The organism is Loigolactobacillus binensis (assembly GCF_005405165.1).
GTDB lineage: Bacteria > Bacillota > Bacilli > Lactobacillales > Lactobacillaceae > Loigolactobacillus > Loigolactobacillus binensis.
In genome coordinates this window covers 115343-163695 of sequence record NZ_BJDN01000002.1, presented here as the reverse complement: position 1 = coordinate 163695, position 48353 = coordinate 115343, and the positions used below count along the sequence as shown (strand labels likewise).

Below are 48353 nucleotides of genomic sequence, written 5' to 3'. Positions count from 1 at the left end.
TAAACTGATCCATGGGGAAGACCTCCGTTGATTATGTTTGGCGATTTAATCATACGGGGAAGGTCTTCCCTTTTCAATTACTATTTACACAAGATATTGTACACTCCCTAAACATCTGTTGTTCGCGGCGATGGCCATTCTACTACGGCGCAAAACGCCTAGTTGAAACATGGCTCTAGCTCACTTAAAAATGTTTGTTTCTCAGCAAAAACCGCTGATAAACATCTGTTGTTCGCGGCGATGGCCATTCTACTACGGCGCAAAACGCCGAGTTGAAACATGGCTCTAGCTCACTTAAACGGTATGGCCTGGGTCAGCCCCGGTACAATATATTGAGTGCAAAACCAGCCCACACTGCCCACACAGCTGACTAAAAGCAAGGTCGTTGATAACCTGATCACCGGCCTTAAACAATAGCCTAAAATAACGGTGATCAGGCCCAACAATCCAGCCAGCGCGACCACATTGGCCCCAGTGAGTTGCGTCAGCGTCAATGAATAGATCAGCAGTAAACTAACCGTCAAGTGCAGCGGATAGGCAACTGGCAGTAAATGACTATCCTGATTTAAGCCAAGTAAAAGCAACCCACTACTGCTTAGCATGAATAAAGCCCAACTTGAATAGTCAAACGTAACTGACCAAGTAGCCACTAACGCTGTACTCATACTCATCATGATCAAGGGATCCACAAAATAGCTGAATAAGCGGTGTGCCTTTTCCTGCCGGTAACTACTGATAACGCTGATAAAGGCCGTGATTCCGATCAGCATCATAGCTGGTCGTGAAATAAGTAGCGCTAAGCCATTGGCCAATAAATCGCCGAGAACAAGTGCTAATAACGTCAGCCCCCATTTGGCTAAACTGGCAAAGGGCGCTCTAAAATACACACGTTTTAAATTATTTTTCTGTATACGCTGCCTAACATTGATCCGGCCCACCTCCCACAACTCGAACCTTGATATGACTTAAGAACAAGGCCTAGCATAGTCAATTAACTGACAGTCCAAAAGGTAACTTCGCTAAGGCGCCACTGAGATTCTTTCAGAAAATAAACGTAGCGCGTAAAAGTCCCATGAGCGGCCACTTTAAAATGAGAATCTTTCAGAAAAAGAATTTCAAAATAAAAAAACTTTCTCGCAAATGACGAGAAAGTTGATTTGATTTAGACCGCTATTTTAAAATTCTAACTTAAAAATAGTTCCCTGCGGCTGATTATCCGCCACAGTCAAAGTAGCTTGATTTAATTCGGCCAGCTGCCAAGCAATCGCCAACCCTAAGCCCGTTCCTTGGGTCGATCCCCGCACATCACTGGCTCGGTAGAAGCGTTCAAAAATATGGGGCTTGTCAGCAGCACTGATGCCCCGCCCTTGATCCGCAATATAAACGCTGACCTGGTGCTTTTCTTGCTGCAGGCTAACTGTGATTTCGCTGGTAGCCGGTGAATATTTGCTAGCATTGTTGATCAAATTAGTTAAAATCTGTTCAATGCTGGCCTGATGCGCCGTCACTTTGATTTGAGTCGGAACGGTCACCTTTATTTTTTGCGGTATGACCGGCGTCATTTTACTGATCAGAGTTTGCAGCGACTGACTGAGATCATAGGGTTGAAAATCTAATTGCGTGCGATCGGCCCGCGACAAAGTCAGTAACTCTTCGATCAAGGTCGCCATTTGGTGCGATTCATCGTTTATATAGTCGATCGAACGCGCGATGATCTCTGGATGGGCTTTGCCCCGGCGCTGAATCAATTGGGCGTGACTTTGGATCGTTGCGATCGGCGTCCGCAATTCATGCGCCGCGTTAGCCACAAATAGCTTTTCCTTTTCGGTTTGCTGAAACAGCCGATTCAATAGCCGATTGAAACTATTGGCTAGATTAGCGACCTCCGTTGGACTAGTTGGTACCGGTAACGGATCGGCGGCTTGATTACGGGTTGAGATCTGTTCCGCCGACGTAGTCAATTGCTTAAGGGCTCCAGTTAACCGCACGGCGATCAGCCGAATATAGAGCGGACTGATCAGCAACGTTAAAATAAGAATGATGACCACCACTAATAAAACGCGCTCTAAAACTGCAAATTGTGCATTTAATTTTGTCCAGAGTTGATAATCGATCCCTTTGGCGTGCCCCGTATTAAATAATAAAAAGCCAGTATGCGGCCGGTAATACAAATTTTTAACCAGCGGAATCTTTGTGAATTTAACGCGTAATAAGTTCTGGGTGCCCGGTGAATAATAATTGGTTTCCGCCGCGTCTTGGCGCATATTGTGCACATGAACATAGCTAGTACTGGTATTCAAAGTGCTATTGAACCGCCAAGCCTTCCAGTCATGGTCGCCGTCGATCACCGTGGTTTTTAAGTTCTTAATAATATTATCGGAATTGCTTTGGCTCGTTTCCAATAACTGGTGGCCCACTGCCAAGATCATGGTTGCGCTGAAAACCATCATCACAACGGTTATCATAAACAAAAAGCTGCGCAACATAATGGCGGCACTATCTTGCGAGCGCGAAAAAAATTTTTTCACGATACCACGCTCCTCTTTTCTGATCAATTGCGGCCCAATGACTTAAAAATCGGCGGATAACGTGTAGCCGACACCACGCACCGTTTGGATCAATTTCTTATGGTGCGGAAATTTATCAATTTTGTTGCGGAGATAACGAATATAAACGTCCACAATATTCGGATCCCCTTCAAAATCGGTGCCCCAAACTGCATTCAATAATTCATCGCGGGTAAAGACCTTATCCACCGCCTTAAATAGTTCCAATAATAATTTATATTCCCGTTGGGTTAGTTGAATACTGTTCTCGCCACGGGTGACCCGGCGTTTTTTCGTATCAAAAACTAGGTCGTCTAATTGATAAGTCGGCTCACTTTGATCAGCCGCAAAATGCCGGGGCCGCCGCAAAACAACTTCCATGCGGGCCAATAATTCTTCGGTGTCAAACGGCTTAGTCACATAATCATCGGCACCACCTAACAAGCCAGCCACTTTGTCCCCGGTATAATCGCGGGCGGTCAACATAATGATCGGCACATCGCTTGTTCGCCGAATCCGGCGCAAAACCCCTAGACCATCCAATTTCGGTAACATCCAATCCAAAATGATCAAATCAATTTTAGCGGCCTGAGCCGTAAACGTTTCAAGCGCCGCCACACCATCCGTGGCCGTCAACACGGTGTATTGTTCAAATTGAAATTCCATTTTTAATGAATCAACTAAACCTTGCTCATCCTCGACTAAAAGCACTGTCTTACCCATCAAACTGCCTCCGTTACGCTTTAATAGATTTCCTGCTAACCTCTAGTTTACAGCAAATTGGGCGCAAAAATAACACTAAACTTTGCGGTCACCGAATACTGGTAGCCGGTAGCGGTTATTTGATCAGCCAATTATTGCTAAACGCGGGAATGATAGTATTGTGTAACAGCGGCACCATTTCAAAATAAATTAGCCCGGCACCATAAAGGCCAAAGCCGCCACAGTAGAGCCAATGCAAATAATTTTCCTGTGGTAACGCCTCTAAAGTCACCAAATAAGTGATCACCATAAAGGGCACCACATCCCGTAAAGCCCGCGCAAAAGAGAATTCATAAGTATACAGCGGCATGGTCAACACACCGACCACTGCAAAAGTGAACGCGATCCAGATCACCTGCCGTTGTTTGGCCGTCAATAGGCGCCGTTCAGTTAAATACTGATAACTAAAATAAGTTAGGCTCAAATCAAATAGGCTGAACAACCAAAACGGTAAGTACCCTAACCGCACTTTTTGAACGAAGTACAGGGACACATGGCCCATTGGCAGTTGATTAAGGATCCGCAATAAAAATTGCGCGCCGGCCGGGAACAATACAATCAGCGCAAGCAAAAAAGTGCCCCCGAGCAAACTGATCTTGCCTAAATGACGCGCATCAAAATAATATAGCGGAACGACTAACAGGTACAAGGCCCCTAATACTTGAAAACTGGCGCCTAGCAAGACAAAAGCGATGAACAAAAGCAAATTACGGGTGCTTTTTCCTAACAAAAAATGGCTGGCATAAACCAACAGCGCCATCATCATAAAGTTACGTAGTTGGATCAGATCTAAGAAAAAGGGATAACAAAAATAAAGCGCCATAAAACCGGCAGTATGCACGGTTAAATAACTGACGCCAACATATAAAATCACCATAAAAATAGCAACTAGGAGCAACCGAAACTGTTCGTAATCAAGCCCACTTATTTGCCCAAAATAGCTTAACAGCCGGTACCCCGGTTCACCATAGGCAATATGCGCGTTATACAACCATTGATAAGTGAAAAAGTCAGCATTTTTATCATTGGCCCCCATTAAAATAATTAAACATAAGCCAAATAACCCTTCATATAGGCGCCTTTTAATTGGGCGTAAACTGGCCCTTAAATTCAGCAAATAAGTCACTATTGTTGCCGCTAATAAATACACGTGATCCCGCCCTTACTTTGATATTCCGTGTCGTTGCCATAGTTCCTGCAGAAAGAGCCACAAGAAGCCTAGCAAGATCCCGGCAAAAATAAATTTCAATATGTTTTCACCTCTTGAAGTCGTTGTGGCCTGCCGCTGCGCGTTAGTCGCTGAACCCAATAAACGGCCTTGCACATGGGCCTGTTGCCGAAATGTGCGTACGGCTAATCGGGCCGCAAGGTTAGTCAGTTTAACGGCGGAATTTGCGGTACGACTGGTGACACTCACCTGAACTAAATTGCCACGCGGGGTCACCGTTATTTTGGTAGCATCCGCGGCTGCATTAGTGGCCAGGCCCGCCTTTTGCACGGTCTGTTGTAGTGCCTGTGTCGTGGTCGGTGTATTAAAATTCCGGCAAAACGGGGCAACCAATGTCGTCCCACTCACGTAATTTAGATATTGACGTGCACCATATTTATCCCGTTGAACCGTCGCCAAACTGATCAAAACTTGACTTTGATAAGCCGGCGTGGTGGGCAGCAGTCCGCTGACCAATAACCCTAATATCCCGCCGATAAAGCCCATAATGATCAGCCCGCGAACTAACCGCAGAAACTGTGATAAAGTCCTACTTGCTTGTCGCAACGCGGTCACCTCAATGTCCTAAATAAACGGTCAGTGCCAACGTTGGCAGCTGCTGGGCTGCTTGTTGCACCTGAAAGGCCGACTTTTTACGGGTCACATCCTGTTGTAGCAATAGCAACCGCACAGCGGCTAAATGTAAAGCTAATTGCGCATTATCGGTTAGTTGAGCCCCGGTTGTTGTCAGAATGATCCGGTCAAAATCCGTTTTTAAATGCTGTAAACTAGCCGTCAGTTCCGGTAAGGTCAATAATACCGGCGCGGTGGTAGCAGGTTGGGGAAAGCGCCGGATCATTGTGCCTTGGTAGTCAATTTGGGTAGTGGTCGTTGCTAATTGCTGTAGCCAAAAAGCATCTGCGTTAAGCTCCACCAACAAAACCCGCTCGCCGCTGGTGGCGTATTGTGTGGCCAAGGCGGTTACCATCGCCTGTAATTCTGAACTCCCAGTCGGTAATTGTGCCACGATCGTCGGTGCTTGCGGTAATGCGATATCAATCGCATTACGCACGGCGGCGATCTGCGTGAGCGTCGGCAACGGATCCAAAATAATCGGTGCCGTCTCTAAAGTTGACCGAACAAAGTAGTGACTGCGGATACGTTGATCCAATAACTCAGCCAAAAGCGCAGCTAACAATGCCGCCACGATTGCTGCCGCAAACAATCCCACTATTTTGGATAAGGAGTAGGTTGGTTTAGCTTGGCGCGCCACCACTTGGGGCGCCGCAACAACTTGCCCACGCCCTAAACCCATGATCCGCTTAACTTGTTGACTGGCAACTTGCGCGTCAAGCTGCATAATTTGCTTAGCCTGCGCCGGATCATTCGTCGGCAGCGTAAGTGTCACCAACGAATTAGTCATGTTGGTTTGAACATTGATCCGCTTTTCTAAATAACTTAGCGAGCGGTTGATCCCTTGGCTGGCTAATTTTGCTTGAACTGGCTTGGCGACAAGATCACTGGACAACGCCGCCGCAAAACTAGCAACATATTGGGGATTAACGACCTGCGCCAAAACAACTTGCTGTTTAGCTGCCGGCAAGGTCAATAAGATCTGGCTGCTGACCGTGTACTTAGGTGGGGCCGTTGCGGCAGTATTTTTAATCTGAAAGCTGAAAAGACCGCCACCTAAAACAACGACCAACACGATCAATTCGATCCCCAGACGGCGTTTAAAGCAATCAACTAGCTCCAGCCAACTTATTTTCTTATTTTCAATCAATTTTCACCCTTCTTACCCATGGTCACTTAATTAATCTGGCTTAAAAATCATTTTGTCTAACCCTGGCGACCACGGCATTAAAAAGCACGTGCTCAAGGCCGGCTTTGCGATTTTGCTCACTGAAGCCGTAGCTTAATGCTGCCCTAGTGGTAAGCGGCAACTCCCCATATCCAGCCCACTTTGGCGCAAAATTTGCTGCTTAAGAAACGGCAACGGGCTGCCTTGAAATAAAAGGCGGGTGTAGATTGCGATTTGTTTTTGTTCCGTTGCGGTGACTTGCTTGGTTACTAGATCATTAAACCAGTGTTGGCAAGCCTGCGGGTGTAAGTTGCCTGCGATCGAGAATAGATGATCGTAATCAAGGGCGGTGTTCAGCGCAAGTTCCCCTGCGGCGTACAGTGCCAGGGAGCGGCCGAATTGTTTTTGTAGCGGTTGAATGAGCGGTGCGGTGCCAGTGGTTTTTAAACCACAGATCTGCGGTAAATTTTTAATGAGCAGCGTTAGATGGGCTAAATCTAAAGCAAAACCCGTTCGTTGGGGATCGTTATCAATAATGATCGGTTTCGTGGTCAACCCACATAGCTGCACGATATAATGTGCCGCTTCCGCTTGGGTAGGTAAAATATAAGGGGGAAACCCGAGCAATATTCCTTTAACCACGTGGCTTTCGTTGACCTGATGCATTAAAGTAACGGCCGCTTTTTGCCGAATACTGGCAACGCCGAAAAATAATTCAAAGGTCGGTGCGGCCCTTAATTCTTGGTCGTGGTCAAGGGCCTGCAACAAGGCCAATTTTTCGGCCAAGGTTAAACTATGTTGCTCACCGGTGGCGCCGCAAACCAAAACCGAATTGATCCCTAAATGTTGTAACCGGTGAATGTGGTCTAAGGTGACCGCAGCATTAAGCGTTTCATCTGGATAAAATGCTGTCGGTACCGCCACGTGAAAATTTGTCTTTAATGTCATGATTAATTACTCCTAGTGATAAACTTAACTGCCGGCTTGAAATAATTATGCTGTCAATCGCTGCCCTTTAAGTTTGTTTGATGTAATAACGTAAATAGGTATTTTGGGAACCGGCAATATGATACCGGGCGATCGGGTAACTCGACTGCGCATCGCCGTACCCCACCGCCTGTTCACTAATATTTTGAATGCTCAATTCCAGGGTACCCGGTTCCTGCGTTGGATAATGTATTTTACTTAGCAACTTTGCATCCCCCGTTATATTGCTTAAAACGTGCGCTTCGTTTTTAAGAATAATGTGTACCCGACCGCCTAGTTGACCAGATGGTTGTAGCACCAACACTGAATTGGCAGTGGCCGTCAAGATCTTGGTTTGTAACTGCCCGTGCGGCGGGATCACCTGCTGCAAATTGTCAAAGTATTTGCCGTTACCTTGTTCACTGACCAATTGCACCTTGGTTTTAGTGCGTAAAACTTGATCGGCTAACCCTAAGGCCAACAAACTAGCACTGATGACGATCAGTGAACGTAAACTAAAGGAACGCGCTATTTTTTGGCCCAGCGGCGCGGTCTGCGTTTGCCCGACCGTGGCCCATAATAAAAATATCGGCAGCAAAGGCAAGGCATAGCGCGTTTCGACTTCCCAAAAAACAATATGAAAGCAAGCCAGTCCGAGCATAAATAAAAGCAAAAAGGGGTTAGCGGCCAGGCGTTTTTTCCGAATAAATAACCGCGCGCAGCTCAATAAAGCCGTGCCATACATGGTTTGTGTCCACAGTGTCAGTGCTAACTTAATTTTGGCTTGATGTTGAAAATACCATTGCGGTTCCCTTTGCCATTGACTAGTCAAATGAAAGCTGCCAAACGTGCCGTCCGTCAAAAAGATCATGGCTTTGGCCCCTAAATGTTGGGTTAAGCCTTTAAAGCCCATACGCCGCAAGCGCTTTTGAATCAATTTACTTTCCGAAACCACCTTTTGTCTTTTGATCGGCAGCTGCATTTGCCGGTGGGCGTCACGGTAGTTATATTCCCCGTTGGTTTTCTGATTTAGACCCATGGCGATCCAGCTTGTAAAAGGTAACGCCTGATCAGGTTCACTTTTATACCCACTTAAACGGGCCGCCGTTGTCATCAAACTTAGCGCCACGCCTAAGGTAAGCAGTAGCCCGCAAACCCAGGCTAGTAGCGTCCGCTTGGTTAGTCGCCGCTGCATGGCCGCGCCAAGCAGCAGCAGTAAAAAGGCAATGACCGCAACGATCATATTGGGTTTGATCAAAACCCCAAAAACTAAACTGCTCACTAACAAGGCCGCAGGGATGATGCGCACCTGACTGCGTTGCCACCACAGCCACAAGGCAACGATCAGTAGCGGTAAAGGTAAAACCAGCGAATTTGAATAAATGTAAACCCCGTAAGCATATAACGGCACCGCAAATAACCAAAGTAACGCAAAGGGAATTTTTAACTGCGGCAACCGCCAAAAACTAAGAATTTTCAGCCCGGCAAATAAGGCAACGTCGATCCACAAAAATTGCAAAAGATTGATCAGGATCCACGGGTCGGTAAAATGCAGCCAATGAGCTAACTCAACCAAGCGGCTTTCAAATAACGCTAAATTAACATTGTTACTGTACACATAAAAATAATGCGCCCAAGTCGTCCCGTGAGCGGCTAAACTCACGGCTTGATTGCGAACAAAGAAAGAATCGGCCCGGCCATAATCAACAAAATTAGTCGCCACTAAAACCTGGATTAAGCCGATGAGGACCAAAAGATCCGCTAATAGATAGCGTTGAACAATGGCACGACAGGTCAGCAACCAATTGAGTCCTAATTTTAAAAGCAAAAACAATAATACGGCACCGACCAACGTCAGGCCGGCCGTTAATTGTGTGACCTTAGCCGTAACCCCAAGGGCAAAAAGTGTGCTGATCAGCGCCAAACCGCTGAAGCCGAACACGGCCGCCCCGCGTAGTAACTTTGTTATCTGCATTTGAACCCACCTAGAATATCTCCGGAAACAAGCCGTTTCCAGTCGCTTAAAAATAACTTGCGTTACGCTAACGTCGTACCGGCCAACCAGCCATTATCCAATAATTGGTTGCGGTAGCGCCCGATCGGCACCCATAAAGCGGCCTGTAAAATACGCTGCACGGCCGCCCAAAACAAAGGATCATGCCGCTCATTAAGCGATAAATTTAGTTTGACCAATTGCCCACATTCCGTTTTGGCAATCACAAAGGGATAGAACACCTTAACGATCTGTGCGGCAATAATATTTTTAAAATACTGCGTTTGGTCTAAGAGCATTACGCCCACTTCCTTATCAAATTTTGCTTGTTTTTGTTACCATGATCAGTGTGCCTTGGCCGACCTGGTTAATTGTGCGTAAGCCCCCCTGAACTAGCCGGCTTTCAGCTCAAGTGCCTTCAGTGTACTGGGTTTGCCCAACGTCAAAAAGGACAATTTGCGAAGATAATTCTGAAAAAATCTCATAATTACCCATCGCTTAGTTAGTAAAACGATGACGCTAAGGCCCAAACTGAGAAATTCTCAGTTTTAAATTTTTGCTTAAGCTGATCAGCTGGGGATGACATTTAGCACGTGGTCTAACAATAAATACTGGCTAGCAAAAAGGGCCACCTAACTTCTCCATGACAGTTAGGTCGCCCTTTAATTTTAAGTTGCGCGACCGGCATCTTGCCGCCGATTTTACTGGTAATTTGCAGTGCCTGTGTTGGCTAGTGTCTGGGCTGGCCGGGCCTGAATTGACAATTGTAAAGCTGTAAAAATATTCAAGAAAATCAACCAACCGCAAACGTTTATAGTTGCAGTTGATTGATTCTGATCTAGCTATCAATTAAATGTTGTGGCCATATCACCAAATTAAACAAGCCTACATAACCTGCCGCGTCGGCCGAATAATGATTTCGTTAACGGCCGTATCCGCTGGTTCAGCAATTGCAAACGCAACGGCCTTGGCCACCCGCTCTGGTTGAATAGCGAACTGATCATAAAATTGCTCAGTGCCTTTTTTAGTTGCTGCATCGGTAATTGAGTTAGTCAGTTCCGTTGCGATGGCGCCTGGTGAAAGCACGGTCACCCGAATACTACTACCAGCAGCGGCCTCTTCTTGCCGCAGCGATTCACTGATGGCCAAAACCGCGTGCTTAGTGCCACTATAAACGGCACTTCCTGGTCCGGCAATGTGGCCCGCAATTGACGAGGTATTAATATACTGACCGGATTTCTGCTTCCGCATAATCGCTAGCGAAGCGTTGATACCGTACAAAACACCTTTGATATTCACGTCGATCATGCGGTTCCAATCGGCAACTTTGCCTTTGATCAGCTCTGATTGGGGCATCAGGCCGGCATTGTTCATCCAAACATCAATGCGGCCATACGTCGCCAGCGCTTGTTGCGCCAAGCGGTTGACGGCTGCGGGATCGGTCACATCGGTCACCGCATAAGTGGCCTCACCACCAGCAGCTTGGATCGCCTGGCTGATGGCTTGTAGCCGTTCCGCGCGCCGGGCGCCTAAAACCAATTGATTGCCTTGTGCGGCTAATAATTTTGCGGTTGCTTCACCAATCCCACTGGAAGCACCAGTGATCACGATAACTTTCTTAGTCATAAAATAAACACTCCTTATTTGAATAATTTTACAGCGGCGCCCAACGATTGTTGCGGCGGTGACTTTAAAATGACGCCACACTTGGCCTATAACTTTTGCGCAAAAAACGAAATTAATTTAGTTGCTTCTTGGGTGACGTAAGGTTCTTTCCAATAAGTTTCAATGTGAGAGGCGCCTTCGATCAAGAACAGTTCTTTATCGTTAGTTCCCGTTACCTTTTGATAAACGGCATCGGTCATGTAGCGGGTATCTGCGGCTGTGCCGGCCATCATCAGTAAAGGTTGATCAATTAACGCAACACGGTCTTCGGCGTCAAAGGCCATTAAGTTGATCAAGCTGCTTTCAGTGTAGCGGCCAGTAGCATTCGGGTGAAAATGCGTGCTGCCATAATAAACCATGCCATCACGATAAAGTCCGGCCGGGATCTTGGCCAATTGGGCAGCCGTGAAAGTTACGGGTTTGGTGTATAACTCGCCAATATAGGCCACTTCATCGCCCATTTGCTCCTTAGTTCGGGCCTGCGCCGCACTGTGCAGACGCGCTTGAACCGAATCAAGTTGGGTATCTTGAAAGCCATTACGGCGCACACGGCCGCTGTTAAACATACTGATCGTTGCGATCGCCTTTAACCGCTTATCGGTTTTAGCGGCCGCAATGGTGTAGCCCCCGCCACCACAAATACCTAACGCGCCGATTCTTGTTCCAGCAACACCAGGAAAACTCTCTAAAAAATCGGCCATCGCCCGAATATCTTCGGTACGATAAGCCGGATTATCAGTGTTGCGCGGCAGACCATCACTGGCACCTTGATAAGCCGCGTCGGCCGCGATAGCAATATAGCCATTTTCGGCCAACTTTTGGGCAAATAATCCGGCCACTTGTTCCTTTACGCCCCCATTGGGATGGGCCACCGTAACGGCTGAATATAACTGCTCACTATTAGCGTCATAGTTAGCCGGTGTATACACATTAGCGGCGACTTTGACCCCATTTGCCTCATATTCCACGGTGCGCAAATTAACTTGCCCAACCAGGTTCTCAGTTAACGCGCCATTATAAACTAAACCAAATTGATTTTTCATTGCTAATACCTCATTTCAATGTACGTCATTCCTGCTACACTAGCGAATCTTTGAATCATCCTATTGGTTGGCCCGATCGTATCGCTTGGATCGGCGCCCTGAACAAAGACGCCAATTTCTTTACCGCCCAGGCTATCTGGAGCTGCCGCTTGGGATAATCTTTCTAACAATGTCTTCAAATAACCACTCAGCATGTGCCAATAAACTGGTGTGCCTAAAATAATGGTTGTAGCCTGTTCGATCTGCGCAAGCACAGTAGCAAATTGATCATCTTCAAATTTTTGGCCTAATTGATAAAGCTTATAGTTCACTAGATCAAGCTGCGAAAAAGCTTGCCCGGCAAGCAACTTATGCCCTAACTGGCTGGTGTTACCGTCCGCATGCTCACTGGCGTTGATAAACAAGATTTGACCATTGAAATTTTGCTTTACTTCTGTTTTAACAAGTTTCAAGCCGATTCCCCCTTTGAACAAATACTAGTCTATCCGCTAGAGCATACTCCAGCGCAAGTCCTTTTTGCTATTTTTTTGAACATTGCCTTGTTGCGCGCTAAAAATGTTGCTAACTGGCGTTTTAGCCGCTAAAAAAACAGCGGACATTTGATCATGTCCGCTGCCGTTCAAATCAATTATTCGCTGCCCCATTTAAAATTTTCTGCATAAAAGCTTCTCGTTCATCATGACAAACGGCCAATGATCCTTGCTTGTCGGCCTCTTCATAATAATGTAGTTTACCATCAATGGTTTGTAACGCGTTTTGTAAGGCGGCAATCTTGTGTTGAACCTTGTCTTTTTGTGCTTGAAACATTGCCTTTCTTTCAGGAACCGATGCCATTCCCGCAGCCACTAATTCAAGATAATGCTTGATATCTTTTAAGGACATATCGGTTTGCTTTAGCCGATAAACGGTGTTCAACGTCACAATATCCGCCTTGCTGAACTCACGAATGCCGTTTTCATTCCGCTGCACAAAGGACAACAACCCAATTTTTTCATAATACCGTAGCGTGTAAATACTAATGTCCATAATCTGGCTGACATCACGAATACTATACATAATAACGCACCTCGCTTTTTTAACCCGGCTGTAACTGCTACCTTAGCTTATACCGACCCCGCGCCAAAAGCTACCACTGATGGCCAATTCGTGATCTTAATTTGCCAATGCAAGCTATAACAGTAGGTGCTAAACTAACCGCTGGCACCTTCACGCCGATTATAACCTAAAACCGCCATTAACCCACGCCCATTTGGCTAAACTACGACTTCACCTGCTTTTTTCTTGATCATTAACAATATTATTTTACCAGCGTTAAAACCGTACTGGCACCAGAAAAATCGTAAACTGGTGGGCTCAACACAACCTAGTGTCCCAGCTCACGGCCGATCGCCTCCACTTCGGCACGGGTCACCGCCACCTTTTCGTCAGCCGCCCGCCACAAAATCGTTTCGATATCCCCGCAACTCATTTCAAACAGATCCCGCAAATACTGGTGCCGCGTCGGTCCCGCCGCCGGCCGCGCAGTTGGTTCCGGTGGCGCCTCCAACAAATACTGCGTAAACTTCGGCCCGAACAACGTCTGCGGCCGCACAAACTTCCAAAAATCACCGCCATACCAATCCTTACACTTCCAATCGATCACCCGCTTGATCTGTTTGACGGTCACCTTTTGGGCAAATAAATTCGCCAGTAACTGTTGCGTTGGCGGCTCATTGCTAAATTGCTTACCCGACTGCTGCTGCAGATAAGCCAAAATTTCGTCCGTAACCGCTACTAATTGAGTGCGCTGTTCCGGTGTGTATTGTTGTAACGTTGCAGGCGCCGTGGGCACGGTTGGTCCGGCCGGCTGCTGTGACGTTACCGGGCTGCTGGCACCATTAGTCACAGTCGGTGTCACCACGTAACGCTCCCAGTGGCTGATCTGATAGCGTCCATCGCGATGACACCGCAACAGATCAGCTTGGACCAACAAAGTCAACAATTGCCGCGCATAATCGCTGCGTGACACCTTGGCCAAACGTGCGTAATCAATATCAGTCAGTGCTTTGCCATCACTGGCCGTGACGTCGCCTGCGGCCTGAGCTTGCCCCGCAACACAGACTAAATTTAACCACAGAAGCTGTGCCGTACGCGCCTGCCGATTACTACTAGCCAATTGTTCAAGTTGGTAAAATTCAGGTAAAGTAAATAATTTCGTTGGGATTTTAATCATGGTTTCCAAAACAATCACCTCTAATTTATGTCTTCACTTATATATACGTTTGAGCAACCGTTTTTGTCCCGCTTTTTTTGCAAAAAAAATAAAGTTAAAGCCTAAATACCGATTTGGCGGCGTTAGTTTAACTTATTTTTTTCGTCTTTAGCCGCTGAAACTTTGTGATCAGATCACAGGTAATGACGTTAGATCACGTTGACCTGTGGTTAGATCAATTTAGCCTGATGTTAAATCAAGTGTGTCTGCTATTAAATCGGCTAGACCTGATATTAGATCACGTTGATATGCAGTTAGATCAATTTGGCCTGATGTTAAATCAGATCTGCTTGCTATTAAATCGGCTAGACCTGATATTAGCTCAAGTTGACCTGCGGTTAGATCAGTTTAGCCTGATGTTAATTCAAGTCGACTTTGATATTAGCTCAAGTTGAAGTGTGATTAGGTCACCAGTGCCTAAAGTTAGCTCACTGGAAAGCGTTGTAATAATATTTTTATTGCGCACATTGCGCGTAATCAATTGGATCTAAAAACAATAATAAAAAAACAGCATTAGAAGTTGTGAAACTTCTAATGCTGTAAAATTAACGATTCAGCAGAATTTAATAACGCGCCGGTTTAATCTCCCGCTCAAACCAATTACACTTTCAATACGACGGTTAAAGTTGTAGAAAAATTACCGCCTGATTCATTGCCAATTCGTTTAAATAACGCGGGATAAGCAAGGCCTTTTGACCGCAAATAATAGCCGTGACGCAATGGTTAAGGGTTTCAGTCCCATCTTTTTGCTGCCCCGGTGAGCTTAACCACAAAGCTGCCGCCACTTCCATCGTCAGCAGCGGTCGTCATCCAAGCCCGATAATCGTTGGGGCCAACGCGCCAAACGTGCTCGATCGTGGTGCCCGTCACGTGATCGGTTGACCCCAGCGCCAAGCTGCCTTTGTGTAGGCTATATTTACCGTGGTCGTCATCATAATAGGTCACCCACTGACCAGGAAAAAAGTTGAGTACGCTGACTTCGCCAGGTACTGGACCGTACCCACCGCCGGAAGTCGCGCGTAAGGTGGTCATGTAAACCGTCTTTTTCGCGATCAACTGATTTAAGTATTTGCGACTGCTGCGGGAAGTCACTCGGTCACCAGCAAGTTGTTTAAAATCGCCGTTTTGATAAACGTAAGTATAGGCCACGTCATCAGTGGTCCAAACGTTAAACTTCGTCCCGGCGGTTAAATGCTTGACCTGTAATTCGCTGGCTAAATTATCGCGGATCAGCTGATCGGTTTCGTCAGCGCGATAACCATACGCCAGCCAGCGCGGGGCGCTAAAGAAAAGATCGAATTCATGGCCAACCAATCCTAGATCAACGGCTTGTTGCAATGCTGCCGGTTCTGACCTTGCGTCAGGCGCCTGGAGTTGCGCATAATGCTGAATGAACGTCTGGCTTTGCGTGGCTGTTGGTGTGAAGGCAATATTGGTGACCTGAAAAGGACCTTTACCGTCAGTTTGCCGCAAATAGTAGCCAGTTGTCGCATCAGCATAACTGATCACATCGGCAAACGCCCTGTTGACCCAATTAGCCAACGCCTGCCGGGTCGAATTGACCCACGGTTTCTGTTTAGCTTCTGCAGCCGGATAAAAAGTTAACTGCACCACCGCTTTAGGCGCATAGTCGTGCAAAAAAGGATTATACGCCACCGCTGCCGGCGCAAACTTAACCATTGCTTGACCGGTGGCACCAAGTGGTAACTGCTGATAATCGTAAGTGATCGCCTGCGGTGCCAGCTGAAAATTAGTTTGACAATAGTCAGTGATCAACGCCGTGCGCACCTTTTCCGCCGCGGCGTGTTCGCTTTGCCCGTGCACCGTTACCGCCCCGAAAAGCCCCACCAATAAGAAACTGACCAATAAAAAAAGTCGGCGTAATTTAATCATCCCAATCCTCCTAAAACGCGATCGGTGCGCCGTATTTAAGCGGCTGCTTATTGTTATCAAATTCAACGGTGACCGAATGATCGGCTAATTTTTCCGTTTCTTCATCGCCCACTGCCGCCTGGAACGAATAGCGGAAATACGTCACCTGCTGCACATCATCTAAACTTTGTTTGAAGCAAAAATAAACGTATTGACTACGATTTTTATGTCGCGGCATACCGCCATCCATAATAAAACTGGCCACTGGCTCATAACTAGTTCCTAAATTAGTCACCAGCCGCCCCTGACTAGGATAATAAAAGTTGTCGTACTTGCCGGTTTTGATCGTAATTTTAAAAATAACCGCCCCGTCGACTTTCACCTGCTCATTACCCATATCGATTTGCGTCGGTTGAAATTTAGCCACCCAGGCCTGATCCAACGAAAGCTGGGAATCCATCCATTTAGAGCTCTCCCGACTGAGCACCAGCGGTCGCACGGCAAGCAGTCGGCCTTTCGTTGAATCGGTCAACGGGATCTGACCAGAAGTCGGCACAAAGCGGTTGCTGACCACCGAACTTTGCCGCGTTGTTTTCATAGCGTCACTAAAACTGCTATAAGGCGTGATCTGACCGGTAGCCGTTTTATGGCTTGCAGTGGCAGAGCCACGCTGCTTGGTTGCTGCTGAATGACTAGACTTAGCCGGTGCCGCCGTTTGTGCCTGTTCTAAAGCTAACCCGCCGGCCCATAATAGACCTACTAGCACTAGTCCTAGCCCTAACCAACGCCACCGCGGTCGCTTAGTGGCTTTAACCACCACGCCGTTACGCCATCTGAAAAGTGCAAAGCTTAACCCGCTAAGCACTAGGATGATGACCACGCGCAGGCCTTGACTCACGCTGGTTTGCACGAGCAACGAAATACTCCAGTTTAGAACCAGCGCATCAAACAGCCACTCATCGACCTTAGTCAATAACACATAAAATCCGCTAGCCAAGCCAGCAAATAGCAGGACGCTCCGCCCGATTTTCCCCTGAAAGACCACTAACGCGAGTACCAGCAAAAAATAAGCGATGACAAACGCGGTCACTCCGCCGAATAATAGCCCGAGCCACGTGGTCATGTAGCCACCAAAGCTGCCTGTAACATTGGCCAGCACCACCGCGCTTAGTGGTAGCACGATCAGCAGTAAGGCCACTAACAGGCTGGTACACAAGGTCGCCGCCACCGGCACCCAAAACAAACGCCGATACTGGGCCACGCCCCGCGCAGTCAGCCACGGTGGTGCTACCTTGGTCAACCAATATAGCGGTAAAAGCACGCCAACGTACAACAGTTGCACACTATCAAGTGCGCTGTAACTGGCGGTCAGCGGCGTGACGGTGGTGCCGAAGCTGAGCAGTAAAATCGTCAGCACCAGATCAAGTCCGAAAAAAATACCGGTCACACGGCGTTGCCATTTGGCGAACAACAGCTGCTTGAACACGGTTTTAAAATTAAAGTCAGTTTTCATGCCCATTGTTCCTTTACATTTGATTATCTGATTATAATATAAGCTGCAGTAAAAAGAAACAACCGGCATTAGTGGGTAGCAAAAAGGCCGCCTGGAAATTAATATGATTGACTTGGCCGCGATCATTGTTGGGTAAATTCGGCCACTTGTTGCCGCGCGTGCAATAACTTGACGTAGCCTTCAAGGGCGAAAACATGAGCAAAATCGCCATGCAAATCAGCGCTGCTTTGCAGCAGTTCGAGTTGGCAGCGGTCGATTCGTACGTAACACCGATCAAAGTACAGTAAATTGGGCGAACAGTGCCATCAATTTTGGGCAGCGAAGTTGAAGCCGCGAAGCCAGTTACCGAATAGTTGCTAAACGCCAAGCAGCCACACCGCTATCTGCGTGTGGTGACTTGGCGTTAATTGTTAGGTCTTGTTTATAATTTTGATTGCGAAGTGCTTGGCTCGTGCAGTGTTATCAGCTTAAGGGAATAGCTTTTTTACTGCTGTAAAAAGGCCTAGCTGTTAAGTTAAGTCTTGCGTGAGATGCTGCTCAAAGCGGCCATAAATTTCCGCATAATTTAGTTGTGGATCGTCAGTTTTGGCCACAAACAGCGCTAGATCAAACATTTCTTGTTCACTAAAAGTTAATTGATGCCGATTGAGCTTGGCAATCACCGTCGCCGCAATAACAGCAGTGCGCTTATTGCCATCTTGAAAAGGATGTAAATTGATGATTTTGATGAATACAATGCCAATCTTTTGGGCCAAGCCTCTGTAATTTTCTTGATCAAAAAATGCTTGTTGCGGTAGTCGAATCAAAGATTGCAAACCAGCCGGATTACGAACGAGTGGTTGCTGATCATGTTTGACCAAAATACTCGTGTTAATGGCGATCAGTTCCGTTTCGGTCAAATATCTCATTTTTGATCCGCAAGCCGCAATTTTTCTAAGGTGTTAGCATATTGTGTTGTTGCCTGTATTAAAGCAGCTTGAAAGTCATCATCTAAAGGAGCATCAGCCTGTTTTGTGACGGTGATCTGGACTCGATCGCCCTTTTTTAGTTTTAACTTCTTGATATCAGCAGCGGGAATTGTGACCGCTAATGAATTACCAGCGCGGACAACTTTGCGAATTGTGGTAATTTCGTCCATGTCGCTCATCCTTTCAGGTGTTTTCATTATTCGTTATAACGTAAGTACAGTATAACATCATACTGGTTAAACGCAACGTTCGTGCTGCATGAACTTATGCGTCAGTTGGCATAAGCATCAATATAGTCCATAAAAATAACCCACCCTATTTATTTTCAAGATAAGACCTCTAACTCATCTGGAAAATAATATTACCAGAATGGGATGGATAAAAAAACGATTTATTTACGGATTATGACGATAAGGTTTGATACTACCTGTACCTCCCAATATTACTCCCGGTATACATGCACATCTAAGATCGAATATTCCAAAACAAAGTCGTCTGTCAACTATCTGATTAGTCTACATATCTTCAAAGATTGCTGAATCTACTTTAGGATGATCAAAAAGGAAATAATTGTTGACTTGAAATAGAATATCTAACGTTTCTTTATGAATACCTGCCTTAATAAATTCACGATATATTATTGAATGTTCACGACCATGTAATAATAGCCCAAGATGATTATAGAATCCCCACAATGACACATGTGAATATTCGTATGAGCTTTCATCAAAAGCGATATAGGGAAATTGTTTGGGTATAAATAATCCCGTCATATCACAAAAATTATATGAACGAGTTGATCTTGTTAAACGTGGATATTGCATATAATTATTGTGTATCCCAAAAATTTTTGCATAAACTACTAGTAGTTTTCGTAATTCTGAGCATGTTAGCCCAAATATCTTTCTAGTTAGTTCCTTATCCTCAGTAAAATCACCAACATGGGCAACCCCATAATCAGTTTCTGCACTGACAGGAAAACGCACTATTGCGTCATTGATATGCTTATATTTGTGCTCCCCAAATTGTTTGTCGATATAATCATCAATCACAATACAGCCATTAATAATTCGATAGAATCCTTTAATGCTGTTTACAATAGTTTTATCTGTAGAGTGTTTTCCTTGCACTCTAAATGAACTATTTCGTATATTTGGTTCGCGTTGTTCATTCTTAAATAATATCCCAGTATAACAAAATACCTCATCGTTATCAGATATATATATTGCCGGAAAACGATCTGCAATAGTAACTTCCTGTTTTGAATAACTTAACACATCATATTGATTGAATAAACTCCCCATTTTACCAACCGCCTTCAACATTTTCTTGCTAATTAATTTTCCAAAATACTTTTAACATCATCCAAATAACTATTCGTTACTTCTGGTAAAAGATATTGCCCATCAATCGCATTTAACATCACCGCTTCTTTCTCCTTTAAACGGTCATAAACCTGACGATCTATAAACCCTTTATGGGCAGCGTCACCCTCAGTCATTAGATAATAATATCGTGTATATTGATTTGGTTCTAACCCTAATCGGTGAATGCGATCTCTTGACTGAAGCATGAACGTTAAATTGAAATTATATTCAAAATATATAGCATCATGCACAGTTTGATGTAATGAAATTGATTCTCCTAAAGTTGCTGGATTAGACACTAAAACTTGTGCGTGACCATCCCTAAAGTTATTAATCAAATCAACACGCTGATCTTTTGGTGTGCCACCGTATATCAAGCAAACATCAATACCTTTAGAACTTAAAACCCGACATATCTTCTGCATCGTGCCGACAAACATACCCCAAACAAGCACTTTTTTCCTTCAGAAACCAATTTCTCAATTAATTTAATGCCGCTAATAAATTTCGGTGTGCTACCATCGGCTACATTTAAATCTAAATAGATTTGTCACTTCCAATTTGTTTAATGAGCTTTCACAATAATTTCACTCCCAATTTTACCATGACAACAGTCCAATAATGTACTTTCAATTAAAAAAATAAATACTTGATAGCGATTCCTAAATAAACTCCGGTAAACTTAGCGTAACTTGTAGTGTCAAATTTCAAATTGAAATCGAGGTCCCCGCATGACTAACTTTACCGTCAACCTAAAACCAGGCAACACCTACACCAACAAAGAACTCACCGCCGCCTTCAACGTCAGTAACATGGGTGGCATGCGTTACTCGCGCAAAAATAACGCGCTGGGCCTAATCTCCGACCACACCAAAGGCTACGACGATCACCGTGAACACGATATTCTCTACTACACTGGCATGGGTAAATATGGCGATCAATCACTGGACTTCGGCCAAAACAAGCGCTTGCAAAGCGTTTCAATTGCCACGGCTGCTAATATTTATCTGTTTGAAGTGTTGAAGAAGACCGAATATATTTATCGTGGTCCAGTGACCCTTTGCCAAGAGCCTTTTCAAGAACAACAGCTTGATTTTGACGATAAACCGCGGAAGGTTTGGATTTTTCCGGTAAAAATTAATCAAGCATAAGTATGCAAAAACGGCGCACAGAAATTGAATTCTGCGCGCTGTTTCGTTGCTCATCACAAAAATTTAGTTTTATGTCACACTGTGGCACAATACCGCCACATTTCACGCTTGCCGCCTGATTACCCGCAACCGCATCAATACTGCACCCACCATTAAGAAACTCAAAATCACGTTAATAACGTGCAAACCTAGCCAATCGTCTAACCAGAAATCAGCCACTGTCGCCAGCATTATCAGACCAACCAACACATCGATCACGATTAACCAGCGTTGCGCCTGCACTGATTTGTTTTTAACCGAATGCACCGACCATAATATGATCAGTTGAAATAGAATTTCTAAACCATTTGCTAACATCTTGACCTCCATTATTATAAAAACTGATCCGTTGGGCGCTTAAGTGCCACCCTAACTTTGTAATTACTTCAATTATCCTGCAAATCAACAGAAAAGTCAGCATAATTTTGCTAGTAGTAAAAAGGCTTACATTAACAGTGAATGCGTGTGGTAATACAAAATCCAATACCGGCGGTCGGCCACCGCTGCACAATATTTTAACGCAAAAGCAAAATCTTCGGTTATAATTCTTTTAGGAGGTGACTGCTCGTGTATCCAGATAAATCTAAACTAAGTATTGCTGACAACCAGCACTTATTGATCGTCAACGAAGCTGATTTAATTTTCACTACTGGTAAGTTTGAAAACTTACAAACAACACCTTTACAAACTAAGCAGATTATCGACAACGAGGAATTGCATGGCGTTAAAGCAAATGATGTCGCTACTGTCTTAAAAATGAAGCACGCATTTGATTTCATGATCAATAACACACAAAAGTTATCTTTTAATGATATTAAACAGATTAATCTATTGATTCAAGGAGTGGAAACGCCTAGTGCCGGCCAATTACGCCAACGTGACGTTGTTGTTCCATTGACGAATGAGGTCTGGACCCCGCCTAAGCCTAACGAGGCCACTGAAAAACAATGGTTTCAACAATTGATCACGCAGCAGTCAATCAGTGCGACCGAAAAAGCTATTAACCTGATGTTGCACTTATCGCGCCAGCAATACTTTGAAAATGGCAACAAACGGACTGCGCTATTTGCCGCCAACAATCTTTTGCTCACGCACGGTGCCGGCATGTTAGCAATTCCCGAAAATAAAATGCATTGGTATCAGTCAAAATTACAGAAGTTCGACCGAACGAACAATGATCGTGACATTAAACCATGGTTGTATGATAACTGCATCTTCAGTTATGCACCGGCAAAAACGGTCTATCCCAAAGCTGAATCAAAACAAGCTGACGACCCAGAACAGCCTATTTAAATCATTCCACTTTTCTGCAGACTAGGTCGTGTCTTCAAGCGCATTAAACTTTCGGAAATACCCTTTATTTTGTTATGCTAAAAATAAAGGACTGATCACAATGACCAAGCGCCGTCACGAATTATCTGATGCACAATGGGATATGATCAAAACATTATTTCCCAAATACCGTACAGGTCGCCCCGCTTGCCATAGTAATCGCCAAATGTTCAACGCAATGCTTTGGATCAGTAAAACTGGGGCTCCTTGGCGTGATCTTCCCGAGTATTATGGCCCCTGGAAATCAGTTTATACGCGCATGTCGCGCTGGACGGATTCAGGGTTATTAGAACAGATCTTCCAAGCTCTTAACGATGAACCGGATTTAGAAAACTTACACATGGACGCTACTATTGTTTCTGCCCATCAGCATAGTGCTGGGGCCAAAAAAGGAGGCCAAATTGTGAAGCAAACCAAATTGGCGACAGTCGTGGTGGCAAGTCGACCAAGGTCCACACCTTAGTGGACGCGTTGGGTAATCCGATTGTTTTTCATATTACTGCTGGTAATGTCAATGAAGGGCCGATCGCGTTAACCTTGCTAGAACAGGTTTCGTTAACTGAGGTCAATGTCGTTGCCGACCGTGCGTATGGTGCTAAGACCAATCGCGACTATATTACCGAACAAGGTGGCACGTATACAATTCCGCCTAAAATCACCGTTAAAGAACAATGGGAGACGAATTGGTGGATCTACAAAGAACGGCATGTTATTGAATGCTTTTTTAATCGATTAAAACATTTTCGTCGATTAGCGACCAGATATGATAAAACAACGCGAATATTCCGTACATTCCTTTACATTGCTTCAATATTATTAATGACTAGATAGTTTGAAGACACATCCTAGTCCGATTTTGAAAATAATTTAAAAATGATGAAGCAACAGATTAATCAACCTGTTGCCTCATCATTTTCTTTTAAGCCAGCATTTAAGTCTTATTTCAACCATTTGTTCGTTCTCGCAATTTTAACGGCTTCAATCCGGTTGTGAACTCCAAGTTTACTAAAAACAGCTGATAAATAATTTCGTACAGTCCCATCGGAAAGAAATAAGTCAGCCGCAATTGCTTTGGTCGTCAATCCTTTATCAGCCGCTGCTAAAACAGCTAATTCCCGTTTGGTCAGCGGATTACTATCCACCGACAACATGTTGGTCACAAGTTCAGGTGCATAGATCGTCTGGCCGGCCATCACTTGGCGAATAGCAGTAATTAAATCATCACTAGGACTATCTTTGAGCAAATAAGCCGCTACCTGAGCATGAACCGCCCGCTCAAAATATGCTTTTTGCGCGAAGGTCGTCAAGATCACTGCTTTAGTTGCTTCATCAGCCGCCTGAATTTTATCGGCTACGTCAAGGCCAGTCATCTGCGGCATTTCAATATCTAAAATAGCCACATCCGGGTTCAGTTGCTGAATCTCAATCCAAGCTGTGGCGCCATCATTAGCGTGACCAACAACGTGTAGATCGTCCTCTAATTCCAATAATTGTGAAAGTGCCGAATTTAGCATTCTTTGATCCTCGGCTAAATAGATCGTAATCACTAGCAACTACTCCTTCGGTAATTTTAAAGTAACAAGTGTCCCTTTTTTATTTTTAACGATCGTGAACGTTCCCTTTGCCTCTAGCATTCGCGCCTGCATACCAGTAATACCGTTCGCGCCAGCACGTGTAAGTTGCTTGCTATGACCGTCATCTTGGATCAAAACCTGAAAATGATCATTATGCAGCAAAAATTGAATGGTAACTGAATGTGCATTGGCATGTCTAATAACATTGGTCAACGCTTCTGTCATAGCAGCGGCTAACCGACTCTGGATAGCTGTTGGCCATTTTAAAGCAGCTTCTTCGCCGTGGGTTGAAAGTAGCACGCCTGCTGTTGCTAAATTTTTACTTTGTTCCAGTAAAGTTTCGCTAAGTGATTTTTGATGGAGATTATTAACAATTTTACGAACCATCTGTAAATTTTGGCGACTTGTTTGCTCAATATCATCAAGTTCAGCCGCAACTTTATTTGGTGCTTTTTGCAATAACTTTTTAGCTAATTCGGTTTTGATCGTGATCATGGAAAAACTTTGGCCTAATGTATCATGGAGATCCCGCGTAATCCGTTCACGCTCATCACGCTGAATAATGGTCTGTAAACGCCGGTTGGTCTGATGCAATTGGCGTTGACGGAACATCGAACTAGCCAGTAAATAAGCGAAGATCGGTGAAATAAAGGGAAATGCTAGTTCCACAATAGCACCATTATGTAGGCTTAGAATCCCTGGATGATAGCCATTGAAGCGAATCACCCCACTTAGCAGAAATGCATAATAAGCAGTAACAAACCACCGGAAATATTTTTTAGGCCGTTCAGCTAGAATTGTAGCTATCTGCCAGCCGGGAAAGATAATTAAATAAAAGTTAAATGCGAACACCGAAAATAAACCGGTTATGAGTAACTCCATTGGCATTGTGATTGATCGCCAACGCGGCACTTCGATCACCAAAACATAAGTCACTAAGAATACCACCGACAGCCCTGACCAAAACCAATCAGTGACAGTATTGATTGGCAGATACAACGCAATTGTATATGGTAAATAAACTAACCAAATATAGCTGATCCACTTTCTAGTTGTCAGATTTAGATGTTCTTTATGCCGCAATGATCTTTGCACCCCACTTATGCTTTGCTTTAACTACAATTAACATTACGGCCAACAAGCCAATACTCCAAACGCTAATGCCAATAAATGAACTCAGTTTAATTTTACCACTAGTAAATAGATTTCCTAATAGTTCATTAGTAAAATAGGTCGGTAGCAGCTTTCCAATTTTTTGTAACCAAGTCGGCAATAGATTTAACGGCCACCAAAGCCCGCTGAGAATGGCCATCGGAAAAGTAACAATATTACTGACTAGGCTTAGGGTTTCATTATGCTGAATAGACGCCATCATCGCACCGATCATCAATAACGGTATTTGACCAAAGAGTGCAATACCAACCATGCCTAACCACTGCCATCCTGATAGGCTAACCTGATTGACCACGGTTGCGACACTACCGATCACAATAATTGCTAGCCCGCTCATCGCCATGCTCCATAATCCAATCGAGATATAATACGCATTTAGACCGTGCGGAGTGGCTTTCAATAGGTCAACAAACTCGTGATCGCGGTCATGTTTAAGAATTGCAGCAACGCTAAACACAGCACTGATCAAACCGCTATAAATGATCATACTTCCCATATAGGTTACAAAGAATAATTTCATTTGTGCAGGATTCCCCATAGTCATAATTCGTGTGAAAAGAATATAAAATCCTGTCGGCATTAACAATGAAAAAAATAAAAAAGAAAGATTACGTAAAACCAAACGTTTACCATCAAAACATAATTGTGTCCTAAAATGCATCATCATCTGCTATAACTCCTTATTCGTTAAATGAATAAAAATATCTTCTAAGGATTCCCGTGTAACTGTAATTTGCCGAAGCTGAGGTAAAAAAGTGGTTAACGCGGTTAGTGTTATATCCCCATCAACGCTTTTAATACAAATTTGATCATTTGCGTTCCTAATATCAGTAACCCCAGGTAATGTTTTAAACCTTGTCACCGGGATCTGCGTCTGAAATGTAATTGTGACCCGTTGATTTTGCTTTTGTAACTTGCTAAAGGTTCCTTGGAAAATAAAATGGCCGGCGTGCATCAATAATAGCCGATCTGCAACATCTTGAATTTCATTTAGATAATGACTGGTGATAATAATCGTTTTCCCCTGTTGCTTCAATAACTGAATTCGCCGCCAAAAAACTCGGCGGGCATTAACATCCATTCCAACAGTCGGTTCATCCAAAAACAATAAGTCTGGATCACCGATCAAAGCCACAGCAAAAGTGACGCGGCGCAATTGTCCCCCTGATAAATTAGTTAACCGTTTTGAAGCGATTTCGGTTAACTGAAGTTCATTGAGCAATTGATCAACTGTAAGTGGTGTCGAATAGCAGGTCGCAACTTCCGTTAATAATTCTAAAACATTAACACCCTGCATCACCATATCCGTTTGCCGCATGGAGCCAATCCGTGCCTTGACAAATTTACTACCAGGCCGTTGTTCAAATAACGTGATCTTGCCTGAAGCCGAATATACACCGAGCAGAATATTCAGCAGCGTTGTTTTGCCAGCACCATTCTCACCGATTAGGCCTATGATCTCACCTGCATAAATAGTAAAGTTTAGGTTGTTTAACACAAGTTTAGTGCCATAACTAAATTGTAAATGTTGTGCCTGAATAAGTGTTTTCATAATTATTGGACCTCTATTTCAATATTAAAATCATCTTGGGTACGCAAAATGTTCAAGCTAAATAGTAAATTGCATTCCAAAAAGCATGACGCCATAACTGTATTCTATCAAGTTACGTCAATGTACTATAGTTCCATCTGTCACTTTTTAAACATGACAAATGTCATATAATTCATCTAATTTAGTTGATTACACATTCTCATTCACAGACCAATCAAAACATGATTAAAATTGATTTTTTATTTTTCCCTTTACTTATAGGTTCGAATAAGCGGCCGCTTTTCTGCCAACTTTTTTCTTATCAAAATAAAAAAAGGCTGAGCAACGTTGTTATACCGCTGCTCAGCACCCTAAAAATAATTTCAAAATCAAACTCGGTTTTGCCGCTTCTGTCCCTATTCAACCTTGCACAAAAACACTAGCGTTTATTGTCGGTTACGCTTATGAACACTACTGTTTATTCCAGTTACGTTTATGAACACTACTGTTTATTTCTAGCTACGCTTATGAACGCTACTGTTCATTATCAATTTAGGTTAAAAAACACTATTGGTTATTTGAATAAGTTTAAGCGGATATTTTTGGCCATAGTTAATCGTCTAAACAACACTAGTGTGCATTTTTACTAACGCTTACTAAACCGCACATAGGCCCACCTCTAATTGGTTAACCGTGCTGTGCCCAGCAACTAGTTCATAAACAACAGATCGGAAAACAGCAATAAGCTTAGCTAGTCAATTTTTACATCCCATTTACTTATACAGCGCAGCATTTTATTTAACCCTACAAAAAAAACGCCCATTTCTGGACGGTTTCTGTAGCGTAAGCTTAACGACGGATTTCTTTGATCCGTGCTGCTTTACCGTGCAATGCACGTAAGTAGTACAATTTAGCCCGACGTACTTTACCAAAGCGAATAACTTCGATTTTGGCAACACGTGGTGTGTGGATCGGGAATGTCCGTTCAACGCCGACACCGTTACTGACTTTACGTACAGTGTAAGTTTCGCTGATGCCTTCGCCGCGCCGTTTGATAACAACGCCTTCGAACAACTGGATCCGTTCGCGAGTGCCTTCAACGACACGAGCGTGAACGCGAACGGTATCCCCAGGACGAAATGCTGGGATATCAGAACGTAATTGTTCTTTAGTGATTTCTTCGATTAATGGATTCATGAAAATTTCTCCTTTTCTACAGACATTCTTGCCGCAACCGCAGCAGCGGAATATCGTGATCAGTGACTCTTCATCACAAAGTTAAATTTTAGCATATAATTTTATGCCTGTAAAGCTTAAATCTTACCGCGGTGGGCGTTTGTCCTTCTGCTCTGGCCATAAAAAGTTAAGGGCCAGCCGCCGGACGCGCGGATTCCGGCGAACGATCAGGTGATGACTAGCCAAGGGGCCCCGCACCAAAACTTGCCGGTAAGACGAGAAGCGTTGGCCTAGCGCTGGTACTAAGGATTTGCTGGAAACGTTGGTCACCCGCGAATCCGTTCCGTTACCGACATTGCCCATAATGCTGAGCACATGAACACCAGGGGGAAAGTCCTTCCGCGCATGCACTAGATCGCGGTAGGCATCATGCCGAAATTCCGGCCGCCCATTGGCTAAAAGCCGATTTTGCAGGGTATCCCCTCGTCCCAGCGCGCCATCTGCCGGCACCGAGATCAAAACCGCCCGCTTTAAAAGCAGCGGGTGTTGGTGGCTATACGCGATCAGTAGATCCAGATTGCCGCGGGAATGGGCGATCGCGTTAAAACTGCGAATGTGGTAACGCTGCTTCAATTGGGTTAGCAAGCGATTGAGCCAGATCGCATTTTGCTGCCACGAAGCCCATTTATTGGCAAAAACGACTTTGATCAACGGATGATGATAATCTGGCTGCCAGTGACCAAAATACTGAATATGATCGGGCTCGATCACTGCCGTTAAAGCGTAGCGCCCATCATCACGCTGTTCAGCATGGGTAATAAAATTATTGTAAGTTTGTTTGCCGGCACCTAATCCTGCGATCAGCAACGTTGGCCGCCGATAATGCGCCGGCGTTGTCGCCTGAACACGGGTACTGGTATAAAATAAGCCTGCGGTAAATAATAGCAACAACGATAGTAAATAAGCGCCGCGACGCTTCATAGGCTCACCTCCGGCCAGCCAGTCAATTATTGGCAGCTAGCTTGCATAATCGCATTTTGCCACCATCAATTTAGGCGGCCTACTTTTCTTCTTGTTTGATTTGTGCTAGTAGTTTTTGTTGTTGCTCAGTTAAAGTAACTTTTTGCAACAGATCCGGGCGGCGTAAATAAGTGCGGCGCAAAGCTTCCTTTGCTTGCCATTGGGCGATCAGTTGGTGATTGCCGTTGGTCAACACTTCCGGAACCTGCATGCCGTTATAGTCAGCGGGCCGCGTATATTGCGGGTGTTCCAGCAAGCCATCCGAAAATGAGTCATGGTCCGCGGAGCTTTCATTGCCTAACACACCGGGGATCAGGCGCACCGTGGTGTCGATCACTACCATTGCCCCTAGTTCACCGCCAGTTAAGACGTAATCACCAAGTGAAATTTCGTCGGTGACTAAATGGCGGATCCGTTCGTCGTAGCCTTCATAATGGCCACAAATAAAAACTAAATGCTCGCTGGTCGCTAAGTCAGTGGCAACGCTTTGGTCAAACTTTTTACCGGCAGGATCAAGCAGGATCACCCGCTTCGGCCCCGGTTGCTTTTGTTCCAACGCCGCCATTGCCGCAAAAATCGGCTGTGGCTTCAGCAACATCCCTTCACCAGCACCATAGGGATAGTCATCAACGGTGTGGTGCTTAAGATCATCGGAGTAGGCCCGAAAATCAGTCACTTCAATATCCAACAAATGCCGCTGCTGCGCCTTACCGATGATCGACTGCTCGAACACCCCGGTAAACATACTTGGAAACAAACTCAGCACATCAATCCGCATCATCGATCAATCCTTCCGGTAAGTCAACTAACGCCTGTTGCGCCGTTAGATCAACGTTTAAAACCACCTGTTTGATGTACGGCAACAGCCAATCTTTTTGTCCCGGGCGGGCGATCACCCAGACATCATTAGCCCCCGGACTGAGGATCTCCTTAACTGTGCCTAAATCAGCGCCAGTCGCCTGTTCAACGATTTTAAGGCCAATGATATCCCGGTAGTAAAAGCCTTCGTCAGCGGCTAATTCTTGCTGATCAGCACCGGCAACATATAAGGTCTGGCCCTTTAACGGTTCAACGGCCGTTAAATCAGCTAATTCTTCAAACGATAGCAAATTAAAATTCTTATGCAGCCGGTGAGTTTTCACCGTTAAAGCTTGGGGCTTGCCCATTGGTTTAACGTACAGCTTTGCCCCCGGCCGAAACCGTTCGGTGGGAAAGTCAGTCGTCGCCATCACGCGCACCTCGCCGCGGATACCGTGGGTGTTGACGATGCGACCGACTGTATAATAGTTTTCGCTCATGCTAATTCCTTTCCAGCGTGCTAAAAGCTAGCACCTTGCAACTGATTTCGTCTAAAAATGCTGGCCCAAACGTTTACCGTCTAAGTGCAGCACACTAAACAAAAACACCCCATAAAACATCACTGTCTTATTGAGGCGTTTAACTGTTTTATTCAATAATGTTGAGACGCACCCGCTTGTTACCCGGGACTTTCACACTATAAACGATCGTTCGAATCGCCTGTGCCACTCGACCTTGTTTACCAATGATACGCCCAATATCTTCATGGTTGACGTGGAGATCATATTCATGAAACCGTTCCGTTTCGTGAGTTGTGACCTGAATGTCATCAGGATAGGTGACGAGTGGCTGAACAATCGTAATAATTAGTTCTTTCACATCGGTCATCGTTTAATCCTTATTTCTTAGCGAATTTTGCTTCGTGCAATTTTTGCATGATACCATGATTGGATAAAATGTTCCGTACTGTATCAGAAGGTTGCGCACCTTTTTGTAACCAATCAAGGATTGTGTCTTCTTCTAATTTAACTTCGGCGGGATTAACTAATGGGTTATATGTGCCGACGGTTTCGATGAAACGGCCATCACGAGGTGAACGTGAATCAGCCACAACGATACGGTAGAATGGGCGCTTCTTAGAACCCATCCGCTTTAAACGAATTTTAACTGCCATTACTGCACCTCCTTAACTTATTCAACGCTAATAAATATACCAGTTATTGGCAGTGTTGTAAAGGGTTTTTTCTTTACAGGTTTAAAATGCCTATCTAGCAGTGTTTAGCCCCCATAAAAGGCCTCTTAGCCGCTATTTTTCTCTTAAAATAATTTATTTTTTTAAACTGGCGGCTATTTTTTGACTAATTCGGCAGCCTTAGCGGTTAACCAGCAACAGGCATATTATTCGCACTGGACGGCACAACTTGCGATAATTAAAGTAGAACCAAGGAACTAGCCTTGAAAGGAGCTGACGCAATGGCCAGTAAAATGGATAAGCTAAAAGGTAAGCTCAAGGAGGCCGCTGGTAAAGTGGCGAATAACGATGAGCTGGAAACCAAAGGACAGCTCGAACAAGAACAAGCTAAAGCTAAGGAAAAAGCCAAGCATTTAGCCGAAGTCAAAACCCAAGAAAAACGGGCTAAGCTTCAGCGTGCTGCTAAGACTGACGACGACCAATAAAGGAGTTTGCCAAACGGCAGCTCCTTTATTTTGTGCTTATAAGCCTGCCTTACGTCGCTATTTACGGCGTTTACGCGCTTGCTTTAAGCGTTTTTGCTTTTGCTTCTTTTGTTTGCGCACCATGGAGCCCATCGCCATTTTACCTAAGCGGCCGGACATCCCCTGGCCAAACATTTGGTCCATACCCGCAAAGTTACCGTTGGACATTTTGCTCATCATTTTGCGGGATTCTTTAAATTGTTTGATCATCCGGTTGACTTCTTGGATCGGACGGCCAGCGCCGGCAGCGATCCGACGGCGGCGACTTGGATTCAATAGATCAGGGTTAGTTCGTTCAGCCGGGGTCATGGAATAAACAACCGCCTTCATGTGGCCCGTTTCTTTAGGTCCCATTTGCACTTTATCTAAGCCGGGCACGTTATTCATTCCCGGCATCATTTTCAAAATATCTTGGATCCCACCCATTTTCTGGACTTGATCTAATTGGTCGATAAAGTCGTTAAAATCAAAGGTGTTCTCTTGCATTTTTTCGGCAAGATCGGCCGCTTTTTTCTCATCGTAGTCGGTTTGCGCCTTTTCGATCAGGGTCAGCATGTCGCCCATGCCCAGGATGCGATCGGCCATGCGGTCGGGATGGAAAACATCTAAGTCGGTCAGCTTTTCACCTTGACCGGTGAACTTGATCGGTTTACCGGTGACGGCCCGAATCGACAAAGCCGCCCCACCACGCGTATCGCCATCTAATTTAGTCAAAACGACCCCGGTGATGTCCAACTGCTGATTAAAGCTTTCAGCCACGTTAACGGCATTTTGCCCGGTCATCGCGTCGACGGTCAGCAGAATTTCATTGGGCTGTGCTAAGGACTTGATGTCGGCCAATTCTTGCATCAGCTTTTCATCGATCTGCAGCCGGCCGGCAGTATCAATGATCACGTAGTCATTTTTATTCTCCGCTGCTTGAGCTAGCCCTTGGCGGACGATCTCGCGGGGATCAACGTCCGTCCCTAATTGGAAAACCGGCGCGCCCACTTGTTGGGCCACCACCTGCAACTGATCAATGGCAGCTGGCCGGTAAACATCGGCCGCAATAAATAATGGCCGCGCGTGGTCGTTGGTTTTTAAGCGGTTGGCCAACTTTCCAGCGGTGGTCGTTTTCCCAGCCCCTTGCAGGCCGACCATCATGATGATCGTCGGAATGTGCGGTGCTTTGTTCAGCGGTACCGCTTCAGCCCCCATAACCTTGGTCAATTCTTCATCGACGATCTTGACGATCTGCTGCGCTGGGGTCAAGCTTTCCAGCACTTCACTGCCGATGGCGCGTTCGCGAACGGTTTTGACGAAATCTTTGACGACACCAAAGTTAACGTCGGCTTCCAACAAAGCTAACCGGATCTCGCGCATTGCGTCGCGCAGATCAGCCTCCGATATTTTGCCTTTACGGCGTAATTTACTCATAGCGTTTTGTAAACGCTCAGTTAAACCCTCAAATGCCATTATTTCACCCTCTAATTTAAGTTAAGTCAGACTGCCTCATTATGCCTAGGCGCTTTGGCCGGCGCTACTCGTCCGCTTCATCTTGTTCCAGCTCACCGACCAACTGCATTAATTGTTGGTCCTGGCGATAATGCGCCTGCACATAAGCTTGCAGGCGATCAACGGCGTCATTGCGGATCTGAAAATCATGATAAAGCTGTAACTTTTGCTCATAGGCTTCTAGAATTTTTTCGGTCCGTTTAATATTATCATAGACGGCCTGGCGACTCACGTTAAATTCTGCCGCAATTTCGCCTAATGAGTAGTCATCTGCGTAATAAAGCTGCAGATAATGATATTGTTTTTTAGTTAATAACGGCGCGTAAAATTCAAATAATGAATTCACCCGATTATTTTTTTCAATTTCCATATTAAACTCCAGCATTTCATTTTCTGCATACTTGTTAAGCGTAACCTAAGCTGAATGCAAAATCAATTACAAGCCACAAAATTGATAATTTGTGGGAACGTTAACAATTTTAACTGTTTTTTTACGCGTAATCTGCTAAAATAAGATTGAATCGACCTATTGGTTATTCATAACTAATGGTGACTGCTTTTGAAAGGAGGCTACAACATGGTACCTGTTATTATTTATTGGGCCGCAGTTCTAGTATTATTCGTCTGGTTGATCTGGAACGTCGGTTTCTCCCTCAAATATTTAGCCAATGGCGAGCGCGGTAATTTATGGGCGTTTGGCTTTCTAAATATTTTTGCACTCATTGCTGGTTTATTGGTTGTTTGGGCTTATGGCGATAACGGTTTCATCCAGTGGGCGTTGGGTTCCGCTTCAAGTAAAGTTCCCCAAACAAGCTGGTTGGGCATTTTAAACTGGGTCAACGTTGTGTTGATCATTTGTCAGTTTATTTTTGGCCGGGTCTCAGCACCAAAAACAGCTAAATAAGATGATTTAAAAGGAGGTGACAACAATTACTGTTGTCCCTCCTTTTTTTGTGACTGGTGCGGCCTTAACTTTTTAGCTAACGGCGCACCCTTTTTTATTCCGTTTTTTCCGGTTGGATCAGATCCTTGAACAAGCCGTAAACAAACGCATTAGCGTCAAACGGCTGTAGATCATTGATCTGTTCACCTAAACCAACTAATTTAACCGGCACGTCCAGTTCACTGCGGATCGCCAAAACGATCCCGCCTTTAGCAGTACCGTCTAATTTCGTCAAGACGATCCCGGTGACGTTGGTGGTCTCCTTAAATTGCTTCGCTTGGATCAACGCATTTTGGCCGGTCGTTGAATCCAGTACCAGCAAAACTTCGTGGGGTGCTTCCGGAATTTCCCGGGCGATCACCCGTTTGATTTTTTCCAACTCGTTCATCAAGTTGACTTTGTTCTGCAACCGGCCAGCGGTATCAACTAATAAAACGTCATCGTGATCACGCTTGACCTTTTGCACCGCATCGTAAACCACTGCTGCCGGATCGCTTTGGGCCTTACCAGCGATCACCGGCACCTCCGCCCGTTGGCCCCAGACTTGGAGCTGTTCGATGGCGCCAGCACGGAAAGTATCGGCAGCCGCCAAAACCACCTTTTTGCCTTCTTCTTTGTACTGATGAGCCAGTTTGCCGACGGTGGTGGTTTTACCGACACCGTTAACACCAACAAACAAGATCACCGTTGGTCCCTCTGCCGCAAAATTAATGGCGTTGTTTTCATCAGTGCCTTCCGCTTCGTAAATGTTAACTAGCTTTTCAACGATCGTCGCCGCCACTTCTTGCTGACTTTTAGCGTTCCGTAATTTAACTTCATCCCGCAATTCGTCGCTTAACTTGACCGCCATTTCATAGCCGACATCGGCCCCGATCAAAGTTTCCTCTAAGTCATCGAAAAAATCCTCATCCACCGTACGAAAATTGGCGAATAAAGCGTTTAAACGATCGCCAAAGGTTTTGCGGCTTTTTTCTAAACCTTTATCATATTTTTCTTCCGCCGCCGTTTCTTCCGGCTTGGCACCACCGGTAAACGCCTGCTTAATTTTATCAAATAATCCCATCTGATCCCTCCTCATCTAAAGCGTAGCACAAATAACAAGCTGTTTTTTGTACCCTGCTGCCATTAAAGTTACTGGTACCCCTGCAGTTAACGACCTTTTTTTACGTCTATACCAACCTTTAGACCGTTAGTTGAAAATAGGCCTGTAAGAAGCGGGCGACCCCATCGTCATCATTGCTGGCGGTGGTGACCTGATCAGCAGCGGCTTTGATCGCTGCCACCCCGTTGACCATCGCCACACCAGTACCCGCTGCCTGCAACATTGACAGATCGTTTAATTGATCACCAAAAGCCATTAAATGCTGCCGCTGCCAGCCAAAGCGCTGCAACAAGACGTCCAGCGCGGTGGCCTTGGTGACCGTTTGCGGACTAAATTCCAGTAAATTAGTCCGCGACGAAGCCACATTAAAAGCCGCCTGCAACGTGACTGGCAATTGCTGCTGCCCAGCCACAAGTAACTGATGATCCGCGGCGACCACGGCCTTACTATATTTTAAATTAGCATCTAAACTAGCAAAAGTTTGGGGCACAAATTTTAATTTAGGATTCATTTGTTGATATAACGAAGATGGTAACTCGGTCAACGGATAAACTTGTTCAAAATCCAAAATATCCAGTGGCCACGCCACCGTTTGCGCAAAATCAACTAACGGTGCTAGCGCGGCCTTATTCAGACTTTGCTGGGCCAAAATTTGCTTAGTGGCCACTTGCTGGACTAACGCACCATTAAAGGTGACCACGTAATTGTTAGCGCCCGTCAACGCCAGTTGCGTCAAATAAGGCCAAATGGCGTTGATCGGCCGACCAGTACATAAAATAAGCTGCACTTGTTGCGCCGCCAACTGCCGTAAAGTGGCCACCGTTCGCGGCGTTAATTCTTTAGCGTCATTTAATAAAGTGCCATCTAAATCAAACGCGATCATGTGAATACTCATTGGCTACCTGCCTCCTAATTATGCTGTGGCCGGGTCAGTCGCTAAGGCCACAGAAACCATATGGGAAACGCCGGATTCTTGCATCGCGACGCCGAATAAAACATCCATCGCCATCATCGTGCCTTTACGGTGCGTAATGACCACAAATTGGGTCTGCTGATCGTAGCGCTGTAAGAAACGACCAAAACGGTCAACATTGGCCTCATCCAACGCGGCTTCCACTTCATCTAAAATACATAACGGCACTGGCCGCACGTGAATAATGGCAAATAATAACGTGATCGCCGTCAACGCCCGCTCACCGCCAGATAACAAGCTTAATTGCTGCAACTTTTTACCCGGTGGCTGCGCAGTGATCTCAATGCCAGTGGTCAATAAATTCGCTGGGTCCGTCAAGCTTAATTCTGCCTGCCCGCCGCCAAACATCTGCGGAAAAATCGCCGCAAAAGCTTGGGCTGTCGCCGTAAAAGTTGCCTTAAACCGTTGACTGACTTCTTGATCCATTTCGGCCATTGTTGCCGCTAATTGCTCCCGCGCACCTAATAGATCATGGCGCTGCGCCTGTAAAAATTCGTAACGTTGGCTGACCCGCTCGTATTCGGCGATGGCCCCCAAGTTAACTTCACCTAAGTCAGCTAAACCAAGTTTCAATAATTTTCGTTGTTGCTGTAACGCAGCCAGATCGCTGGTCAAGGCAGTTGCCTTAGCGGCTTCAAAGCTTAAGTTATACTCACTTTCCAATTGCGTCAAGGCCTGATTCAAACTGGTGTTTAAATTAGCCAAACTATTTTCTAAACGCTGTTGGGTCGCTAATTGCTGTTGATAACCGGTTTGCGCATGGGCCAGCTGGGCTTCTTGCTGTTGCAAGGTCGCCGCCAATTGATCACGCTTAGTTTTGACGGCCGCGCTTTGTTGCGCCAACTTAGTTAACTGCTGCGCTGCTCGTTGCAGATCAGCGGCATTGCTGGCGTGATCCTTGGTCTGGGTACTTAACCGCTGCTGCAGTTGCGCAACTTGTTGTTGATCCCGCACAATAGCCGCCTGCAAAACGCTTTGCTGCTCAATATGTGCCTGGTTCGTCCGCTGCCGCTGCTTTTGTTGTTCCTGAACCACTGCCAGCTCAGTTTGGGCCTGCTGGCGTTGACTGGCAGTTGTCGCCTGGTTTTCCTGCCAGCTGGCTAAGGCCGTCTGCTGCGCCTTAAGCTGCGTTTGGAGCGTGGCCAAGGCTGCATCCACAGCCGTAGCTTGATCGTGGTTAGCCTTAACCTTTTGCTGATAGTCGGTGGCGGCCGCATTCTGTTGCTGATTGGTCAAATCAAAGGTTTGCTGTTGCCGCGTCAACTGGGTTTGTTGCCGGGTCAGATCCTTCAAAGTTGCCTGGCTTTCCAACTGTTGTTGCGCCAATTGGGCCGCCGTTGTTTTGGCCGTTGTCAATTGGGTGTCCGTGGTGGTGATCTGCTGTTTTAGGGTCTGCAAAGCCGTTTCCTTAGCGGCCAATTGCTGCTTCATTTGCGCAAGCTGGGTCACTAATTCACGTTGTTTTTGTTCTTGGGCTAGTAACCCATTCTGGCGTGTTTTGCCACCGCCCGTCATGGCCCCACCAGGATTCAAAATATCGCCATCAAGTGTGACGATCCGCACCCGGTGTTGCAATAACGCCGCCAATTTGATCGCCGCATTTAAATCACTGGCAACCACGATCCGCCCTAGTAAATGCCGCATCACGTTTGCGTGTTCCGGCGCAAATTCAACAAGCTCAGCGGCCACGCCAATAAAGCCGGGCTGCTGCGCTAATTGTTGCTGTTGTAAGCTGCTTAAATGCTGGGGCTGCATCACTGCCAAAGGTAGAAACGTCGCGCGGCCCAGCCGTTGCTGCTTCAAATAAGTAATGCTGCGTTTACCAGCCGCTTCATCGGTGACAACCACTGCCTGTAACTGATTGCCTAAAATAGCCTCCAGCGCTTGATTATATTTAGCCGGAACGGTCAACAGTTCCGCCACCGCCCCAATAACGCCGCTTAGCTGGGCCTTATGCTTTAAAACCCCGCGTACCCCAGCGTAGAAGCCACTATAATCATCCTTCATTTCGGCCAAACTAGCCTGCTGCGCTTGGGCCTTTTGCATGATGGCTAAGGCCTGATACCACTGTTGTTGCTGCTGCTCGTAGTGCTGTTGCTTGGCGGCCAATTGATCCGCCAATTGCTGTTGCTGGCGCTGCTGCTGGGTCACCTTGTGCTGCAATTGTGTGGCTTGGGCCTTAGCCGCCGTCAATTGCTGGGCCAAAGCCTGCTGTTGCGCAGCTAAGGCAGTTTGTTGGTCCTGTTGCTTTTGATCGCGCACTTGACTTTGTTGCTGCTCCCGTGCTAAATAAACAGCTTCATTGTGTAAAGTTGTCTGCTGCTGCAGCTGATCAATATAGTCCTGCCGCAAGCTTTCCACCTTTTGTTTCAAAGTCGCTTCATCGACTTGTTGGGCCTGCGTATAATTCTTCACTAATTGCTGCTTCTGCTGTAAAACTTGCTCAGCCTGAGCCAGCGCGGTTTTTTCAGTAGTCAAAGTCTGCTGTAAGGCAGTCAGTTGCTGCTGTTGCTTTTTTAAAGCCGCCGTCAGGTCAGTCAGCTTATCTTGGGCAACCTGCCGCCGTTCACCGGCTAATTCCGCCTGCCCCGCTAATTCCGCCTGTTGTTTTGTGATCCGCAATTGATCTTGTTGTAAGGTATCCAAACGTTGGGTGATTTTTTGCTGCGCCGCTTTTTGTGCCGTCACCTTAGTCTGAAACGCGGTTTGATTGTGCTGGGCTAAACGTACATTTTCTTGGGCCGCTTTTAGTTCTTGCTGTTGCTGTGTTTTACTGGCCGCTTGCTTTTCGATCTGCCGCACCAAAAGTGTTTTCGTGACTTGATCTAATTGCTTTTTTTGCTGTAAATAATCTTTGGCCAAGCTGCTTTGTTCTTTTAAAGGCTCCACTTGTTGGGCCAGTTCGGCAATAATGTCGGCGACGCGGTGCAAATTATCGGCGGTGGTCGTCAATTGACTATCCGCTTCTTTTTTGCGCTGCTTGTATTTAACAACGCCGGCCGCTTCTTCAATAATTCCGCGGCGATCTTCCGGCTTACTGTTGAAAATAGCCGCAATTTTCCCTTGTGAAATAATGGAAAAGGATTCTCGCCCAAGGCCAGAATCCATAAATAAATTAACGATATCCTTTAGACGACAACTTTTTTGATTTAAATAAAAGGCCGAAGTCCCATCACGATATAAGGTCCGGGTCACACTCACTTGATCATACTCTGTCTTCAACTGATGATCGGAATTATCGAAAGTTAAGGTCACTTCCGCCCGATTCAGCGGTTTACGTTCGCTGGAACCGGCAAAAATAATATCCGGCATTTTACCGCCGCGCAGGCTTTTAGCCGACTGCTCGCCTAGTGCCCAGCGGATCGCCTCCGTGATATTACTTTTCCCACTGCCATTTGGTCCGACGATCCCGGTAAGCCCGTGATCAAATTGAATCACCGTTTTATCCGCAAAGGATTTAAAGCCATTGATTTCTAATGTTTTAAGTTGCACACTGCTAGGCTCCTTTTCGTGATCAAGCTTGTAATTTGCGCAAAGCCACTTCGGCTGCCACTTGTTCCGCAGCCTTTTTGGTGTGACCTGTGCCTTGGCCTAAAACTTGGTCACGGGCAACGACTTCCACCGTAAACTGCGCGTCATTGGCAGGCCCCGCTTCGGCGACCAAGCGATAATTGATCTCCACTTCACCATCTTTTTGCAAAAACTCTTGCAAGTTGGTTTTGTGATCTAACACATAAGAAAAAGCGCCTTGTTCAACCTTAGGAAAAACAACTTGGGCCACAAACCGCCCAACGGCAGCCTTTCCTTGATCTAAATACAGTGAACCAACAAAGCTTTCAAAAATATCACATAAAAGTGAATTACGATCACGGGCACCATTTTTCTCTTCACCTTTGCCCAATTTGATGTAACGGTCAAAGTGACATTCCCGCGCAAAAGCACTAAAACTATCCTCACAGACGATTGCTGCCCGTAACCGGGTCAATTTACCTTCAGGATAATTGGGGTACTTTTTGTACAAATATTCCGAAACCGTTAATTCCATCACGGCGTCACCGAGAAATTCGATGCGCTGGTAATCTTGTAACTTTAAATTGGGATGTTCATTTACGTACGAGGACTGGGTGAACGCTTCGGTCAATAGATCAACATTCCGGTACTCAATGCCAAAACGATCACGTAACTCGTTTAAAAATTCTTGCTCCACAACGGGGCTCCTTTCGCTTACATCACTTGACTAACAGGGCTTCTAATAATGACTTTTTTAGCCTAAGCAGCGCTAAATTCAGTCCGCAATAAGCCGACAACATTTATTCCACCAGCGTATTATACAGGTTTTCCCTTAAAAAGACTAGCGTATGGCCTAAAAGCTATTAGCGCCCACTCCGTCGTAGTTGGCTAACCGCTTTTTCCACCACGGCTAAGCTAAAAAACGGACCGTAACTATTCCACGAAATAGCCACGGCCCTCAGTTTATTATTGATGATTTTTGATATAAGTCACGGCATCGCCTACGGTTGCTAATTTTTCCGCATCTTCATCGGAAATTTCAGCATTGAAGGTATCTTCTAGCTCCAAAATAAATTCAACAATATCGATCGAATCAGCATTTAAATCTTTTTTGAAGTCCAATGTTTGACTGACCTTATCAGCCGAAATTTCAAACCGTTCTTCGATCAATTGTGCGATTTTATCATAGATCTCTTGCTCAGACATCTAATCCCCCCTTGCTTGGCTACTGCTGGTAACCAATAATTTTGCGCTGGACAAATCAAATTCGTCGCTGCTTTATTGTACTGACAACGCTTCAAATGTCGGTCACCGGCAAGAAAAATTAGCCCTAAACGATGGCAGTGAAAAAGCGAACGCTTCCCTGCCCAACATGACCAAGTTAGGTTTAAAAAGCAACTAAAAGCCGCTTGTCTAACCTAAGGATCACATTCGTCAGCACTAAATTTTTTTACTAGTAGTCGATTTCAAGGTTCAAATAGTAGTGTAATGGTTTTCGCCACCATTGTCTAGCCCAATTTAATCGTTTTGTTCTGGCCGCTTGGCTAATTGGTTGCGACTGAAATAATCGACCACGTCCGGCACCACATTTTTGGCCACCATAGCGTGGATCTGGCTGATCGTGTAATACACCGCATCCGCACTGGCAGTTCCATGGGTTTTGACCACTGGCGCCTTCAAACCGAGTAAAACCGCCCCACCATAACGGGAATATTCAAAGTTATCCCGTAAAGTGCCGAGGCTACCCTTTAACAACGCACCGCCGAGTTTAGCCTTAACGCCACCGTTCATGATCGATTGTTTCAGCAAATGTAAGATCGACATTGCGGTCCCTTCAATCGACTTCAACGCCGCATTACCAGTAAAGCCATCGGTGACGATCACGTCCGCACACCCATTCAATAATTCACGAGCCTCAATATTGCCAATAAAATTCAAATCTTTTTGCGCCGCGATCAGCTTGTAGGCCGCCTTATGCGTCAGATCCCCTTTATCAGGCTCCGTGCCGTTGTTCAACAAGGCGATCCGGGGACGGTCGATCCCGCGCATATTTTTAGCGTAGTAATTACCCAATACCGCAAATTGATACAAATTTTCCGGCTTGCTATCGGCGTTGGCCCCAATATCTAAGATATTAAATTGGCCACCGGTTCGAAAATCAGGCATGGTTGGCATCAATCCTGGGCGGTCGATTCCCTTGATCCGACCGATGATAAATAAGCCGGCTGCCAATAAAGCCCCGGTGCTGCCTGCGGAAAAGATTGCGTCCGCTTCGCCAGCTTTGACGGCCTGAGCCGCCACTACCATCGACGCATCTTTTTTGCGCCGTACGGCCCGCACCGGCTCCTCGTCGGCCAAAATTTCTTCACTGGTCGCGATCACGGTCAACCGTTGCTGGTTCTTAATCTCGGCTTGGACTTTGGCTTCATCGCCATAAAGTAAAAATTCAATATCTGGAAATTCGTCGCGGGCACGTTCCACCCCGGCAACGATCGTTGATGGGCCATTATCGCCGCCCATTGCGTCTACTGCAATCTTCATAACTGGCTCCCTTCCCTGCGCTAATCTAAGTTTTGGTAATTCTGTTCCTGTTGCGCTAAATAAGTCGCCAGGGCCTGATTTTCTGGCCGCTGCCAAGCGTCACTAGCCACTAACTGAGTGGCTTCAAGCTGGGCCGCCTCTAAAGCACGGGCGTCAGCCACAGGGTCCGCCACCTTAAATTCCGGCATTCCCGACTGCTTTTCACCTAATACGTCACCAGGACCCCGTAATTCAAGATCCTTTTGCGAAACTTGAAAACCATCATTGGTGGCCACCATAGTTTCCATCCGTTCGATGCCGTTTTGATTCTTCGGATCCGCCACTAAAATACAAAATGACGCCGCGTGCCCGCGCCCAATACGCCCGCGCAACTGATGTAGTTGCGACAAGCCAAACCGATCTGCATCAAAGATCAACATTGCGGACGCATTCGGCACATCGACCCCAACTTCGATCACAGTCGTCGCCACCAAAACCTGAAATTGATTGGCTTTAAACGCCTGCATCACTTGGTCTTTTTCTTCATTTTTCAACTGGCCATGTAATAACCCGACTTGATAAGTCGGCGCAAAGGCGGCTTGCATTTTGGTGAAAACAGCCTGGGCATTTTTTAAATCCATACTTTCAGATTCTTCGATCAAAGGCGTCACCACATAAGCTTGCCGCCCTTGAGCGAGTTCCTTTTGGATAAAGCTCAGCGCGTTAGCCACTTGATTGCCCCGGATCCAACTGGTTTTAATGGGGATCCGGCCAGCAGGAAGTTCATCAATGGTGGAAACATCCATTTCACCAAAGGCTGTGATCGCCAAGGTTCGCGGAATCGGGGTGGCCGTCATCGCCAAAATATCTGGCCGGTATCCTTTTTCACGTAAAATGCGCCGCTGATTCACACCAAAGCGGTGCTGTTCATCGGTGATGGCCAACCCTAAATTAGCAAAGTCCACGCCAGTTTGAATCAAAGCGTGGGTCCCAATGATCAGATCAATTTTACCTGCGGCCAGATCGCTGAGGATCGCCTGGCGTGCTTTTCCTTTGATCGACCCCGTTAACAACGCCACCTGAACGTCAAAAGCAGCAAACAAGCGCTGTAAGTTTTTGTAGTGCTGCTCCGCTAAAATTTCCGTTGGCGCCATCAACGCTGCTTGGTACCCAGCCGTTACCGCCGCGTACATCACCAGCGCGGCCACAATGGTTTTACCACTCCCAACGTCACCTTGTAGCAGCCGGTTCATATGCCGCGGACTTTTCAGATCGCGACAGATTTCGTTGACCACCCGTTTTTGTGCTTTAGTCAGTTCAAACGGTAGGGTCTGAATAAAGGCCCGTAGCTTCTGATTGTCATAATGAACGGCCACCCCTTGTTCCGGCGCCTGTTCCCGCTTTTTTAGCAGTTGGATCGCCATTTGGAATAAGAAAAACTCTTCAAAAATAGCCGTGCGCCGCGCCGCATCCGCCTCGGCCTGACTTTTAGGAAAATGCATCCCGTGGATCACTTGCTGTTCAGTGACTAAGCGGTATTTAGCGATCAACGCCGCCGGTAAAATATTCTCGATCACGTCGGCATAACTTTCATAAGCGGCCCGGATCAACTTGACCAAGGTGGTTTGCCGAATACTTTTTGAAACACTGTAGATCGAGGCAAATTCGGGACTGGCATCATTTTTGATGGCCAAGACTTTCATGCCGGTCATACTTTTGCGCCGGGCATCCCATTTACCGTAAACCGCTACTTCAGCGCCGGTGGCGAACTTGTCCTTTAACCAGGGCTGATTGAAGAAGGTGACGATCACCGCGGCCCGTTCGATCAATAAGCGAACGTTTAAGCGATTTTTGCCGCGACCAAAACGACTAACCACTGGTGGCGCAACGACGATCCCCTTTAAAGTCACTTTTTCCTGATCGTTGACCTCAGCCAAAGCTTTTACTTTCAGATCTTCGTAACGAAACGGGAAATAATGCAATAAATCACTGATCGTGACGATTTTCAGGTCCCGTAAGGCCTGAACCTTTTTCGGACCGACACCGGGTAAAACAGCCACCGGATCCGTCAAACTTTTAGTCGTCATCACTGCACCACCTTCATCAACTAAACTAACCACTACGGCAAACGAGCTGAGGTTAGTCCCTCAGCTCGCACACGATCTACCTACTCAACTGAAACTAAATATGGATAAACGGGTTGACCACCATCGTGCACTTCAATTTCCAATTGGTCGTCTGGATCAGCACCGGCGGCAATGGCCTCCGCTTCTTTGCGGGTACCGCCTTCACCAACTAAAATCGTGACGATCTCGCTATCTTCATCGAGCATTGCCTTGATCATATCAATAGTGGCTTGCTTCCGTTTTGCCGCCGTTACTTTGATCTTGCCATCAATGATTCCCATGTAATCATTTTTCTTGATCGGCAACCCATCAATGGTGGTATCGCGAATGGCCTGAGTCACTTGCCCACTGATCACATCGGCCAAACCAGCCGTCATTTGTTCCTGGTTTTCTGCCAAAGAATTATCCGGATTAAAGGAAAGTAATGAGGTCATCCCTTGGGAGATCGTCTTACTAGGTACGATCGCCACCGGAATTGCGGCCACCTTAGCCGCTTCTTGGGCCGCCAAAATAATATTACCGTTGTTAGGCAAGATCAAGGCTTGCTTAGCGTTAGCCGAATTGATCGCATCCAAAATATCCTGGGTGCTAGGGTTCATCGTTTGCCCGCCGCTTAGAATCGTTGTGGCGCCTAAACTCTTCAACAATGTGCCGACACCTTTACCAGAAGCAATCGCAATAATACCAAAATCAATTGGCTCCTGATCCGCCGCTTCATTGGCTTGGTCTTGTTCTAAAATCGTTTCGTGCTGCAAACGCATATTGTCGATTTTGATCTTGAGCATCGAACCATATTGATGGCCGTAAGCCAGCACCGTACCGGGATGTTCGGTGTGGACGTGGACTTTGACCACTTCATCATCGTTGACCACCAATAAAGAATTGCCGAGGCCATCTAAATGATTGCGGAAAGCTTCATAATCAAACGTTGCGGTTGCGCCATCTTGGCCTAAGCCCACCATCATTTCGGTACAATAGCCGAATTCAATGTCCTCAGTGGCGATTTGACTTTGCACACTCTGATGATGCATGGCGTTAACCATTTCGTCCATTTCGCCTTCATCTGGTTGATAAGTATCCTCATCAGAAACTTCGCCGGAAAGACCTTCCAAGAATCCTTCATAAATGAAAACTAAGCCTTGACCACCAGAATCAACGACGCCGACTTCTTTTAAAACCGGCAATAGATCTGGGGTTTTTGCCAACGCCGCTTTCGCTGCGGCCACAACCGCCTGTAAAATCACAACGGCATCGGTGGTGGTTTTACTTGCTTTATTGGCTGCCCGCGCCGCCTCGCGTGCAACGGTTAAGATCGTACCTTCAACCGGTTTCATAACCGCTTTGTAGGCCGTTTCCACGCCACTCATCAAAGCTTGCGTCAGATCCAGCGCACTTAGCGTCTCCTTACCGGCAACACTGCTGGCAAACCCCCGGAACAATTGTGAGGTGATCACCCCAGAGTTACCCCGCGCACCCATCAATAAACCCTTAGCCAGTGATTGCGCCAACTCACCAATACTGGTGGCGTTGGATTCGTTAACGGCTTTAGCGCCACTACCGAATGAAAGGCCCATATTAGTACCGGTATCGCCATCGGGAACCGGAAAAACATTCAATGAATTAACAAATTCGGCGTTTTTAGTCAGCCGATGCGCGCCAATGCGCACCATATCTTGAAATTGTGCTGCCGTTATTTCTGTTACTTCCAAAATTATCCTCCTCTGCCGCTTTGTCTGCTTTAAACGCAAAACAAAACCAGCGGGACACATTCGTATCCGCATTATACGACTTTATCTTCATTAGAGTTGACCTAAAACTTACTCAGGTCGTTTAAAAAGTCTTAGTCTGCTAAGACCCGCACGCCTTGAACTAATACGTTCACTGAATTAGCAGTGACGCCAAGCATGGTTTCCAAATTATACTTCACTTTGGCTTGCACGTTGCGGCAAACTTCCGAAATTTTGGTGCCGTAGCCAACAATGATATAAACATCAATGGCCACCCCATTTTCTTCTTGGCGCACAACAACGCCACGCGCATAATTTTCTTTGCGTAAGATATCATTTAAGTTATCACGAATTTGATTTTTGCTTGCCATTCCAATGATGCCATAAACATCAGTTGCGGCGCCGCCGACTACTGTTGCGATCACGCCATTGGCAATATCAATTGTACCGTATTGGGTTTTAATGTGCACAGCCATTAAAAGAACCTCCTCATTTTCACTTTGTGTACCGCTGAGGCACACAATAAAAAACTTCTACACGCCATTCTATCATAGCCGGAAACCATTGAAAAGTTATCCTGTACTTGCAAGCGCTAATTTGGTTCACAAATTTGCGGATTGCTTGCGCTAAGGAGCCGCTGCTTTTACACTTAAAGTAAACGGAGGTGCCGCTATGACCACGATCACCGTAATCGTTGGCAGCAAAAAATATAACTCAACTGCAGCTTACACCGCAACTGAACAGATCACTTATTATCCGTTTAGCACTGCCGCCTTCATTCCCACACCTTTGGCCCCTGATGCTAAGCCTTACCGCCGTTTAATGGCCTATTTATTAGGTAGACCACAGATCGAAGCCAAGTTACGCCATTTAGAACGTAATTTTACACCAAATCAATTATTACGCCATTTTAAAAAGCACCAGGTCTACTTTGCTTTAGCCGGTGTTGGCGACGAATTACAGACCTTCATTGCCCAGCAGGCACCACACCAGGTCAATTTACTTTTATTAGGTAAAAAGGCTTGGCGCTGTGCGGCCATATTGACACAGATGCCACATGTGACCACCCTTTTATTTCCCGATCCCGGCAAAAAAGATAGCTTTTGGCGCTCACTTGATTACCAAAATAAGAGCAAATTGGCCACCACAACAAATATGCAAAAACTAATTCAACCGAAAATTCGTTTGTAGGATTTAGTACTCACCATCCTGGAATTACTGGTTGAGCGGCGGTGGCTTTTTACCCTGTCAAGCAAATTTACTTGAAAGAAAAGTATTGCAATCACAGGCCTATTATGATAAATTAAATCAGGTAAGTGTTAACGAGCAGCATGTAAAAATGCTTAAGGGAGGACTAGACATGGCTAAAGATTTCATTACCGGCAAAGGGACAACCTTCGGTAACAAGCGGTCACACGCGTTAAACCATAGCCGTCGTAGCTGGAAAGCTAACTTGCAAAAAGTGCGCATCCTAGTTGATGGCAAGCCAAAACGTGTATGGGTTTCTGCACGGACATTAAAATCCGGTAAGGTTACTCGCGTTTAATTACATTAGACGATAAAAAAAGCGGTGAACACATAATTACTTATGTGTTCACCGCTTTTTGCTTTTTGCAAACTTAAGTATTTTCAATCATGGCTTTGGATCACCGCGACCACACCAGTGCGAAAACTGAAGGTAGCGCTTTTTTGGGTAAATTGATTACTGGCAAACATGATCGCTTGCGCATAATCTTGATTGGTCAGCTTATATTTAGTGTCGTATAAAGTTAACCCCTTAACCGCCGTCAGCGGTGCAAAAGCCACATAGTGTTGCCCGGCTTCTTGCGTGATCGTGTGCGTGCCCGGCAAAAATAAGCGCAAACTATTCTGCCGATCAAGTAGCCGAACCCGCTGACAATAAGGCAAAAAGCGTGGCTGTAACAGCATAAATAAATTATCCAATAAGTGGTCCAAACGGCCACCGGTGGCCCCGTAGATCGTCACCCGCGTGGCCTGTAACTCGTTAAACGCCAGCACCAGCGCTAACTCAGTATCAGTTTCATCCTTATCAGCGACTGCATAGCGCATGTCGCTGACTCGGTGCTGTAGCTGGCGCAATTCCGCCGGCGCCAGCGAATCAAAATCGCCAATTGCGATCTGCGGCGTGATCCCCAACTTCAATAAACGCAAGGCCCCGCGATCCGCCGCGATCCACGGTATCTTTTTTTGTTGCGCCAAATTGGCGGGCCACATATCCGGTGGCCCACCAACCAGCAAATTAAATTCAGTCATGGGTCGCAACAACGTTCCGTAGTTTTTGGACCTGCTGCGCGGGAGCAGCAGCGCCATAAACATAAGAACCGGTGACAAACACATCCGCACCCGCAGCAGCACAAGTCTTGATCGTTTGCTCATTGATGCCGCCGTCAACTTCGATATCAAAATGATAATCGTTAGTCTGCCGTAATTGATCCAAACGTTTGACCTTACTCAACATCGCCGGAATAAATTT

General features: G+C 45.8%; 50 protein-coding genes and 2 pseudogenes (1 of these 52 cut by a window edge). 8 read left to right on the top strand and 44 right to left on the bottom strand.

Translation table 11 applies throughout. The features are described 5' to 3' along the window. Positions 1-290: 290 nt before the first annotated feature. The 14 genes from FFM78_RS01830 to FFM78_RS01765 form a co-directional block, all read right to left on the bottom strand. On the bottom strand, positions 291-887 hold the full coding sequence (locus tag FFM78_RS01830; protein WP_137636728.1) for a hypothetical protein: 597 nt from the start codon (positions 885-887) through the stop codon (positions 291-293). A gap of 288 nt (positions 888-1175) precedes the next feature. Beyond that, on the bottom strand, positions 1176-2528 hold the full coding sequence (locus tag FFM78_RS01825; RefSeq protein WP_444543080.1) for a HAMP domain-containing sensor histidine kinase: 1353 nt from the start codon (positions 2526-2528) through the stop codon (positions 1176-1178). Positions 2529-2570: 42 nt separating this feature from the next. Then, on the bottom strand, positions 2571-3269 hold the full coding sequence (locus FFM78_RS01820; RefSeq protein WP_137636727.1) for a response regulator transcription factor: 699 nt from the start codon (positions 3267-3269) through the stop codon (positions 2571-2573). A 115-nt stretch (positions 3270-3384) separates the two neighbouring features. Then, complete coding sequence (locus FFM78_RS01815; RefSeq protein WP_137636726.1) at positions 3385-4458, bottom strand: EpsG family protein; 1074 nt, start codon at positions 4456-4458, stop codon at positions 3385-3387. A gap of 12 nt (positions 4459-4470) precedes the next feature. Beyond that, positions 4471-5082: a YveK family protein gene (locus FFM78_RS01810; protein WP_137636725.1), complete on the bottom strand. Its 612-nt coding sequence runs from the start codon at positions 5080-5082 to the stop codon at positions 4471-4473. Between the two features lie 10 nt (positions 5083-5092). Then, a complete protein-coding gene (locus FFM78_RS01805; protein ID WP_137636724.1) occupies positions 5093-6298 on the bottom strand; it encodes a YveK family protein in 1206 nt (401 codons plus the stop codon). Between the two features lie 132 nt (positions 6299-6430). Next, positions 6431-7264 carry a dihydrodipicolinate synthase family protein gene (locus FFM78_RS01800; RefSeq protein WP_137636723.1) on the bottom strand — a complete coding sequence of 278 codons (834 nt, stop codon included), beginning with the start codon at positions 7262-7264 and terminating at the stop codon, positions 6431-6433. A 67-nt stretch (positions 7265-7331) separates the two neighbouring features. After that, positions 7332-9257 (bottom strand): glycosyltransferase-like membrane protein, encoded by a 1926-nt coding sequence (locus FFM78_RS01795; RefSeq protein WP_137636722.1) that lies wholly within the window; start codon positions 9255-9257, stop codon positions 7332-7334. A gap of 62 nt (positions 9258-9319) precedes the next feature. Further along, on the bottom strand, positions 9320-9574 hold the full coding sequence (locus FFM78_RS01790; protein WP_137636721.1) for a hypothetical protein: 255 nt from the start codon (positions 9572-9574) through the stop codon (positions 9320-9322). 586 nt (positions 9575-10160) lie between these two features. Next, a complete protein-coding gene (locus FFM78_RS01785; RefSeq protein ID WP_137636720.1) occupies positions 10161-10901 on the bottom strand; it encodes an SDR family oxidoreductase in 741 nt (246 codons plus the stop codon). A gap of 86 nt (positions 10902-10987) precedes the next feature. Next, positions 10988-11983, bottom strand: coding sequence for an alpha/beta hydrolase (locus tag FFM78_RS01780; RefSeq protein ID WP_137636719.1), 996 nt, complete (start codon positions 11981-11983; stop codon positions 10988-10990). 2 nt (positions 11984-11985) lie between these two features. Next, positions 11986-12435, bottom strand: coding sequence for an NAD(P)H-dependent oxidoreductase (locus tag FFM78_RS01775; RefSeq protein WP_171001808.1), 450 nt, complete (start codon positions 12433-12435; stop codon positions 11986-11988). Between the two features lie 172 nt (positions 12436-12607). Continuing rightward, entirely contained in the window at positions 12608-13039 is a 432-nt protein-coding gene (locus tag FFM78_RS01770; RefSeq protein WP_137636717.1) for a MerR family transcriptional regulator, read from the bottom strand. A gap of 307 nt (positions 13040-13346) precedes the next feature. Further along, complete coding sequence (locus FFM78_RS01765) at positions 13347-14195, bottom strand: conserved phage C-terminal domain-containing protein (RefSeq protein WP_223876979.1); 849 nt, start codon at positions 14193-14195, stop codon at positions 13347-13349. A 182-nt stretch (positions 14196-14377) separates the two neighbouring features. Between FFM78_RS01765 and FFM78_RS01760 the strand changes: the two genes are divergently transcribed. Beyond that, a complete protein-coding gene (locus tag FFM78_RS01760) occupies positions 14378-14629 on the top strand; it encodes a hypothetical protein (protein ID WP_137636715.1) in 252 nt (83 codons plus the stop codon). 337 nt (positions 14630-14966) lie between these two features. Here the strand turns inward: FFM78_RS01760 and FFM78_RS01755 are convergent, their stop codons facing one another. The 6 genes and pseudogenes from FFM78_RS01755 to FFM78_RS01730 all read right to left on the bottom strand — a co-directional run. After that, a complete protein-coding gene (locus FFM78_RS01755; protein ID WP_137636714.1) occupies positions 14967-16127 on the bottom strand; it encodes a hypothetical protein in 1161 nt (386 codons plus the stop codon). A 10-nt stretch (positions 16128-16137) separates the two neighbouring features. Further along, positions 16138-17619: a hypothetical protein gene (locus tag FFM78_RS01750; RefSeq protein WP_137636713.1), complete on the bottom strand. Its 1482-nt coding sequence runs from the start codon at positions 17617-17619 to the stop codon at positions 16138-16140. Between the two features lie 509 nt (positions 17620-18128). After that, positions 18129-18527 carry a type II toxin-antitoxin system death-on-curing family toxin gene (locus FFM78_RS01745; protein ID WP_137636712.1) on the bottom strand — a complete coding sequence of 133 codons (399 nt, stop codon included), beginning with the start codon at positions 18525-18527 and terminating at the stop codon, positions 18129-18131. Then, entirely contained in the window at positions 18524-18757 is a 234-nt protein-coding gene (locus FFM78_RS01740) for an AbrB/MazE/SpoVT family DNA-binding domain-containing protein (protein ID WP_171001807.1), read from the bottom strand. The genes FFM78_RS01745 and FFM78_RS01740 overlap by 4 nt, the downstream gene beginning before the upstream one ends. Before the next feature lie 345 nt (positions 18758-19102). Further along, complete coding sequence (locus FFM78_RS01735; protein ID WP_137636710.1) at positions 19103-19891, bottom strand: hypothetical protein; 789 nt, start codon at positions 19889-19891, stop codon at positions 19103-19105. A 32-nt stretch (positions 19892-19923) separates the two neighbouring features. Then, positions 19924-20471: pseudogene (locus FFM78_RS01730) on the bottom strand (helicase-related protein); the annotation flags it as partial. A gap of 214 nt (positions 20472-20685) precedes the next feature. On the opposite strand from FFM78_RS01730, the gene FFM78_RS01725 reads away from it, so the two are divergent. Continuing rightward, the gene (locus FFM78_RS01725; RefSeq protein ID WP_137636709.1) at positions 20686-21105 is read left to right on the top strand and encodes an SRA domain-containing endonuclease; all 420 of its coding nucleotides are present in this window, start codon (positions 20686-20688) and stop codon (positions 21103-21105) included. Positions 21106-21207: 102 nt separating this feature from the next. On the opposite strand, the gene FFM78_RS01720 is transcribed toward FFM78_RS01725, so the two are convergent. Beyond that, complete coding sequence (locus tag FFM78_RS01720; RefSeq protein ID WP_137636708.1) at positions 21208-21462, bottom strand: hypothetical protein; 255 nt, start codon at positions 21460-21462, stop codon at positions 21208-21210. Between the two features lie 249 nt (positions 21463-21711). Here FFM78_RS01720 and FFM78_RS01715 point away from each other — a divergent pair, with 249 nt between their 5' ends. Together FFM78_RS01715 and FFM78_RS01710 are read left to right on the top strand one after the other, a co-directional pair. Next, the gene (locus FFM78_RS01715) at positions 21712-22437 is read left to right on the top strand and encodes a Fic family protein (RefSeq protein ID WP_137636707.1); all 726 of its coding nucleotides are present in this window, start codon (positions 21712-21714) and stop codon (positions 22435-22437) included. A gap of 100 nt (positions 22438-22537) precedes the next feature. Continuing rightward, a pseudogene (locus FFM78_RS01710) lies at positions 22538-23307 on the top strand (IS5 family transposase). A 107-nt stretch (positions 23308-23414) separates the two neighbouring features. On the opposite strand, the gene FFM78_RS01705 reads toward FFM78_RS01710, so the two are convergent. The 10 genes from FFM78_RS01705 to rpsP form a co-directional block, all read right to left on the bottom strand. Next, entirely contained in the window at positions 23415-24023 is a 609-nt protein-coding gene (locus FFM78_RS01705; RefSeq protein WP_137636706.1) for a response regulator transcription factor, read from the bottom strand. Between the two features lie 6 nt (positions 24024-24029). Then, entirely contained in the window at positions 24030-25133 is a 1104-nt protein-coding gene (locus tag FFM78_RS01700; protein WP_137636705.1) for a sensor histidine kinase, read from the bottom strand. Beyond that, positions 25123-25887 (bottom strand): ABC transporter permease, encoded by a 765-nt coding sequence (locus FFM78_RS01695; RefSeq protein ID WP_137636736.1) that lies wholly within the window; start codon positions 25885-25887, stop codon positions 25123-25125. Before FFM78_RS01695 ends, FFM78_RS01700 begins: the two co-directional genes overlap by 11 nt. A 6-nt stretch (positions 25888-25893) precedes the next feature. After that, complete coding sequence (locus tag FFM78_RS01690) at positions 25894-26775, bottom strand: ABC transporter ATP-binding protein (RefSeq protein WP_137636704.1); 882 nt, start codon at positions 26773-26775, stop codon at positions 25894-25896. A gap of 828 nt (positions 26776-27603) precedes the next feature. Further along, positions 27604-27951: a 50S ribosomal protein L19 gene (rplS, locus tag FFM78_RS01685; RefSeq protein WP_137636703.1), complete on the bottom strand. Its 348-nt coding sequence runs from the start codon at positions 27949-27951 to the stop codon at positions 27604-27606. 123 nt (positions 27952-28074) lie between these two features. Beyond that, the gene (locus FFM78_RS01680; protein ID WP_137636702.1) at positions 28075-28911 is read right to left on the bottom strand and encodes an alpha/beta hydrolase; all 837 of its coding nucleotides are present in this window, start codon (positions 28909-28911) and stop codon (positions 28075-28077) included. A 79-nt stretch (positions 28912-28990) separates the two neighbouring features. Then, complete coding sequence (gene trmD, locus FFM78_RS01675) at positions 28991-29728, bottom strand: tRNA (guanosine(37)-N1)-methyltransferase TrmD (protein WP_137636735.1); 738 nt, start codon at positions 29726-29728, stop codon at positions 28991-28993. Further along, complete coding sequence (gene rimM, locus FFM78_RS01670) at positions 29718-30248, bottom strand: ribosome maturation factor RimM (protein ID WP_137636701.1); 531 nt, start codon at positions 30246-30248, stop codon at positions 29718-29720. Before rimM ends, trmD begins: the two co-directional genes overlap by 11 nt. A gap of 148 nt (positions 30249-30396) precedes the next feature. Next, positions 30397-30636 carry a KH domain-containing protein gene (locus FFM78_RS01665; protein ID WP_171001806.1) on the bottom strand — a complete coding sequence of 80 codons (240 nt, stop codon included), beginning with the start codon at positions 30634-30636 and terminating at the stop codon, positions 30397-30399. A 10-nt stretch (positions 30637-30646) separates the two neighbouring features. Beyond that, a complete protein-coding gene (gene rpsP / locus FFM78_RS01660; RefSeq protein WP_137636700.1) occupies positions 30647-30922 on the bottom strand; it encodes a 30S ribosomal protein S16 in 276 nt (91 codons plus the stop codon). Positions 30923-31221: 299 nt separating this feature from the next. Between rpsP and FFM78_RS01655 the strand changes: the two genes are divergently transcribed. Next, positions 31222-31425, top strand: a complete 204-nt coding sequence (locus FFM78_RS01655; protein ID WP_137636699.1) for a CsbD family protein — start codon at positions 31222-31224, stop codon at positions 31423-31425. 57 nt (positions 31426-31482) lie between these two features. Here FFM78_RS01655 and ffh read toward each other — a convergent pair whose 3' ends face one another. Together ffh and FFM78_RS01645 are read right to left on the bottom strand one after the other, a co-directional pair. Further along, on the bottom strand, positions 31483-32919 hold the full coding sequence (gene ffh / locus FFM78_RS01650; protein ID WP_137636698.1) for a signal recognition particle protein: 1437 nt from the start codon (positions 32917-32919) through the stop codon (positions 31483-31485). Positions 32920-32983: 64 nt separating this feature from the next. Continuing rightward, positions 32984-33328 carry a putative DNA-binding protein gene (locus FFM78_RS01645; protein ID WP_137636697.1) on the bottom strand — a complete coding sequence of 115 codons (345 nt, stop codon included), beginning with the start codon at positions 33326-33328 and terminating at the stop codon, positions 32984-32986. A gap of 207 nt (positions 33329-33535) precedes the next feature. Between FFM78_RS01645 and FFM78_RS01640 the strand changes: the two genes are divergently transcribed. After that, complete coding sequence (locus FFM78_RS01640; RefSeq protein ID WP_137636696.1) at positions 33536-33862, top strand: hypothetical protein; 327 nt, start codon at positions 33536-33538, stop codon at positions 33860-33862. A 94-nt stretch (positions 33863-33956) separates the two neighbouring features. Here FFM78_RS01640 and ftsY read toward each other — a convergent pair whose 3' ends face one another. From ftsY to FFM78_RS01595, 9 genes are all read right to left on the bottom strand, one after another. Further along, the gene (ftsY, locus tag FFM78_RS01635) at positions 33957-34964 is read right to left on the bottom strand and encodes a signal recognition particle-docking protein FtsY (protein WP_137636695.1); all 1008 of its coding nucleotides are present in this window, start codon (positions 34962-34964) and stop codon (positions 33957-33959) included. Between the two features lie 118 nt (positions 34965-35082). Beyond that, positions 35083-35898 carry a Cof-type HAD-IIB family hydrolase gene (locus FFM78_RS01630; protein ID WP_137636694.1) on the bottom strand — a complete coding sequence of 272 codons (816 nt, stop codon included), beginning with the start codon at positions 35896-35898 and terminating at the stop codon, positions 35083-35085. An 18-nt stretch (positions 35899-35916) separates the two neighbouring features. Beyond that, the gene (gene smc / locus FFM78_RS01625) at positions 35917-39468 is read right to left on the bottom strand and encodes a chromosome segregation protein SMC (RefSeq protein ID WP_137636693.1); all 3552 of its coding nucleotides are present in this window, start codon (positions 39466-39468) and stop codon (positions 35917-35919) included. Positions 39469-39490: 22 nt separating this feature from the next. Continuing rightward, on the bottom strand, positions 39491-40183 hold the full coding sequence (rnc, locus tag FFM78_RS01620) for a ribonuclease III (protein ID WP_137636692.1): 693 nt from the start codon (positions 40181-40183) through the stop codon (positions 39491-39493). Between the two features lie 269 nt (positions 40184-40452). Then, the gene (gene acpP / locus FFM78_RS01615) at positions 40453-40692 is read right to left on the bottom strand and encodes an acyl carrier protein (RefSeq protein WP_137636691.1); all 240 of its coding nucleotides are present in this window, start codon (positions 40690-40692) and stop codon (positions 40453-40455) included. Positions 40693-41004: 312 nt separating this feature from the next. Beyond that, positions 41005-42027: a phosphate acyltransferase PlsX gene (gene plsX, locus FFM78_RS01610; RefSeq protein ID WP_137636690.1), complete on the bottom strand. Its 1023-nt coding sequence runs from the start codon at positions 42025-42027 to the stop codon at positions 41005-41007. A gap of 20 nt (positions 42028-42047) precedes the next feature. Next, positions 42048-44093: an ATP-dependent DNA helicase RecG gene (gene recG, locus FFM78_RS01605; RefSeq protein ID WP_137636689.1), complete on the bottom strand. Its 2046-nt coding sequence runs from the start codon at positions 44091-44093 to the stop codon at positions 42048-42050. 80 nt (positions 44094-44173) lie between these two features. Continuing rightward, positions 44174-45841, bottom strand: a complete 1668-nt coding sequence (gene fakA, locus FFM78_RS01600; protein WP_137636688.1) for a DAK2 domain-containing protein — start codon at positions 45839-45841, stop codon at positions 44174-44176. Positions 45842-45972: 131 nt separating this feature from the next. Beyond that, positions 45973-46335: an Asp23/Gls24 family envelope stress response protein gene (locus tag FFM78_RS01595; RefSeq protein ID WP_137636687.1), complete on the bottom strand. Its 363-nt coding sequence runs from the start codon at positions 46333-46335 to the stop codon at positions 45973-45975. A gap of 196 nt (positions 46336-46531) precedes the next feature. Between FFM78_RS01595 and FFM78_RS01590 the strand changes: the two genes are divergently transcribed. Together FFM78_RS01590 and rpmB are read left to right on the top strand one after the other, a co-directional pair. After that, positions 46532-47050, top strand: a complete 519-nt coding sequence (locus FFM78_RS01590; RefSeq protein ID WP_137636686.1) for a hypothetical protein — start codon at positions 46532-46534, stop codon at positions 47048-47050. Positions 47051-47219: 169 nt separating this feature from the next. Beyond that, positions 47220-47405 carry a 50S ribosomal protein L28 gene (gene rpmB / locus FFM78_RS01585; protein WP_010011081.1) on the top strand — a complete coding sequence of 62 codons (186 nt, stop codon included), beginning with the start codon at positions 47220-47222 and terminating at the stop codon, positions 47403-47405. 83 nt (positions 47406-47488) lie between these two features. Here rpmB and FFM78_RS01580 read toward each other — a convergent pair whose 3' ends face one another. After that, positions 47489-48133: a thiamine diphosphokinase gene (locus tag FFM78_RS01580; protein ID WP_137636685.1), complete on the bottom strand. Its 645-nt coding sequence runs from the start codon at positions 48131-48133 to the stop codon at positions 47489-47491. Further along, positions 48126-48353 carry the end of a ribulose-phosphate 3-epimerase gene (gene rpe / locus FFM78_RS01575; RefSeq protein WP_171001813.1) on the bottom strand. 432 nt of this gene lie beyond the right edge of the window, so only the last 228 of its 660 coding nucleotides appear in the window; its start codon lies off the right edge, out of view — the gene reads right to left on this strand; the stop codon is at positions 48126-48128. Before rpe ends, FFM78_RS01580 begins: the two co-directional genes overlap by 8 nt.

Bases quoted from the DNA above. Each gene is read 5' to 3' on its own strand.
- FFM78_RS01680 (WP_137636702.1), bottom strand. From the start codon at position 28,911: ATGAAGCGTCGCGGCGCTTATTTACTATCGTTGTTGCTATTATTTACC.
- FFM78_RS01595 (WP_137636687.1), bottom strand. From the start codon at position 46,335: ATGGCTGTGCACATTAAAACCCAATACGGTACAATTGATATTGCCAAT.
- FFM78_RS01640 (WP_137636696.1), top strand. From the start codon at position 33,536: ATGGTACCTGTTATTATTTATTGGGCCGCAGTTCTAGTATTATTCGTC.
- FFM78_RS01785 (WP_137636720.1), bottom strand. From the start codon at position 10,901: ATGACTAAGAAAGTTATCGTGATCACTGGTGCTTCCAGTGGGATTGGT.
- FFM78_RS01750 (WP_137636713.1), bottom strand. From the start codon at position 17,619: ATGAAAACTGACTTTAATTTTAAAACCGTGTTCAAGCAGCTGTTGTTC.
- recG (WP_137636689.1), bottom strand. From the start codon at position 44,093: ATGACGACTAAAAGTTTGACGGATCCGGTGGCTGTTTTACCCGGTGTC.
- FFM78_RS01800 (WP_137636723.1), bottom strand. From the start codon at position 7,264: ATGACATTAAAGACAAATTTTCACGTGGCGGTACCGACAGCATTTTAT.
- FFM78_RS01760 (WP_137636715.1), top strand. From the start codon at position 14,378: ATGACGTTAGATCACGTTGACCTGTGGTTAGATCAATTTAGCCTGATG.
- FFM78_RS01590 (WP_137636686.1), top strand. From the start codon at position 46,532: ATGACCACGATCACCGTAATCGTTGGCAGCAAAAAATATAACTCAACT.
- FFM78_RS01580 (WP_137636685.1), bottom strand. From the start codon at position 48,133: ATGACTGAATTTAATTTGCTGGTTGGTGGGCCACCGGATATGTGGCCC.
- ftsY (WP_137636695.1), bottom strand. From the start codon at position 34,964: ATGGGATTATTTGATAAAATTAAGCAGGCGTTTACCGGTGGTGCCAAG.
- ffh (WP_137636698.1), bottom strand. From the start codon at position 32,919: ATGGCATTTGAGGGTTTAACTGAGCGTTTACAAAACGCTATGAGTAAA.
- FFM78_RS01755 (WP_137636714.1), bottom strand. From the start codon at position 16,127: ATGATTAAATTACGCCGACTTTTTTTATTGGTCAGTTTCTTATTGGTG.
- FFM78_RS01795 (WP_137636722.1), bottom strand. From the start codon at position 9,257: ATGCAGATAACAAAGTTACTACGCGGGGCGGCCGTGTTCGGCTTCAGC.
- rpmB (WP_010011081.1), top strand. From the start codon at position 47,220: ATGGCTAAAGATTTCATTACCGGCAAAGGGACAACCTTCGGTAACAAG.
- rpsP (WP_137636700.1), bottom strand. From the start codon at position 30,922: ATGGCAGTTAAAATTCGTTTAAAGCGGATGGGTTCTAAGAAGCGCCCA.
- FFM78_RS01790 (WP_137636721.1), bottom strand. From the start codon at position 9,574: ATGCTCTTAGACCAAACGCAGTATTTTAAAAATATTATTGCCGCACAG.
- FFM78_RS01780 (WP_137636719.1), bottom strand. From the start codon at position 11,983: ATGAAAAATCAATTTGGTTTAGTTTATAATGGCGCGTTAACTGAGAAC.
- FFM78_RS01720 (WP_137636708.1), bottom strand. From the start codon at position 21,462: ATGTTAGCAAATGGTTTAGAAATTCTATTTCAACTGATCATATTATGG.
- FFM78_RS01655 (WP_137636699.1), top strand. From the start codon at position 31,222: ATGGCCAGTAAAATGGATAAGCTAAAAGGTAAGCTCAAGGAGGCCGCT.
- FFM78_RS01770 (WP_137636717.1), bottom strand. From the start codon at position 13,039: ATGTATAGTATTCGTGATGTCAGCCAGATTATGGACATTAGTATTTAC.
- rplS (WP_137636703.1), bottom strand. From the start codon at position 27,951: ATGAATCCATTAATCGAAGAAATCACTAAAGAACAATTACGTTCTGAT.
- FFM78_RS01745 (WP_137636712.1), bottom strand. From the start codon at position 18,527: ATGAGATATTTGACCGAAACGGAACTGATCGCCATTAACACGAGTATT.
- FFM78_RS01690 (WP_137636704.1), bottom strand. From the start codon at position 26,775: ATGAAAACACTTATTCAGGCACAACATTTACAATTTAGTTATGGCACT.
- FFM78_RS01740 (WP_171001807.1), bottom strand. From the start codon at position 18,757: ATGGACGAAATTACCACAATTCGCAAAGTTGTCCGCGCTGGTAATTCA.
- FFM78_RS01765 (WP_223876979.1), bottom strand. From the start codon at position 14,195: ATGATTAAAATCCCAACGAAATTATTTACTTTACCTGAATTTTACCAA.
- trmD (WP_137636735.1), bottom strand. From the start codon at position 29,728: ATGCGGATTGATGTGCTGAGTTTGTTTCCAAGTATGTTTACCGGGGTG.
- FFM78_RS01645 (WP_137636697.1), bottom strand. From the start codon at position 33,328: ATGGAAATTGAAAAAAATAATCGGGTGAATTCATTATTTGAATTTTAC.
- FFM78_RS01665 (WP_171001806.1), bottom strand. From the start codon at position 30,636: ATGACCGATGTGAAAGAACTAATTATTACGATTGTTCAGCCACTCGTC.
- FFM78_RS01630 (WP_137636694.1), bottom strand. From the start codon at position 35,898: ATGAGTATTCACATGATCGCGTTTGATTTAGATGGCACTTTATTAAAT.
- FFM78_RS01820 (WP_137636727.1), bottom strand. From the start codon at position 3,269: ATGGGTAAGACAGTGCTTTTAGTCGAGGATGAGCAAGGTTTAGTTGAT.
- FFM78_RS01695 (WP_137636736.1), bottom strand. From the start codon at position 25,887: ATGATGCATTTTAGGACACAATTATGTTTTGATGGTAAACGTTTGGTT.
- plsX (WP_137636690.1), bottom strand. From the start codon at position 42,027: ATGAAGATTGCAGTAGACGCAATGGGCGGCGATAATGGCCCATCAACG.
- FFM78_RS01725 (WP_137636709.1), top strand. From the start codon at position 20,686: ATGACTAACTTTACCGTCAACCTAAAACCAGGCAACACCTACACCAAC.
- rimM (WP_137636701.1), bottom strand. From the start codon at position 30,248: ATGAGCGAAAACTATTATACAGTCGGTCGCATCGTCAACACCCACGGT.
- acpP (WP_137636691.1), bottom strand. From the start codon at position 40,692: ATGTCTGAGCAAGAGATCTATGATAAAATCGCACAATTGATCGAAGAA.
- FFM78_RS01735 (WP_137636710.1), bottom strand. From the start codon at position 19,891: ATGGGGAGTTTATTCAATCAATATGATGTGTTAAGTTATTCAAAACAG.